The following is a 56,996-nucleotide window of genomic DNA, read 5'->3' on the forward strand; positions in this document are numbered from 1 at the left end:
TCCGTCCGAAGACTTCNNCNNCGGCTTCGGGTGGTTAGTGTCAACCGCCTCGCCATGGGCGCACATGCTCGGGTACGGGAATATCAACCCGTTGTCCATCGACTACGCCTGTCGGCCTCGCCTTAGGTCCCGACTTACCCTGGGCGGATTAGCCTGGCCCAGGAACCCTTGGTCATCCGGCGGCAGAGTTTCTCACTCTGCATTCGCTACTCATGCCTGCATTCTCACTCCCGCACCCTCCACGACTGGCTTCCGCCGCCGCTTCACCGGATGCAGGACGCTCCCCTACCCATCAACACGACTGGACGCCCGCCTCAAGGACGAACGCCGATCTAAAGTGTCAATGACACAGCTTCGGCGGTGTGCTTAAGCCCCGCTACATTGTCGGCGCAGGACCACTTGACCAGTGAGCTATTACGCACTCTTTCAAGGGTGGCTGCTTCTAAGCCAACCTCCTGGTTGTCTGGGCAATCCCACATCCTTTCCCACTGAGCACACACTTAGGGGCCTTAGCTGGTGTTCTGGGCTGTTTCCCTCTCGACGACGAAGCTTATCCCCCGCCGTCTCACTGCCGCACTCTCACACCACGGTATTCGGAGTTTGGTTGATTTCGGTAACCCGGTAAGGCCCCTAGACCATCCAGTAGCTCTACCCCCGCGGTGAAACATGCGACGCTGCACCTAAATGCATTTCGGGGAGAACCAGCTATCACGGAGTTTGATTGGCCTTTCACCCCTACCCACAGCTCATCCCCTCAGTTTTCAACCTAAGTGGGTTCGGGCCTCCACGACGTCTTACCGTCGCTTCACCCTGGCCATGGGTAGATCACTCCGCTTCGGGTCTAGACCACGCGACTACAACCGCCCTGTTCGGACTCGCTTTCGCTACGGCTACCCCACCCGGGTTAACCTCGCCACGCAGCACTAACTCGCAGGCTCATTCTTCAAAAGGCACGCCATCACCTCAACGGCTCTGACGGCTTGTAGGCACACGGTTTCAGGTACTCTTTCACTCCCCTCCCGGGGTACTTTTCATCTTTCCCTCACGGTACTCGTCCGCTATCGGTCTCCAGGAAGTATTTAGGCTTACCGGGTGGTCCCGGCAGATTCACAGCAAATTCCACGAGCTCGCTGCTACTCGGGAACACCACCAAGGCTCACGCAACTGGTTTTCGCGTACGGGGCTCTCACCCACTCCGGCCGCCCGTCCCAAGGCGTTCCACTAACCAGCACATCAACCCGAGAATCTGTCAGAATTCTCAAGGCAGGTCCCACGACCCCGACCACACAACCCCTGACAGGTATCACATGCAATCGGTTTAGCCTCTTCCGCTTTCGCTCGCCACTACTCACGGAATCACGGTTGTTTTCTCTTCCTGCGGGTACTGAGATGTTTCACTTCCCCGCGTTCCCTCCACACCGGCTATATATTCACCGGCGGGTAACACCACATCACTGGTGCTGGGTTTCCCCATTCGGAAATCCTCGGATCACAGCTCGGTTGACAGCTCCCCGAGGCATATCGCAGCCTCCCACGTCCTTCATCGGCTCCTGAAGCCAAGACATCCACCATGTGCCCTTAACAACTTGACCACAAAGATGCTCGCATCCACTCTACAGTTCTCAAACACCACACCAGAAACAACGTGTGTTGCCTCAGGACCCAACAGCATGCCAGCGAACACCCGACAACCCGAGCTCCGTCACCGCTTTCCACGACCCCGAAGGGCCAGTACTCACACGGACTTCGCTCACCGCGACCGGCGATAACCAGTAGTTCCACAATTCCTTGAGCAAGCCCGGCAACACATTCGGCTTCCGTGCCCGAGCCACCCCACACCCTGGTTCCGGGCATCCCGGGGACGCGGACGTGTTGTGCTCCTTAGAAAGGAGGTGATCCAGCCGCACCTTCCGGTACGGCTACCTTGTTACGACTTCGTCCCAATCGCCAGTCCCACCTTCGACCACTCCCTCCCTTGCGGGTTGGGCCATGGGCTTCGGGTGTTACCGACTTTCATGACGTGACGGGCGGTGTGTACAAGGCCCGGGAACGTATTCACCGCAGCGTTGCTGATCTGCGATTACTAGCGACTCCGACTTCACGCAGTCGAGTTGCAGACTGCGATCCGAACTGAGACCGGCTTTAAGGGATTCGCTCCACCTCGCGGTATCGCAGCCCTCTGTACCAGCCATTGTAGCATGTGTGAAGCCCTGGACATAAGGGGCATGATGACTTGACGTCATCCCCACCTTCCTCCGAGTTGACCCCGGCAGTCTCCCACGAGTCCCCGCCATGACGCGCTGGCAACGCAGGATAAGGGTTGCGCTCGTTGCGGGACTTAACCCAACATCTCACGACACGAGCTGACGACAGCCATGCACCACCTGTACACCAACCACAAGGGAAGCCCCATCTCTGGGGATGTCTGGCGCATGTCAAGCCCAGGTAAGGTTCTTCGCGTTGCATCGAATTAATCCACATGCTCCGCCGCTTGTGCGGGCCCCCGTCAATTCCTTTGAGTTTTAGCCTTGCGGCCGTACTCCCCAGGCGGGGCGCTTAATGCGTTAGCTACGGCACGGACAACGTGGATGTCGCCCACACCTAGCGCCCAACGTTTACAGCGTGGACTACCAGGGTATCTAATCCTGTTCGCTCCCCACGCTTTCGCTCCTCAGCGTCAGTATCGGCCCAGAGACCCGCCTTCGCCACCGGTGTTCCTCCTGATATCTGCGCATTTCACCGCTACACCAGGAATTCCAGTCTCCCCTGCCGAACTCAAGTCTGCCCGTATCGACCGCACGCTCCACGTTAAGCGTGGAGATTTCACGGCCGACGCGACAAACCGCCTACGAGCTCTTTACGCCCAATAATTCCGGACAACGCTCGCACCCTACGTATTACCGCGGCTGCTGGCACGTAGTTAGCCGGTGCTTCTTATCCAGGTACCGTCACTTGCGCTTCGTCCCTGGCGAAAGAGGTTTACAACCCGAAGGCCGTCATCCCTCACGCGGCGTCGCTGCATCAGGCTTGCGCCCATTGTGCAATATTCCCCACTGCTGCCTCCCGTAGGAGTCTGGGCCGTGTCTCAGTCCCAGTGTGGCCGGTCACCCTCTCAGGCCGGCTACCCGTCGTCGCCTTGGTAGGCCATTACCCCACCAACAAGCTGATAGGCCGCGGGTTCATCCTGCACCGCCGGAACTTTCCACCACCAAAGATGCCTCCAGTGGTCATATCCGGTATTAGACCCAGTTTCCCAGGCTTATCCCAGAGTGCAGGGCAGATTACCCACGTGTTACTCACCCGTTCGCCACTCATCCCCGGCCGAAACCGGTTCAGCGTTCGACTTGCATGTGTTAAGCACGCCGCCAGCGTTCGTCCTGAGCCAGGATCAAACTCTCCAACAATGCTGTAAAGTTCGATCGAGACTACTCTCAACCATCATTCTCAAAGGAAACCCCGACGAGGGGGTTTCATAAAAAGCTCTACTGGCTTAGTTCACTAGCACACTGTTGAGTTCTCAAGCAACACACCCCGACACCAACCGCCCCCTCAAGGACGACCGACACCGAAGCATCATTCCTAGCAGTTTTTGGTGGGACACCCACTCAATCGCCTTCCCGGCGAGAGCTTGGTTCGTGCCCCGGCGGCCACCCGGTCTCCCTGGCGACTCGGAGAACTTTACCTGACCTCCCGAGGCCCGGAACAGGGGGGTCCCTTAACTGCGTTTCCGCAGCTCAGGCCCCCTGTCCCGGGTCTCGGGTCTCGGCCGACGATCAGTCCGAGACGCGGACTCCGGCGACGTTGCGCTTGCCCTTGCGGACGACGAGCCACCGCCCGTGCAGCGCGTCGGACGCGGCCGGCTTCCACTCCTCGTCGGGGATCTTCACGTTGTTCACGTACGCCCCGCCTTCCTTCACCGTGCGGCGGGCCGCGCCCTTGCTGTCCACCAGTCCCCCGGCGATCAGCAGATCGACGATCGTCGCGTCGCCGGCCGGCTCGACTTTGCCGTTCGGGACCTCGGCCATCGCCGCGTCGAGCGTCGAGGCGTCCAGGTCGGCCAACTCGGCGCGGCCGAACAGCGCCTGGCTGGCCGCGATGACCTGCTTCGTCTGGTCCTCGCCGTGCACCAGGTTCGTGAACTCCTCGGCGAGCCGCTTCTGCGCGGCGCGCAGGTGCGGGCGCTCTTCGGTGTCCGCGGCCAGCGCGTCGATCTCCTCCCGCTCGAGGAAGGTGAACAGGCGCAGGTAGCGGATCACGTCAGCGTCGCCGACGTTGACGAAGTACTGGTACCAGGCGTAGGGCGAAGTCAGCTCCGGGTCGAGCCACACGTTGCCGCCGCCGGTGGACTTGCCGAACTTGCGTCCCTCGGCGTCGGTGACCAGCGGCGCGGTCAGCGCGTGCGCGGTCCCGCGGTCGATCTTGCGGATCAGGTCGACGCCGCCGACAAGGTTGCCCCACTGATCCGAGCCGCCGACCTGCAGCTTGCAGCCGTACTGCCGGTACAGCTGCAAGTAGTCCTGCGACTGCAGCAGCAAGTAGCTGAATTCGGTGTAGGACATGCCGTCGCCTTCGAGCCGGCGTTTCACCGTCTCCCGGTTCAGCATCACGTTCACCGAGAAGTGCTTGCCCACGTCGCGGAGGAACTCCAGGGTGTTCTGCTTCCCGGTCCAGTTGAGATTGTTCTCCACGATCGCGCCGGTCGGCGAATCGTCGAAGTCCACGAACCGCTCGAGCTGCCCGCGAATCCGCCCGGCCCAGTCCGCGACGGTGTCGAGCGTGTTCAGCGTCCGCTCGCCGTTGTCGCGCGGGTCGCCGATCATCCCGGTGGCACCGCCGGCCAGCACGATCGGCCGGTGCCCGGCGCGCTGGAACCGCTTGAGCATCAGCAGCGGGACGAGGTTGCCGGCGTGCAGGCTGGGCGCGGTCGGATCGAAGCCGCAATAGAGCGTGAGCGGGCCGTGGTCGAGCTCTCGGCGCAGGGCGTCGATGTCGGTGGACTGCGCGATCAGGCCGCGCCAGGACAACTCGTCAAGGATGTGCTCACTCACACCTGTAGATGATCCCGCACCTGGTCAACCGACTATCCCGCGGGTCGCACCTGGCGGCGTTTCCCGCCGCGGCGGTAGGCGGAGACGGCCGGGGAACCGTCGACCCAGAACCGCCACGGCGTGTCCATCGCCATCGCGACGCCGACGCGCGGGCCGGTGCGCACGTCGTCCACCGGGACGCGCTCGCCGACCCGCAGCCGCACCGGCGACTCCGGGTCGGTGAGGTCGACGCCGTTCTGGTCCTTGGCGAGGCCGAGCATCGAGGTCAGGATGGCCGGGCCTCTGGCGAGTTCGCCGTTGCCGCGCGCGTTCGGCCGGCGTTTCCGGACGACGTCCGCGCCTTCGACCACCTCGCCCGCACGCAGCAGCACCGCACCCGGCTGGCCGTCCTCGGTGCCGACGACGTTCGCGCAGAAGTGCATCCCGTAGACGAAGTACACGTAGAGGTGCCCGGCCGGACCCCACATCACAGCGTTGCGCGGCGTTTTGCCGCGGTAGCAATGCGACGCGGGATCGTCCAAGCCGCGATACGCCTCGACCTCGACCAGCCGCACCCCGACCCGCCCGTCGAGCGTGTCGGCTTCGAGCACCGCACCGAGAAGCAGCCGAGCCAGGTCGACCGGATCCAGTGCCAGCTCTTCGCGCCGGAACAACCGGTCCACGCGTACTCCCCTCGTCAGTCCGCCAGCCTAGCCAGCGACGGCCGGACGAGTCACTTCAGCCACTCCCGCTGCGCGGACACCCGCTGGACCAGGAGTTCCCGCTGTTCGGCGACGCGTACCGGGGCGGTGCCGCCGCGCGCGTCACGGGACCGCACCGAGCCTTCGACGGTCAGGACTTCGCGCACCGCCGGCGTGAGCGCCGGGTTGATCGCTTGGAACTCCTCGTCGGTGAGCTCGTCGAGGCCGACCCCGCGGCCTTCGGCGACCCGCACGCTCTCTCCGGCCGCCTCGTGCGCGACGCGGAACGGCACGCCCTGGCGGACCAGCCACTCCGCGATGTCCGTCGCGAGCGTGAACCCGGCCGGGGCCAATTCGGCGAGCCGGTCGGTGTGGAAGGTGAGCGTGCCGAGCATCCCGGCGATCGCCGGGAACAACAGTTCCAGCTGTTCGACCGAGTCGAAGACCGGTTCCTTGTCCTCCTGCAAGTCGCGGTTGTACGCGAGCGGTTGCGCTTTGAGGGTGGCGAGCAGGCCGGTGAGATTGCCGATCAGCCGGCCGGCCTTGCCCCGCGTCAGCTCCGCGACGTCCGGGTTCTTCTTCTGCGGCATGATCGAGCTGCCGGTGGCCCACGCGTCGTCGAGGGTGACGTAGCCGAATTCGGCGGTGTTCCAGATGATCACTTCTTCGGCGATCCGCGACAGGTTCACGGCCAGCATGGCGACCGCGAACGCGAACTCGGCGACGAAGTCGCGGGACGCGGTGCCGTCGATCGAGTTCTCCACACTGGTGTCGAAGCCCAGCTCCTTGGCGACGGCTTCCGGGTCGAGGCCGAGCGAGGAACCGGCGAGCGCGCCCGAGCCGTACGGTGACTCGGCGGTGCGCGCGTCCCAGTCGCGCAATCGGGTGACGTCGCGAAGCAGCGCTTGGCCATGGGCCATCAGGTGGTGCGCGAGCAAGACCGGCTGCGCGTGCTGCAGATGGGTGCGACCGGGCAGGATCACGTCCGGGTGCCGGGACGCCTGCGAGAGGATCGCGTCGATTACGTCGAGGGTGCCGGCGACAACGCGGCGCGCGGCATCGCGCAACCACATCCGGAACAGCGTCGCGACCTGGTCGTTGCGGGAACGGCCAGCGCGCAGCTTGCCGCCCAGCTCGGCTCCGGCGCGTTCGAGCAGTCCGCGTTCGAGCGCGGTGTGCACGTCCTCGTCGGCGATCGTCGGCGTGAACGCGCCGGAGGCGACGTCTTCCGCCAGCGTGTCGAGCGCCGCCAGCATCCCGGCCAGCTCTGCTTCGGTGAGCAGACCCGCCTTGTTCAGCACGCGGGCGTGCGCACGCGAACCGGCGATGTCGTAGGGCGCCAGGCGCCAGTCGAAGTGGGTCGAGGCGCTCAGCGCCGCCATCGCCTCGGCTGGCCCGCTGGCGAACCGGCCGCCCCACAGCTGCACCGGCTGGTCTTTCCCGCTCACGTTCTGCCTCTCTCGATCCGGCGTCTCAGGACGCCTGGGTGCTCAGGTGCTGGGTGTCTCCCAGCGGAGTCTGCCCGGTCCCCGGACGGTACCGCCGTCCGACCGGGCGAAGCCGCCTCCCGGGGAGGCCGGCCAAGGCCGCGCGGCCCGCGTGCAGCACGAGCCGCACTTCGCCGGACACGCGTTCTTGCGATTGCCGGACGAACGCGTCCAGCGGTTCGCGCAACGGCGAGAACCACATCCCGTCGTGCACCAATTCGGCCCAGCGCCGATCGACGCCGCGCTTGAACGCCGCCAGGTCGCGGTCAATGGTGTCGCATTCCAGCTGCTGGTGCGCGGCGACTAGCACCGCAGCACCCGGTGCTTCGCAGCTGTCGTCCCCGCCGAACCGGCCGATCCCGTGCGCTCCGGCCCGATGCCCGAGCCGCTGGACCGCTTCGGCCACGCTGACCGTCTCGCCGTCGACCGCGACCGGGGTCCCTTGGTCGAAGGTGACGACCACCTCGTCCGGCGCGTCGAAGTTCGCCCCGGCATCCTCGGTGTAGCGACGTCCCGCCACCACGCTGCGGCCCCACAAAGTCCGGCTGGTCGACAGCTGCGCAGCTGCGCTGCTGCCGCGAACGCCGACTGGCACAACAGTTTCGAGGTCTGGTGCAAGCGCTTCGATCGCGCTGCCCAACGCATGGTCGCCGCCGTGCGCGACGGTCGGCGCGTTCTGGACACGGGCCACCGCGACCAGCTGCTGCGCGAGCAGCGGCCGCGCCAGCGATGCCACCAACGGACGCCAGTCGAGACACAGCGCGTTCGCCTGCAAGGCACGCAGGCAGTACTCGTTCGCGAATTCCTCGCGGACGTCCACGACGACGACCTCTGCCGCGCCTTCGGCCACCGCGCGCCGCCGAAGTGCCCACAGATCGACGTCGCCGGCGCCGAAGTCGGCCGCGACCGCGACGACTTCGGCCTCCCGCGACAGGTGTTTCAGCGCGGCGCTGGAGCCGTGCCCGCCCGAGTAGGCGAGCACGACCCGCCGGGTCACGGCTCGTCCCCTTCCGCCGAACCCTTTGCGAGAGCGGTGAAGCGTTCGGCCAGGTCCCGTCCAGTGAGCGGCTCGCGCGCGATCACCGCGACCGTGTCGTCACCGGCGATCGACCCGACGACCTCTTCCAGCGCAGCCCGGTCGATCGCGCTGGCCAGGAACTGCGCGGCGCCCGGAGGCGTGCGCAGCACCGCGAGGTTGCCGGAGAAATCCGCGGACACCAGCAGTTCCGCGAGCAGCCGGGACAGTCGCGAGGTGCCGCCCTGTACACCGCGGACCGGACTGCCGTCCTCGGGGATCACGTAGACCGGCGCACCCGAGTCGGCTCCGCGCAGCTTGACCGCGCCGAGTTCGTCGAGGTCGCGTGACAGCGTCGCCTGGGTGACCTCGATGCCCTCGGCGGCGAGCAGCCGCGCGAGCTCGGTCTGGCTGCGGATGGCCATCGTGGACACCAGTTCGGTGATCCGCGCCTGACGCCCGACCCGGCTGCTGGTCATCGGCCGTTCTGCCCGAACAGCCAGACCAGCAGCGCTTTCTGTGCGTGCAGCCGGTTCTCCGCCTCGTCCCACACCGCGCTGGCCGGGCCGTCGAGCACCTCGTCGGTGATCTCCCAGCCGCGGTGCGCCGGCAGGCAGTGCAGCACGATCGCCTCGTCCGCGGCGCGCTTGAGCAGCTGCGAGTTGATCTGCAGCGCGCGGAACGGGCCGACCCGGTCGAGTCCGTCGTTCTCCTGGCCCATCGACGTCCAAGTGTCGGTGACCAGCACATCCGAGCCCTCGACCGCTTCGCGCGCGTCGGTGTAGACCGCGGCGCTCCCGCCGGTTTCCGTACCGCGCTGTTTGGCGTCCAGCATCACCTGCTGGTCAGGCTGGAAGCCCTCCGGCGATACGACGCGCACGTTCATCCCGGCGGTGGTGCCGCCGAGCAGCAACGAATGCGCCATGTTGTTGGCGCCGTCGCCGAGGTAGGTGAGGGTGAGCCCGGCGAGCTTGCCCTTGCGCTCGCGGATCGTCATCAGGTCGGTGAGCACCTGGCACGGGTGGAACTCGTCGGTGAGCGCGTTGACTACCGGGATCGACGCGACCGACGCCATCGCGTCGATGCGCTTCTGTGCGAAGGTGCGCCACACGACGGCATCGACGTAGCGGGACAGAACGCGCGAGGTGTCCTCGATGGTTTCCTCGCGGCCGAGCTGCATGGAACGGCCGTCGACGATCACCGGGTGCCCGCCGAGCTGGCTGATGCCGACCTCGAACGAAAACCGGGTGCGAGTCGAGTTCTTCTCGAAGATCGCGGCGACCGTGCGCCCGGCGAGCGCCTTCGTGCCGAGCGGGTCCGCCTTGAGCTGATCGGCGAGGTCGAGCAGTGCGTTCTGCTCGGCGGGGGTGACGTCGTCGTCGCGGAGGAAGTGGCGAGGCATCAGGAAAGGTCCTTCGTGGTGGTGGAGTCGAGCGCGGCCGGGAGGGCGGCGAGGAAGCCGTGTGCCTGCTGCTCGTCGAGCACGAGCGGCGGGGCGAGCCGCACGGTGTCCGGAGCGACCGGGTTGACGAGGTAGCCGGCGTCTTGCACGGCTTTCGCGACCGCTGCGGCGACCGGTTCGCGCAGGCCGATGCCGAGCAGCAGCCCGGCACCGCGGACGCCGGAGACGAGCGGGTGGCCGAGCGCCTCGACGCCGGCCGCGATGTCTTTGCCCAGCGCGGAAACGTGCTCGAGCAGGCCGTCGCGGGCGATCGTGCGCAGCACCGCGAGACCGGCCGCGCAGCACACCGGGTTGCCGCCGAACGTGGTGCCGTGCTGGCCGGGCTTGAGCAGATCGCCGGCCGCGCCGACGCCGATCACCGCGCCGAGCGGGAGCCCCCCGCCCAGTCCCTTCGCCAGCGTGATCACGTCCGGCACGATGCCTGCCTGCTGGAAGCCGAACCAGCTGCCGAGCCGGCCGATGCCGGTCTGCACCTCGTCGAGCACGAGCAGCGCACCGGCGGCCTTGGTGATCTCGCGCGCGGCGTGCAGGTAGCCGTCTGGCGCCGGGATGACTCCTGCCTCGCCGAGCACCGGCTCCAGGAAAACCGCGGCGGTCTCGCCGTCCACCGCGGCCCGCAGCGCTTCAACGTCGCCGTACGGGACGTGCGTGACGCCCGGGACCAGCGGTTCGAACGCCTCGCGCTTCGACGGCTGCCCGGTGAGCGACAGCGCGCCCATCGTGCGGCCGTGGAACGCGCCTTCGGCCGCGACGACCTTGGTGCGGCCGGTGAGCCGGGTGATCTTGAACGCGGCCTCGTTCGCCTCGGCTCCGGAGTTGACGAACAGGACCTTGCCCTGTCCGGTCAGGCCCGCGACGTCCAGCAGCGTTTCCGCCAGTTCGACCGCGACCGGGTTGACGTACAGGTTCGACGTGTGCCCGAGCTTCGAAATCTGCTCGGTGACCGCGCGCACCACCTCCGGGTGGGCGTGACCGAGCGCGTTCACCGCGATCCCGCCGACGAGGTCGACGTACTCGGTGCCGTCCGCGTCCCACACTCGCGCGCCTTCGCCGCGCACAAGAGTCAGGCCGGGAGTGCCGTAGTTGTCCATGACCGCCGACTGCCAGTGCTGCTGACCGTCCGCATTGGACTTGAGAGTAGTCACGCGTTCTCCGTTCCGGAGGGCGCTGCCTCGGGCAGCACCATGGTCCCGATGCCGCGCGAGGTGAAGACCTCGAGCAGCACCGAATGGGCGAGCCTGCCGTCGATGACGTGCGCGCCGCGCACTCCGCCGCGCACCGCGCGGACGCACGCCTCCATCTTCGGGATCATGCCGCTGGCCAAGCCGGGCAACATCCGTTCGAGGCGGTCGACGGGGATCCGGTCGATCAGCGACGACCGGTCCGGCCAGTTGGCGTAAAGACCTTCGACGTCGGTGAGCACTACGAGCTTCTCGGCGCCCAGCGCGGCGGCGAGCGCGCCGGCCGCGGTGTCCGCGTTGACGTTGTGCACCACGCCGTCAATGTCAGGGGCGACCGTGGACACCACCGGGATGCGCCCGGCGTTCACGATGTCGAGCACCGCGTCCGGATTGACCTCGGCGACCTCGCCGACCAAGCCGATGTCGACCTGCTCGCCGTCCACAGTGGCCTGTTTGCGCTCGGCGGTGAACAGCCGCGCGTCCTCGCCGGAGATGCCGACCGCGTACGGCCCGTGCGCGTTGATCAGCCCGACCAGCTCGCGGCTGACCTGTCCGACCAGCACCATCCGCACGATGTCCATGGTTTCCGGAGTGGTGACGCGCAGGCCGCCCTTGAACTCCCCCGGAACGCCGAGCCGGGACAGCATCGCGCTGATCTGCGGACCGCCGCCGTGCACGACCACCGGGTGCAGCCCGGCCAGCCGGAGGAACACCATGTCCTCGGCGAAGGCGGCCTTCAGCTGGTCGTCGATCATGGCGTTGCCGCCGTACTTGACCACCACGGTGGCACCGTGGAACCGCTGCAGCCACGGCAGCGCTTCGATCAATACGCCGGCTTTTTCGGCCGCAGTGGCGAGCCGCTCGTCGGCGGAGATGAGCCCTTCGGTGTCGGTCATGACGAGTACGCGCTGTTCTCTTCGACGTACGCGTGCGACAGGTCCGTGGTGTAGATCGTCGCTTCGTCGCCGCCGATGCCGAGATCCACGACGATTTCGACGGCCCGTCCGGACAGGTCTGCCGCCGATCGGTCCTCGGCCGTGGTGCCGCCCGCGAACAATGTGACGCCGTTGATCGCGATCGCGACCTTTTCCGGATCGATCCGTGCGGGCGCGCGGCCGAGCGCCATCGCGATCCGGCCCCAGTTCGGGTCCGACCCGAACAACGCCGTCTTGACGAGGTTGTCCTCGGCGATCGTGCGCGCCACCGCGATCGCGTCGGCCTCGCTCGCCGCACCCTGCACGGTCACGTCGACGTCCTTGGTCGCGCCTTCGGAATCCGCGCGCAGCTGCAGCACCAGGTCGTGGCTCACCGCGGTCAGCAGCTCGATCAGCTCGGCCTCGGTCGGCTCGACTCCGCTGGCACCGGACGCGAGCACGAGAACCGTGTCGTTGGTGGACGTGCCGCCGTCGACGTCCAGCCGATCGAACGTGACTCGCGTGGCGGCCCGCAGCGCCCGGTCAAGGGTTTCCTTGTCCGCCACCGCGTCCGTGGTGAGCACGGACAGCATCGTCGCCAGGTTCGGCGCGAGCATCCCGGCTCCCTTGGCGAAGCCGCCGACGCTCCAGCCGGAAGCATGCCGGGCGAACGCCTGCTTCGGCTTGGTGTCCGTGGTCATGACGCCGGTCGCCGCGTTCAGCGCCGCTTCCGGGCCGGCATCGAGCGCCGCCACCGCACTGTCCACACCGGACAGAACGGCAGCCATCGGCAGCCGCTCGCCGATCAGCCCGGTGGAGCACACCGCGACCTCGATCGCCCCGGTGCCCAGCACCTCGGCGACTTTTTCCGCGGTGGCATGGGTGTCTTGGAACCCGCCGGGCCCGGTGGCCGCGTTCGCGCCGCCGGAGTTGAGCACGACGGCCTTTAGCTTCTGGTGCTTCAAGACTTCCTGCGACCACAACACGGGCGCAGCCTTGATCACGTTGCGGGTGAACACGCCCGCAGCGACGTCGAGCGGCCCGTCGTTGACGACGAGCGTGAGGTCCAGCGCGCCGGAGGCCTTGATCCCGGCGGCGACGCCGGCGGCGCGGAAACCCTTCGGTCCGGTGACGGTCACGGTGCCACTCCCACGGTGGAAAGTCCGGTGGCCTCGGGGAAACCGAGCGCCAGGTTCATCGACTGGACGGCACCGCCCGCGGTGCCCTTGGTGAGATTGTCGATCGAGGTGACGACAATCAGCCGTCCCGCGTCGGCGTCGACGCCGAGCTGGAGCTGGACGTTGTTCGACCCGACCGTGGCCGCGGTCGACGGCCAGGAGCCTTCAGGAAGAACCTGGACAAACGGTTCGCCGCCGTAAGCCTTTTCGTACACCGCGCGCACCGCGGCTTCGTCGACGTCGCCGGCCAGCTGAGCACTCGCCGTGGTGAGAATCCCGCGCGGCATCGGCGCGAGCACTGGCGTGAACGAAACAGTCACCCGCTTGCCGGCCGCGGCCGAGAGGTTCTGCGCGAACTCAGGCGTGTGGCGATGCGCCCCCGCGACGCCATACGCGCTCGCGTTGCCCATCACCTCGGAGCCCAGCAGATTCGGCTTGAGGCTCTTGCCCGCCCCGGATGTTCCGGTCACCGACACGACCGTGACCGTGGGCTCCACCAGCCCCGCTGCCAACGCCGGCGCCAATGCGAGGGAACCGCCCGTCGGGAAGCAGCCGGGAACAGCGATCCGCTTGGCGCCCACGAGCTTCTCGCGCGCGCCCGGCAGTTCGGGCAGCCCGTAGGGCCACTGTTCCGCGTGCTCGCCGGAGTACCAGCGCCGCCAGTCCTGCGGGTCGGCCAGTCGATGGTCAGCGCCGAGGTCGACCACGAGCACGTCCGGCCCGAGCTGAGCAGCGATCTCCGCCGAATGCCCGTGCGGCAAGGCGAGGAACACGACGTCGTGCCCGGCGAGCGTCTCCGCGTTCGTCTCCAGCAGCACCCGCCCGGCCAGCGGAACCAGGTGCGGCTGGTGCGTGCCGAGCGTCGTCCCGGCACTGCTGGCCGCCGTGAGCGCGCCGATCTCGACTTCAGGATGGGTCAGGAGCAGGCGCAGCAGTTCGCCGCCGGCGTACCCGCTGGCCCCGGCCACCGCGATCTTCACCGTCATACGTATGATTATGCACGAGCGTGCAAGCTCAAACAAAGAGGGTTTGCTCACCCTGGCCGTCCTCTCCCCTGGACTTCCGGTGCGCGTCCGCGCGCTCACCTGGGCTTTCTTCAGTCCTTCGCTCGTTTTCCGGATTTCCGCGGCTCTCGGCCGCTCGGCCATCCGGCAGCCTTCGCGGTGGCCCAACCGGCGGAAGCCGCCGCGCGACAAGCAGGCACGGCACAGCGCGACCGCCGACTTTGACTGTCGATGCGCTACGGCACGAGACCGCCAACCGACGCACGAGCGATCAATCAGCCGCACTGCCGACCGGTCAACCCGTCAGCGCTCCAGCCGCACCCAGACCATCCGACTAGGGCCGACCATTCGGGCCCTGCGACCGGCCTTTCCGCATACCAGCTCCCAGCCCGCCGACGAGCGAACAACGCCAGCGTTCCAACCTGCGGCCGCATGAAAGCCCGGCGCGCAGTCGTCAGTCGGCACCCTCCTCCGCCTCGCGCAGACTCGGCGGCGTCGGCAGGTGGTTCCCCGGATGCTCCGGATCGCAGCCGACCCTCGGCAGCCGAGCGCGGATCCCGCCCGGTGTCCGGGCGAAATGCCGTGCGATGTCCGCCACCGTGTCGCCGGCGAGCCAGCGGGCTTCCAGCTCGGCGTCCATCTCCTCGGTCCACGGTCTGCCCTGCTGGGCCGGCCGTCTGGCCGATCTTCGCCGGGAACCGCCGCCGGCGAACGTGCGCAAGCTCGTGCCCAGCAACTCGGCGACCGTGCTGACCGAGCCCACGTCCAGGTCGAGCCTGCCTTCCACCACGAGTTCGCCGTCCGGCCGCTCGCCACCGACCGTGACGGTGACCCGCTCCGGCTCTCCGTCCTCGGTGCGAGTGATGACCGCGACCTGGTACTGGACTTCTCCTGCCCGGACTTCGGTCCGGTGCTCCTGAATGATCGTCATGGCCGCGAAGGTATCCGGTGCCCCCGACAATTTCGCTCACTTAACGCGATCGGGTGACTGCGTTCCGAAATTGTCGGTGCCCCGTCGTAGCGTCCCCGGCAATCACGAACCACGACCGAGGGGGACCGGTGAACGAGCAGGAGAACACCCGACCGAACAGAACAATGCCCCGGCCTGGCGAACCAGACCGGGGCACCGTGCACACCAGCTCAGAAGCGCAGCAACCCGGCAAGGAGGCTCTGCTTCGCCTCTGCCGCAGCCTTCGCCTCGGCGTCCGCCTTCTGCTGCGGGCCGGTCGCGACCGGAGCCGGAACCGGCGGCGGCACCGGAGCGCACTGGGCGTCCGAGCGGTCGCCGGGCACACGCTTCGGCAGCTGGCCGGTGGCGAGGTAGTCAGCGACCTTGTCGTCCACGCACGCCACTCCGGAGAGCGAGCCGGCATGCGTCGTCCCGCCGGGCGCGCTGATCAGGCTTGCGTGCGGATACCGCTTGCGCACCTCGAGGCTGCCCGAGTACGGCGTGGCCGCGTCGAGCTCCTCGCTGATCAGCAAGGCGCCGCCAACCTTCGCACCGTCGATCGCCACCGGCTTGCCCGGCTTCGCGGGCCAGTCCAGGCAGCTCGCGTTGTACCAGGTGTTGCTCCAGGTCTCGAAGGGCGCACGCACGTGAGTGGCCCAAGCGTCCCGCCTCCAGCGGTCCCACACTGCCGGCCACTGCACGTCGCTGCACTGCACCGCGTTGTACACCGCGAACCCGTTGTCATCGCCGGGCGTGTTCGCCTTGTCGTACAACGCCTTCAGCGTCTGCCAGTCGCCCCGGTGCACCCAGCCGTCGAACGCCTTGGCCATGTCTTCCCAGCCGAACACGTAGTACCCGGCCTGCAGGAAGACGTCGGTCCACTCGTCGCCGCCGATCACGCCGCCGGCCGGCGTCCGGTCGAGTTTCCGCTGCTGCGCGTACCAGAGCTGTTCGACCGCCGAGCCGGTCTTGCCGAGGTGGTAGACGTTGTCGTACTTCGCGAGCCAGCCGAAGTAGATCTTGATGTTGCGGTCGAACGCGACGTCCTGGTCGAGGTTCGCCTGATACCAAACCTTGCGCGGGTCGACGTTCCCGTCGAGCACCATCCGCCGCACCCGCTCGGGATACAGCGTGCTGTAGACCTGGCCGAGGTAGGTGCCGTAGGAGAACCCGTAGTAGTTGATCTTGTCTTCGCCGAGTGCCTTGCGCAGGCTCTCCATGTCCTGCGCGACGTCCGTGGTCTTGATGTGGTCGAGCAGCGGTCCGTTCTTCGCGCACGCCTTGGCATAGCCCTTCGTCTTGGCGCGCCAAGCGTTCTCCTGCTGCAGCGTCTTCGGCACATAGGCCGGGCGATCGTAGGAGAAGTAGTTCGCATCGCACGTCAGCGCTGGCTTGCTGGCCCCGACGCCGCGCGGATCGAAGCCGATCCAGTCATAGCTGTCGCCCGCGTGCCGGGGGACGTTGCGGCCCAACACCGAAAGCCCGAGCCCGGAGCCCCCGGGCCCACCCGGGTTCACCAGCATCACGCCTTGGTACTGCGCGGTTTTGTGCTTCACCCGGGAAACCGCGATCTGCACGGTCTCGCCGGCGGGGTGCGCATAGTCCATCGGCGCCACAAGGAAGCCGCATTCCGCGCCGGCTTTCTTGAGGCTCGGCGTGGCGCACTGGCCCCACTTGATCGACGGCGGGGCGTATCCCGCGGTTTCCGGCTGCGCCGCGGAGGCGGCGGGCACGAAAGCCAGCGTTCCGGCCGCGACAGCGGCAACGGCCAGCGCGGTGACGATTTTCCTCACTGTGGTCCTTTTCGTCCGACGGCAACCCGAACTCGTCGAAACTACCGGCCGCGCGGCACAATCTCGTCTCCCGACACGAGTTGCGCGGTCCCCCGTTCGTCGGGATTCGAAGCGGTGGAGGTGGCCCCCGATGGGTGCGAACGAACCGGTCCTCGCGGCGGTGCGGACCGGGCTGGCCGAGCTGGCCGACCCGGCGAAAGCACCGGAAATGCAGGCGTACATGAAATCCGCGATGCCGTTTCGCGGGGTGCCGAAGCCGGAGCGCGGCAAGTTGCTGAAGGCCGTCTTCGCCGAGCATCTTTTGCCCGATCGAGTGAGCTTTCGCGACACCGTCCTTGCTTTGTGGCGGGAAGCGCAGTACCGGGAGGAGCGGTACGCGGCAATCACCCTGTCCGGGCATCGCGCCTATCGGCAGTGGCAAGACCCGGACCTATTGACGATGTACGAGGAGCTGATCGTCACCGGGGCGTGGTGGGACTACGTCGACGAGGTCGCGATCCGCCGCGTCGGGCCGATCCTGCGCACACATCGGGCGGCGGTCACGCCTGTTCTGCGGCGCTGGATGACGGATGCCGACCGCTGGCGCCGGCGGACGGCGGTGATCTGTCAGGTCAGCGCAAAGGACGAGGTCGACCAAGAGCTGCTCGCCGACGCGATCGAGGCGAACCTCGACGACCGGGATTTCTTCCTGCGCAAGGGAATCGGCTGGGCGCTGCGGGATCACGCCCGGGCTGAGCCGGAATGGGTGCGCGGGTTCGTGCGGGCGCACCCGGGATTGTCTCCGTTGTCCGTGCGGGAGGCGATGAAACACCTCAGCTGATGCGACGAACGAGAAGCGGCAGAAAGGAAAGGAGGTGCTATGACACCAGCGCTCCCCCGCCCCGGCTGACCGGCCGGGATCGGACGGAGCGCGGGGCGGGGCAACGGCAGGTCAGGCGCGGAGCGTGGCTCCGAAGCGCTCGCCGGCAGCGGCGACCGCGGCGTCGCGGGACTTGGTGGCCTCGTCGACGGTGAGGGTGCGGTCCGCGGCGCGGAAGCGGAGCTTGTACGCCAGGGACCGCTTGTCTTCGCCGAGCTGCTCGCCGATGTACACGTCGAAGAGAGTGATCTCTTCGAGCAGCTCGCCGGCGCCCTCGCGGAGCACGTCGGCAAGGTCGGCGGACGGGACGTCCGTGCCGACGACCAATGCGACGTCCAGCAGCACCGGCGGGTAAGCCGAAATGCTGGGTGCCGGCCGGGAGTCGGGCAACGGGATCGCGTCGAGGTCGAGTTCCATCGCGACCGTGCGCGGCGGCAGGCCGAGAGCTTCGACGACCTTCGGGTGCAGCTCGCCCGCGTGGCCCACCGGCCAGTCGCCGACTCGCAGCTGGGCGCAGCGGCCCGGATGCCATGGCAGCAAGTCCGCGGCCTGCACGGTCAGCTCCACGCCGGCCGCCTCGGCGACCAGTCGCGCGGCCTGCACAGCGTCGGCCCAGCCGGCCTGCTCGCCCTTGCCCCACCAGCCAGCGCGCGGGCGCTGGCCGCTGAGGACGGCGGCGACGTGCACCGGCTGGGCGGGCACGGCGGCCTCCAGCACGGCGAGTTCCTCGTCGCTCGGGCGATGCTCGACTCCGAGGTCCGGGACCTTCAGCTGGTTCGGCTTCGGCAGCACGACCTGGCCGACGTGGAACAGCGACACGTCCCGCATGCCTCGGGAAACGTTGCGCTGCAACGTGTCCAGCAGGCCAGGCAGGAGCGTGGTGGCCATCCGGTCGCGGTCGGCTTCCAGCGGGTTGCGCACCCGCACCGTCTGGCGGCGGATGTCGTCCTCGGGCAGGCCGAAGGCGTCCCAGACCGCGTCGCCGATGAACGGGAACGGCCGCACCTCCACGTAGCCCGCCTCGGCGAGTGCGCGGGAGACCGCGCGACTGCGGCGTTGCGTCTCGCTGAGACCGCGGCCCGCTGGCGCGGCGGGCAGCACCGACGGGATGCTGTCGTAGCCTTCGAGCCGCAGCACCTCCTCGACGAGGTCGGAAGGTTGCACGAGGTCGCCGCGCCAGCTGGGCGGCGTCGCGGTGACCAGGCCGACCCCCTGATCGCTGGTGCTCAGCTGGACCTTGCAGCCGATCTGGCCGAGCCGTTTGACGGTGACGCCGCGCTCGTAGCGCACGCCAGCGATCTGGTCGGGCAGGTTGATCGGCATGGTGACCGGCTCGTGCGGGGCGACGCCGCCGACGTCGGTGCGGCCAGGCTGGATCGCGCCTTCGCCGTACTGCCGCAGCAGGCGGGCGGCGAGTTCGACCGCAGCCGCGCACAGCGCCGGGTCGGTGTAGCGCTCGAAGCGCTTCGCCGCCTCGGAGAACAGTTTGTGCCGGCGCGCGGTGCGGCTGATCGACGCCGGATTCCAGTGCGCCGCCTCGAGAAGCACATCGGTGCTTTCCGGGGTGATCTCCGTGCTGGCCCCGCCCATCGTGCCGGCGAGCGAGATGACACCGCTGTCGTCGGCGATGACGATGTCGTCCGCGTCGAGGGTGCGCTCCACGTCGTCGAGCGTGGTGAGCTTCTCCCCCGCGGCCGCGCGGCGCACCACCAGGTCGCCCTGGACGGAGCTGGTCGCGAAGGCGTGCAGCGGGTGGCCGAGCTCGAGCATGACGTAGTTGGTGACGTCGACCGCGAGCGAAATGGACCGGATGCCGGCCAGCATCAGCCTGCGGCGCATCCACCACGGCGTCGGCGCGGTCGCGTCGAGACCGGTGACGCGGCGCAGCACGAAGCGCGGGCAGCCTTCCGGGTCCTCGACCCGTACTGGCCACGCGTCGCCTTCTGCTTCCGGGAAAGCGTCGAGCGCCGCCGGGTCGCCGAACGGCACGTCGAGCGCATTGGACAGCTCGCGCGCCAGGCCGCGAATCGACAGCGTGTAGCCGCGGTCCGGGGTCGGCGTGACCTCGATGACGGTGTCGTCGAGGCCGAGCAGTTCCTTCGCGTCGTCGCCCGGGCTGGCGGTGCCCGGCGGCAGCACGAGAATGCCGGTGTGGTCGTCGCCGAGGCCGAGCTCCAGCGCGGAGCAGATCATGCCGTCGCTGATCTTGCCGTAGGTCTTGCGCGCGGCGATCTCGAAGTCGCCCGGCAGGACCACGCCCGGCAGGGCGACCACGACGAGGTCGCCCTCGACGAAGTTGCGCGCGCCGCAGACGATGCCGCGGGTTTTGATGCCGTGCGGGCCTTCGTTCTCGAGCGGGCCGTCCTCGTCGTCGTCTTCGGACTCGTCGGGCTCGGGCTCCGGATCGGGTTCCTCGCCGACCTCGACGCGGCAGAACCGGACCGGCTTCTTGAACTCGGTCAGTTCCTCGATCTCCGCGACGCGGCCGACCACGAGCGGGCCGGTCACCGGGCCGAGCTTGCTCAGCTCGTCGACCTCGATCCCGATCCGCACGAAAGCGTCGGCCAGGTCCTGGGGCGTGACCTCGGCATCCAGCTCGAGATGCTCGGTCAGCCAGCTCACCGGGACTCGCACTACGCCTCCGTTCCGAAGGGAAGGGTGAACCGGACGTCGCCTTCGACCATGTCGCGCATGTCCGGGATGCCGTTGCGGAACTGCAGGGTCCGCTCGATGCCCATGCCGAACGCGAAGCCGGAGTAAACCTCCGGGTCGACGCCGCAGGCGCGGAGCACGTTCGGGTTGACCATGCCGCAGCCGCCCCATTCGACCCAGCCGGGACCGCCCTTCTTCTCCTCGAACCAGACGTCGACCTCCGCCGACGGCTCGGTGAACGGGAAGAAGTGCGGCCGCAGCCGGGTCTTGGACTGCTCGCCGAACATCGCGCGGGCGAACGCGTCGAGCGTGCCCTTGAGGTGCGCCATGGTGAGGCCCTTGTCGACGGCGAGGCCCTCGACCTGGGTGAACACCGGCGTGTGCGTCGAGTCGAGCTCGTCGGTGCGGTAGGTGCGGCCCGGGCAGACGACGTACACCGGCAGGTCGCGGTGCAGCAGGCTGCGCGCCTGTACCGGCGAGGTGTGCGTGCGCAGCACCAGGCCGGAGTCTTCCTCGCCGACGTAGAACGTGTCCTGCAGCTGGCGTGCCGGGTGGTCCTTGCCGAAGTTCAACGCGTCGAAGTTGAACCACTCGGCCTCGAGCTCAGGCCCTTCGGCGACCTCGTAGCCCATGGCGACGAAGACGTCGGCGATGCGCTCGGACAGCGTGCTGATCGGATGCCGGGCACCGCGCGGGACCTGGTCCCACGGCAGCGTGACGTCGACGGCTTCCTCGCGGAGCACGCGCTCGTCGCGCTCGGCCTGCAGCGCCGCGCGCCGCGAGTCGAAGGCAGACTGAACGGCCTGGCGGGCCTCGTTGACGAGCTTGCCTGCTTCGGCCTTCTCCTGCTTGGGCAGCGCGCCGATCGCCCGGCGCGCGAGCAGCAGCGGCGACTGGTCACCGAGATGGGCCGGTTTGACGGCGGCGAGCGCGTCCAGGTCGGCCGCGCCGGCGAAGGCTTCCTCGGCCGCCTTGATCGCCGCACGCAGGGTCTCCGGTGCGAGCACGTCGACCGGCTGTTCTGTGGCTCCGGACATGACTCCTCGGCGTCCGCTGGGACTGGTGTTGTCGGCGGCACGCGGGCATGGCGCCACACGTGCACATCGGGCAGCTCAGTCTAGGGGATCGGCCGCCGGCCCCGGCCGCTCACCCTCCGCTTCCGGAGCGGCTGCGCCGGATCCGCCCGGCGACCACGACCGACCGTGCCCGCCGACCCGGACGACGGTCAGCAGATCAGGTGAGCATGTCCCGGACGAGCAGCTGCTTGGCGTGGCGAGGGATCCGGACTGGCTGCTGCCGGAGGCGCTGGTGCGTCGAGGGACAAATTGCGCGGCTCCGCTCGCGGATGGGCTGGCCACTGCCGCGAGGAACACAGCAACGCCTCTCCCGAGTGGCCGGACGTGCGTGGTTCCGCAGCAGCGCCACCCGCCCGCAGCGCGACCACGCCGGAGGCACGACTCGCCAGCAGCGCACCCGCCGCAGCGCGACCCGCCGAAGGGGAAATGCCCAACGCCGCAGGACCATGCAGGACCGCAACGACAGCCGGGCGAGCGGACTGGCCGACGAGGGAATAGTGGTGCGGCGCACCGCTCGAGATACGCACCGCGACACCTGCGGTCGCGGGTCGTCGGAAAAGTGCGCGCGCCCACGCCGGAACGTCGGCGGGGGTCAACACACGCAAAGAGAAAGATCAGCAAAGCAGAAGCCGTAGCGTCGCACGGCCAAGGAAAGCAGGGACGCGGCCGTTGCCGCAGACGTCACCGGTGCGCAGCCATCGCCGCGGTATAGACACAGACGGCCGCCGCGGTGGCCAAGTTCAGGCTTTCCGCCTTGCCGTACAACGGGATCCGGACCGACTCGTCCACCGACGTCAGGACTTCTTCCGGCAGACCGTGCGCCTCGTTGCCGAACACCCACGCCACCGGGTCTCCGAACTGGACCGTCTCCAGCGAAGTCGAGGCATATCCGTGCGCCGCCAGCGTTCGGAGGCCGGCCGTGCGCAGCGCGGACAGCACCGACGAGACGTCGCGCTCCCGGGCCAGCGGGACCTGGAACAACGACCCGGCGGCGGCTCGGACGCTCTTCCCGTTGTGCGGGTCGACCGTGTCACCGGCCAGGACCACCGCGTCGGCGCCTGCCGCGTCGGCGACCCGGATGACCGTGCCGGCGTTGCCGGGTTCGGCGACGTCCACCAGGACCACGACCAGCCGCGCCGACTCGAGGACCGTTTCCAGCGGGCGGTCGACCAGCGAGCAGACCGCGATGATTCCTTGCGGCGTCACGGTTTCCGACAGGCTCGCGGCCGCCCGGTCGGTGATCGGAGACACCCGCGGGGCCGCGTCCACCAGACCTGGGTGAGCCGCGGCGGCGCGTTCGGTCACGAACAGCTCGTGCACGGTCCCGTGCGCCAGGGCCGCTTCCACCGCGTTGACCCCTTCGGCCAGGAAACGGCCGGTCTTGTCGCGCTCCGCGCGCCGGGTCAGCTTGCGCGCAGCAACAACCCGGGGGGTCCGTTCGGTGAACGGATCCGCCCCGGGTCGGAAGTGGTTGCCGGTCAGGCCGACTTCGCTTCGCCGGTCGTCACGTTCGCCTTGGCGACCTCGGCGAGCGCGGCGAAGGCAGCCGCGTCGTTCACCGCGAGGTCCGCGAGGATCTTGCGGTCAACCTCGACACCAGCGGCCTTGAGGCCCTGGATGAACCGGTTGTAGGTCACGCCGTTGGCGCGAGCGGCCGCGTTGATGCGGGTGATCCACAGCTGGCGGAAGTCACCCTTGCGCGCGCGGCGGTCGCGGTAGGCGTAGTTGAGCGAGTGGAGCGTCTGCTCCTTGGCCTTGCGGTACAGCCGCGAACGCTGGCCGCGGTAGCCGCTGGCCAGTTCGAGAGTCGCGCGACGCTTCTTCTGGGCGTTGACCGCCCGCTTGACGCGTGCCACTGGTCCATCCTGTCGAATTCGGGGGGTGCGAGGACCCCGGGGTGGTCGGGAAAGGGTGCGAGGCTCAGAGGCCGAGCAGGCGCTTCACGCGGCCGGTGTCGTTCTGGGCGACCTCGGTGGTGCCCTCGAGCCGGCGGGTGAGGCGGTTGGACTTCTTCTCCATCAGGTGGCGACGGCCGGCCTTCTGGCGACGCAGCTTGCCCGAGCCGGTCACCCGGATCCGCTTGGACGTGCCCTTGTGCGTCTTCATCTTCGGCATGCTTGTTGTCCTCTTCCGTGCGGCGGCACACCGGAAATCCCGGTGTGCCGCTGACTGTGCTGGTCGGCGCCGGTGCGCTACGCCTCGGGAGCCGCTTCCGCCGCTTCGGCCTTCGCCGTCTTCGGCTTCACGTTCTTGTGCGGGGCCAGCACCATGATCATGTTGCGTCCGTCCTGCTTCGGCGACGACTCGACGAAACCGAGTTCGGTGACGTCGTCGGCGAGCTTCTGCAGCAGCCGGAAACCGAGTTCCGGCCGGGACTGCTCGCGTCCGCGGAACATGATCGTGACCTTGACCTTGTTGCCCGCCGCCAGGAACCGCGACACGTGACCCTTTTTGGTCTCGTAGTCGTGCTGGTCGATCTTCGGCCGCAGCTTCTGTTCCTTGATGACGGTCAGCTGCTGGTTGCGGCGGGACTCACGGGCCTTCTGCGCGCTCTCGTACTTGAACTTGCCGAAGTCCATGAGCTTGGCCACGGGCGGGCGGGCCTGCGGGGCCACCTCGACGAGGTCGAGGTCTGCCTCCTGGGCAAGCCGCAGCGCATCTTCGATCCGGACGATGCCGACCTGCTCGCCGTTAGGGCCGACGAGCCGGACTTCCGGCACCCGGATGCGTTCGTTGATGCGTGTCTCGGAGCTGATGGGGCCTCCTTGGTCCGAGTTGCTTTCTTCTCGTTTCGACCTGGTGCCCACATGATTCAGGCCCCGCCGCCGGCAGTTGCCGGTGCACGGGGCCCGCTCTGTCTCCGATCGCCTCCGGCCGGACGGCCGAACGCTTCGCCTTCGTGGGACAATGCCGCTCGAGCATGAACCACGCTGGCGAGACCGGACCCGGACACCTGAGGCGGTGACGCGGGTGGGAGCGGGGCTCCACTTGCCGCCCCCGATCGCTCGGGAGCTGGTCGCACGTGGAAGGGTACCAGACGTGTCAGAACAACCATCGCCACCGCCCCCGTATTCCCCGGACAACCGCGGGCTCGAGGAGATTCCGAGCGTCGAGGTGATCAGCCGCGCCGCGGTGATGCTGCTGTCCGCGGGCGCCGAACGGCTCGGCCTCGCCGACGCCGACCCGGACAACTCGCCGCACCGCGACCTCGACGAGGCGCGCCGCCTGATCACCGCGCTGGCCGGCCTGGTCACCGCCTCGGCCGAGTACCTCGGCCTGCACGCCGGCCCGCTGCGCGACGGGTTGCAGTCGCTGCAGAAGGCGTTCCGCGAAGCTTCGGCCGTGCCGGACCCGCCGGGCCAGGGGCCGGGCGAGAAGTACACCGGGCCGGTGTACTGATCCGTTCGCGCTGGTCCCCGCCGCTGAGGCGCCAGGCGACGGCGCTCCCGGGAGCCGACGATGCTTCGCCGGAAGGCCGGCTCCCGGCAGGCGAGTTCCCCGGATCCCCGCAACACCCTGGGTTTCAGGGAGTTGCGGGGATCGTCGTTTCGGGCGAGCTGGAGGCGACCCCTTGCCGCTCCGCGCTTCCAACATCTAACATGTTAGATGTGAGTGCACTCCCCAAAGTCTCCCGCCCCCTCCTCCGGGACGAGGCGTACGAGCGGATCCGGCATGCCATCATCGACGGCTCCCTGCCGCCGGGCACTCCCCTGCGCGACGCCGACCTCGCCGAGCAGCTCGGGCTCTCCCGCGCCCCGGTCCGGCAAGCGCTGCTGCGGCTTGCCGAGGACCGGCTCGTCGACTCCAAGCCGCAGAGCTACACGCGGGTCGCCGGGTTCGTGGCCAGCGACGTCCGCGACGCGGTCCGGCTCGTGCGCGCGCTGCATGAACTCGCCATCGCCGACGCTCGGCTCACCAGCGACGACTTCGCGCAGATGCGCGCGGCGAACGAGCGGTTCCGCGAAGCCGTCGAGACCGGCGATGTGAACGCAGCCATCGAGGCCGACGACGAACTGCACGACATCCCGGTCAAAGCCTGCGGCAACCGCGCCGTCGCGGCGACGCTCGACCGGTACACCCCGCTGCTGCGCCGGCTCGAGTACGCCCGCTTCAGCTCCCTGCCCGCGCACCGCTCGGTGACCCGGCACGAGGAACTCGTCACCGCTCTCGAAAACGGTGACGCGATCGCCGCGAAACGGGTCACCGCCTTGATTTGGACCGATCTCGAAGCCCTGCTGGAGGACGTGTGAGCCTGGCCGATTTCCCCCGCTGTCCGCTGCTGGTGGGACCTTCCCCGGTACACCGGCTGGACCGGCTGACCGAACACCTCGGCGGCGCCGCGGTGTGGGCCAAGCGCGAAGACCTCAACTCCGGTCTCGCGTTCGGCGGCAACAAGACCCGCAAGCTCGAATACCTCGTCGCGGACGCGCTGGCCCAGGGCGCGGACACGCTGGTCTCGATCGGCGGCGTGCAGTCCAACCACACCCGGCAGGTGGCCGCCGCCGCGGCGCGGGCCGGGATGAAAGCCGTGCTGGTGCAGGAAAGCTGGGTGGACTGGCACGATCCGCTGCACGACCGGGTCGGCAACATCCAGCTGTCGCGGATCCTCGGCGCGGACGTCCGGTTGGTCGAGGCCGGGTTCGGCATCGGGTTCAAGGAAAGCTGGGAGCAAGCGCTGGCCGAGGTCGAGCAGAACGGCGGCACGCCGTACGCGATTCCGGCGGGCGCGTCGGACCACCGGCTGGGCGGGCTCGGTTTCGCGAACTGGGTGCTGGAGCTCGAAGACCAGGAACGGCAGCTGGGCGTCTTCTTCGACACCGTCGTGGTCTGCTCGGTCACCGGCAGCACGCAGGCGGGAATGATCGCCGGCGTGGCGGCCAGCGGGAAGACGCGGCGGATCGTCGGGATCGACGCGTCGGCGAAGCCGGACGAGACGCGCGAGCAGGTCAGGCGGATCGCCGAGGACACCGCCGAGCTGATCGAAGCAGGACCGGTCGGCGAAACCGTCCTCGACGAGCGGTACCACGCGGGCGTGTACGGCATCCCGGACGAGCAGACGCTCGACGCGATCCGCACCGCCGCGCGGCTGGAGGGGATGATCACCGACCCGGTGTACGAGGGCAAGTCGATGGCTGGGCTGATCGATCTGGTGCGCACCGGCGAGATCGCGAAGGACTCGAACGTGCTGTACGCGCACCTCGGCGGGCAACCCGCCATCAACGCGTATACGAGCGTGCTGGGCTGATCCCGCCGTCCGTGAAGGGCTCCTTGCCGGAATCTCCGGCAAGGAGCCCTTCACACAGAACAAAGCAGCAGATCAGTCGAGCACCGCGAGCACGTCGATCTCCACCAGGAGGCCGGCGGGCAGGCCGACGTACACCGTGGTGCGGGCCGCGTGCGGGGCTTCGCCGATCAGTTCGTTGTAGACCTCGTTGAACGCCGCGAAGTGGCTGGTGTCGGTGAGGTACACCCGGACCATCACCGCGTCCGCGAAGCTCGAACCCGCTTCGTCGAGCAGCGCGGTCAGGTTCTTGAACACCTGCCGGGTCTGGCTCACCACGTCGTCGCCGACGATTTCGTTGGTCGCCGGGTCGAACGCGACCGCGCCGGCGACCTGCAGGATGTTCCCCTTGCGGACGGCCTGCGAGAAGTTCGCCGGCGGCTTCGGCGCGTTCTCGCTGGTGATCGCCGTCTTGCCCATCATTGCCCCTTTCCGTTCCCCGTCCATCCACTGTGGACGGAAGCCTCTTCCGCGGCGGCCAGCAGCTCGGGCACGAGCGCCAGCAGGCCGTCGTAGTCCAGCAGCACCTTCGGCACCGACATGGACGCGGCGGCGAGCACTTCGCCGCCTTCGCCCCGTACCGGCGCGGCGATGCAGTGGATGAAGTCTTCGTGCTCGGCATTGTCCACCGCGTACCCGCGCTCGGCGACCCGTTCGAGTTCCGCCAAGTACGCCTCGGGCGTGGTGATCGTGTTCGCGGTGAGCACGACGTAGTCGATCGCGCGGGCGATCTCCTCGCGCTTGGCCGGCGGCATCGCCGCGACGAGCACCTTGCCGACCGCCGTGCAGTGCAGCGGTGCGCGTTTGCCGATCCGCGAATACATCCGGACCGCGTGGTGTCCCTCGAACTTGTCGATGTAGACGACTTCGCCGTCCTCATAGGAAGCGAGGTGCACGGTGTGCCCGGTGCGCGAGTTCAGCGCGGCCAGCGCCTCGTGCGCGCTGCGCCGGACGTCGCGGTCTTCCAGTGCCTGATTCGCCAGGTCGAACAGTGCGCTGCCGAGCCGGTAATGCCGGGTGCCTTCGCGGCGCACGAAATGGTGCGATTCGAGAGTGCGCAACAGGCGCAGCACGGTCGTCTTGTGCACGCCGATCTCTTCGGCCAGTTCGTCGAGCGTCTTGCCGCCGCGGGCCAGGCCGCTCAGCAGGGTCAAGGCTCGGTCGAGACTTTGGCTCACAACGCCAGCTCTCCTTCCGCGGTCAGCCGGGTCGAACCCCAGCTTCCGGCGTCCGCCCGCACCAGGGTCGCGATGACGTCCTCCGGCAGCGGGGCGCCGACGTCGTCCTGAGTCAGCAGCGTCGCGGCCGCCTGCAAGTGCCCGCGGCGCAGCCGCGTCAGCGGGTCCGCACCGCGCAGGGTCGCGGCGAGGAAACCGGCCGCGAACGCGTCGCCCGCCCCGACCGGCTCGACCACGTCCACCTTCAACGCGGGAGCGAACAACGGCTCGGCATCGCCTTCGACGAGCGTCGCGCCGCGCTCCCCCTGCTTGACGACCAGTGTGCGCGGGCCGGGAAGGAGTTCGCGCAGGCGCGCCGGATCGCCGGTCCCCCACACGCGTTCCGCTTCGTCGTCGCCGGTCAGCACCAAGTCCGCCAGCCCGGCCAGCTCGGCGAGCACGGAAAGGTCGCGCCCGGCCCACAGCGCCGGGCGGTGGTTCACGTCGAACGACACGATCAGATCGCCGCGCGGCCGCTGCAGCAGGGCGCGCACGAGCGCGAGACAGCTGTCCGAAAGGGCAGGCGTGATGCCGGAGAGGTGCAGCACCCGCACGCCGGTGAAATCCAGCTGGGACACCAGTTCCGGGCCGAGCCCGGACGCGGCCGAACCAGCTCGGTAGTAGCGGACTGGGCTGCCGCCGGCACCGCTCTCCTTCACGTACAGCCCGGTGGGACGTGCCGGGTCGACCACGACGCCGCTGACGTCGACGCCCGCCGATGCGATCTCCCGGACGAGGGCGCGGCCGAACGGGTCGTCGCCGACCGCGCTCACCCATCCGCTCGGCACGCCGAGCGCGGGCAGATGGCACGCGACATTCGACTCGGCTCCGCCGATCGTGCGCAGCCAGGTGCGCACCTCGTCCGGCGGACCGGGTTCGGCGGGCACGAACAACGCCATCGATTCGCCGATGCAGAGCACCTCGGGCGAGCCGGTCGGACTGCTGGTCACTGACGTTCCTTCCCCGTTGACCTGTGGCCACCCGGATGCTACACCTATTCAACGCATTTTGCGCAACGTACGTTGCACTATACGCAACCTGAGGTCTCGATGAACAGCAACGCCGCTCTTACCGCCGCCGTCCGGACTGGGCGCGGCGAACGGATCGACTGGCGCTTCCGCGCTCTCCCTCCGGCAATGGCCGGGCTCACCCTCGACGAAGCCGCGGCGCGCCGCGCGAAGCTGTTCGACGACGGCTTCTTCGGCCCGTTCACGGTGCTCGACGCGGCGGCGCTGGAACACAACCTGGCCACCATGGCCGGCTGGTGCGCCGAACGCGGCATAGCGCTCGCGCCGCACGGCAAGACGACCATGGCGCCGGAACTGTTCGCCCGGCAGCTCGCGCACGGCTCGTGGGGCATCACCGCGGCGAACGCCGGGCATCTGCGGGTCTACCGCGCGTTCGGCGTGCCGCGGATCCTGCTGGCGAACCAGCTCGTGGACCCGTCCGCGCTGCGCTGGCTGGCCGGGGAACTGGCCGCCGATCCGGAGTTCGAGTTCGTGTGCTGGGTCGACTCGGTGCGCAGCGTCGAGCTGATGACCGAGGCGCTCGCCGGGTCCGCGCGGCCGGTAGACGTGCTGGTGGAGCTGGGCGGCGAAGGCGGCCGGACCGGCGCGCGCGACGCGGCGACCGCGCTGGCCGTCGCTGAGGCGGCGGCGAACAGCCCGGTGCTGCGGCTGCGCGGCACCGGAGGCTACGAGGGCGCGCTCTCGCACCACACCGACGAAGTCGCGCTGGCGAAGATCAGCTCCTATGTGGACACTCTGCGGGACGCGGCGATCATGTTCGCGCAGAAGGGTTTGCTCGCCGAAGGACCGGTGTATGTCACCGCGGGCGGCAGCGCGTACTTCGACCGGGTCGCGGACGAGCTGACCAAGCCGTGGCCCGATGGCCTGGACGTGGTCCCGATCCTGCGCAGCGGCGCGTACCTGACCCACGACGACGGCTTCTACCGCGAGATCTCGCCGCTCGGCGACCACCCGCGCATCGCGGGCGTCGAAAGCTTCCGTCCCGCGCTGCACGCCTGGGCGCAAGTCACCTCCAAACCGACCCCGGAGCTGGCGCTGCTCACCGCCGGCAAGCGCGACCTGCCGTTCGACGAGGGCATGCCGGAACCGCAGCTGCTGCGCAAGGACGGCGTGGTGACCGAACTGGCCGGGCACGCCGTCCCGAAGATGAACGACCAGCACTCGTTCCTGGAGCTTCCCGAGGGTTCGCCGGTCGAGGTCGGCGACTGGGTGCGGCTCGGCCTCTCGCACCCGTGCACGACGTTCGACAAGTGGTCGCTGCTGCCGGTCGTGGACACCGACGGCGAAACCGTGATCGACTTCGTCCGGACGTGGTTCTGATGGGCGGCCGCTGATGGACGCCGTGATCCGCGGCGCCCAGGTCGCCGACGGAACCGGGGCCCCGCTGGAGATCCGCGACGTCGGGATCGCCGGCGACCGCATCGCCGACGTCGCCGCGCCGGGAACGCTCACCGCGCCGCGCGTGCTCGACGCGACCGGGATGGTGCTCTCCCCCGGTTTCGTCGACATGCACTCGCATTCGGACCTGCAGCTGCTCGTCAAACCGGACCATCTGGCGAAGATCAGCCAGGGCGTCACCACCGAGGTGCTCGGCCAGGACGGCCTGTCCTACGCGCCGGTGAACGACGAGGTGCTGGCCATGCTGCGCCAGCAGCTCGCCGGATGGAACGACGACCCGGCCGGGTTCGACTGGAACTGGCGTTCGGTCGGCGAATACCTCGACCGGCTGGACCGGGGCATCGCGGTCAACGCCGCGTACCTGGTGCCGCAGGGCACGGTCCGGATGCTGGTGGTGGGCTGGGCGGACCGGCCGGCCACCGACGCCGAAATGACCCGGATGAAGGAGCTCATCGCGACCGGTCTCGCCGAAGGCGCGTTCGGCCTGTCGTCCGGGCTCACTTACACGCCCGGGATGTACGCGACCACGGAGGAACTGGTCGAGCTGTGCCGGGTCGTCGGCGAACACGGCGGCTATTACAGTCCGCACCACCGCAGCTACGGGGCCGGTGCGCTGGAAGCGTTCGCCGAGATGGTCGACGTCTCGCGTCGCTCCGGCTGCCCGCTGCACCTGGCGCACGCGACGATGAACTTCTCCGTCAACAAGGGCAAAGCGCCGGATCTGCTGCGGCTGCTGGACGACGCGCTCGACGACGGCTGCGACATCACCCTCGACACCTACCCGTACCTGCCCGGCGCCACCTACCTTTCCGCCTTGCTGCCGAGCTGGGCCACCGAAGGCGGGCTGGCGCCGACGCTGGCGCGACTGTCCGATCCGGACACTCGCGAGCGGATCCGGGCGCAGATCGAAGAGACTGGTTCGGACGGTGCGCACGGCGTCCCGATCGACTGGGACGCCATCGAAATCAACGGGGTGCGCCGGGAAGAAAACGCCGCACTGGTGGGGCACAGCGTCCTGGCCTCCGCCCGGGCGGCCGGCAAACCCCCGGCCGAGCTGTACTTCGACACGCTGGTCGACGAACAGCTCGGCACCTCCTGCCTGATGCACGTGGGCCACGAGGAAAACGTGCAAGCCATCATGCGGCACCGCACGCACACCGGCGGCTCGGACGGCCTTCTGGTCGGCGCCCGGCCGCACCCGCGCGCGTGGGGCACCTTCCCCCGCTATCTCGCGCGCTACGTCCGCGAACTGGGCGTTCTCGAACTGGCCGACTGCGTCGCGCACCTCACCGGGCGTGCCGCGCGGCGGCTGGGCCTCGCCGACCGGGGCCTCGTCCGGCCCGGTTACGCGGCAGACCTCGTGGTGTTCGATCCGGAAACGATCGCCGACACCGCGACGTTCGACAATCCGCGGCAGCCCGCCGCGGGCCTCTCCCACGTCTTCGTGAACGGCGTCGCCGCGCTCGAGGACGGTTCCCCCACCGGCGCGCTCGCCGGGCATTCCCTTCGGTCCCCCGGGAGTCGACGATGATCCACTGGCTGCAGCACAGCACGCCCGGCCTGCTCACGCTGGCCGCGGCGTCCATCGCGGTGCTGCTCTTGCTCATCATCAAGGTCAAGCTGGAACCCTTCATCGCACTGATCGTGGTGGGCCTGCTCACCGCGCTCGCCGCCGGCGTGCCGGTCGGCACCTTGGTCGGCACCGCGCAGAAGACATCGGATTCGCTGCTGGAGAAGGGTTTCGGCAGCATTCTCGGGCATATCGCGGCGATCATCGGGCTGGGCACGCTGCTCGGTTCGATTCTGGAGAAATCCGGCGGCGCGCGGGTGCTCACGTCGGCGCTGCTGCGCGCGTTCGGCGAGAAGCGCGCCCCGCTTGCGATGGGCTTGTCCGGCCTGATCTTCGGCATCCCGGTCTTCTTCGACATCGGCATCTTCGTGCTGGCGCCGCTGGTCTACGCCGCGGCCAAGCAGGGCGGCCGCTCCATCGTGCTGTACGCGATGCCGTTGCTCGCCGGGCTTTCCATCACGCACGCGTTCATCCCGCCGCACCCCGGGCCGGTCGCCGCGGCCGGGCTGCTGCACGTGGACCTCGGCTGGCTGATCCTGATGGGCGCGGTCTGCGGCATCCCGGCCTGGTTCATCGGCGGCATCCTGTACTCGACGTGGATCGGCAAGCGGGTGGACGTGCCGCTGGCCGAGGAATTCGCCAACCTTTCCGGCGACGGCGAAGACGAGGAGGGCACGGCGCCGTCGCTCAAGCTGGTCGGCGGCATCATCGCGGTGCCGCTGGTGCTGATCCTGGTCGGCACCTTCGGCAGTATCCTGCTGCCCAAGGGTTCCGCCGGCGCGAGCGTGGCGGCGTTCCTCGGCACCCCGGCGATCGCGCTGACCATCGCGACCATGCTGGCGTCCTGGCTGCTCGGGCGCCGGCGCGGGATGAGCGGACAGGATCTCGCGCACCTTTCCGCGAACGCGCTGCGCCCGGTGGCCATGATCCTGCTCGTGGTCGGCGCGGGCTCGTTCTTCGGCGCGGTGCTGTCCGCCACCGGGATCGGCAAGGCGGTGGCCGGTTCGCTGGGCGACGCCGGGCTTCCGGTGCTGCTGGCGGCGTACATCATCAGCTGCGGCATGCGCATCGCACAGGGCTCGGCAACCGTCGCGATCGTGACGACGAGCGGCATCGTTGCCCCCACGGTGATGGACCTGCACTACTCGCAAGCGCAATTGTCGCTCTTGGTGGTCGCGATCTCGGCCGGTTCGATCATCGCCTCGCACGTGAACGACGGCGGATTCTGGATCGTGTCGCGCTACTTCGGCCTTACCGTCACGCAGACCCTCAAAACGTGGACGGCTTTGGAAACAATCCTTTCCTTGAGCGGTTTCGGTGTGGCAGCATTGGTGATGGCATTGGTCTGAACCATATCGGCACTCGCACCGGGGGTTATTCGATGACCGCACTATCCCGTCGCACGTTCATCGGCGCAGTCGGCGCGGCCGGGGCCGCCGCCTTGGTGGGCACACCGCTCGCCTCGGCGGCGTCCCGGCCGCGCGCGGCCAGCACGGTGTACGTCGGCAGCTACACCAACAGCGCGCCGGCCGGGCACGGCCTCGACGTCGCCCAGCGGGCGGCTGGCAGCCCGGCGCTCACCCAGCCGCACACCGTCGGCAAGCTGACCGACGTCTCGTGGTTCGACCGCACCAGCGACGGCCGGACCCTCTACGTCACCAACGAAAACGAAGGCAGCGCGACCGGCACGGTGTCCGCGTTGGACATCTCCGACCCGGCGAACCCGAAGCTGCTCGGCGCGACGTCCTCCAAGGGCGGCTCGCCGACACACCTTTCCGTGCACCCGAGTCAGAAGTACGTGCTGGCCGCCAATTACGACTCGGGCAGCGTCGTGGTGCTCCCGATCAAGTCCGGCGGCAAGCTGGGCGCGGCCACCGACGTCCAGCAGCACCAGGGCAAGGAACCGCACGCGCACCAGGTGCTCACCGACCCGTCCGGCAAATGGGTGCTCGCGGTGGACCTCGGCACCGACTCGGTGTACGTCTACTCGTTCGACACCGGCAACGGAAAGCTTAAGCTGCACAAGCAGATCACCCTTCCCGCCGGAGCTGGACCGCGACATCTCGCGTTCCACCCGAACGGTCAATTCGCCTATGTGGCACAGGAACTTCGCCCGGAAATCACCGTCGCCAGCTGGGACGCGGCCACCGGCGCGTTCAAGCCGATCGCGGTCGTCCCGGCCGTCCCGGCGGGCAGCACCGGCGACCTGTTCCCGGGCGAGATCGCCGTGTCGAAGGACGGGAAGTTCGTCTACGCCACCGTCCGCGGCCCCAACACGATCGCCACGTTCACCGTCGCCGACGGCGGTGCCGCGCTGAAGCTGGCGTCCTCGGCGGCGTGCGGCGGCAACTGGCCGCGCCACCTCGTGCTGGACGCGGACGAGAAGTGGTTCTACGTGTCCAACCAGAAGTCCGGCACGGTCACCTGGCTGCCGCGCGACCCGGCGACCGGACTGCCCGGCAAGAGCGCCGGCTCGCTCGCCGTTCCCAACGTCAACTCCGTCTTCTTCGTCTGAGCATTCTTCTTCGTCTGAGCACACCCGGGACTGGCCCGCCGCACAGTCCCGCCTCCCGGTCCCCGACCGGTTTCTCGCGACAGGAGCCACCGATGAAGCTGCGTTCTGTCCTGCCCGCCGCCGCCGCGCTTGCGCTGCTCGCCTCGTGCGCGCCCGCCCAGTCCGGCCCAGCCGCCGCCGGCGGCGACCAGACGTCCGGCACACTCCGGGTCTGGCTGTTCGACGAGGCGAACCGCGCGCCGAAAGAAGCAGCGGTCAAAGAGGCGATCACCGAATTCGAAGCACACCATTCCGGCGTCAGAGTCGACGTGCAATGGGTCGCGGTCGAAGACCGTGCGAACAAATTCTCCGGCGCTTTCAACGATCCCTCCAACGCTCCCGACGTGGCCGAATTCGGCAACACCGACGTGGCCAGCTACGCGCAGACCGGCGCACTGTCCGACCTCGGCAAGGACCTGGCGAACTGGTCCGACGGCAAAGACCTCCTCCCCTCCGTCCTGGACACCGCGAAGGCGGACGGCAAGACCTACGGCATCCCCTGGTTCACCGGCATCCGCGCGTTGTACTACCGCACCGACGTCTTCGCCGAACTCGGCCTGAAGCCGCCGGCGACGCTGGCCGAACTGACCGAGGCGGCGCACAAGATCCGCGCCGCCAAGCCGGATCTGTACGGCATCGCGACCGGCGGCAAGTTCACCTACGCGATGCTCCCGTTCGTCTGGGCCAACGGCGGCGAGATCGCGAAGCAGGACAACGGCAAGTGGAAGTCCACTATGGACTCGCCGCAGGCCAGGGCGGGCGTCGCCGCGTACGCGAACCTGATCAAGGACGACAGCTGCCCGCCCGCCGCGTGCGCGAACCTCACCGGCACGCAGAGCATCACCGCGTTCGCCGGCGGCAAGGCCGGGATGGCGATCGGCGGCGACTTCAACCGCAAGGCGGTCGAGCAAGGCACGGTGAAGGGCAAGTACGCGATCGTGCCGATCCCGGGCACCACGCCGAATTCGATCGCGCCCGCGTTCGCCGGCGGCAACCTGCTCGGCGTGTTCGGCGCCAGCCAGCGCCGCGGTCTCGCCGTGCAGTTCGCCGAACTGCTGGCCGGGCAGAAGTACCAGGAGAAGATGTACACCGCGATGGGCAACCTGCCCACGCTCGCCTCGGTGCAGAAGAAGGTGGCCGCGAACGACCCGACGCTGAAGGCGTTCGTGGACACCCTCGCCGCGGGCACGAAGTTCGTTCCGGCCACCCCGGCGTGGTCGAAGATCGACAGCCAGAACGTCCTGCCCACCGCGGTGCAGCAGATCGCCACCGGCGGCAAGGACGTCGACGGCGCACTGGCCGACGCCGTCGCGGCGATGAACAAGAACTTCGGCTGACCGTGGTATCGGTGCGTACTGCGCCTTCCGCGAGTGTCCGCCGGGACGGTCGCGCGGCCCTCTGGTACCTGCTGCCGGCCGGGATCCTGCTCGCCGCGCTCCTGGTGTACCCGATCTACCAGCTCGTGCTGATCTCGCTGTACGACTACGGCCAGCCGCAGGCGTCCGGCGTGGCCCCGCTGGTGTTCCTCGGCCTGGACAACTACGCCACCCTGCTCGCCGACGCCGAGTTCTGGACCGTGCTCAGCAAGACGGTCGGGTTCGCGGCGGCCTGCGTGCTCGGCAGCCTGGTCGTCGGCACCGCGCTGGCGGTGCTGGCGACCCGGGTCCGCGCGTTGCCGCGCACCTTGCTGTTCCTGGCCGCGCTCGGCGCGTGGGCGACCCCGGCGATCGCCGGGTCCTACGTCTGGCTGTTCCTGTTCGACACCGATTTCGGCCTGGTCAACGAGGTGCTCTCGGGCGTCGGGTTCACCGGGATGGCGCACCATTCCTGGACCTTCGGCACGTTCGGCGCGTTCGGGCTGGTGGCCGCCGAGGTGATCTGGTGCTCGTTCCCGTTCGTGCTGGTCACCATGTACGCCGGGATCAGCGCGGTGCCGAAGGAGACGCTCGAAGCGGCCTCGCTGGACGGCGCCTCCGCGTGGCGCAGCACCTGGTCGATCGTGCTGCCGACGGTGCGGCCGCTGCTGACCATCGCCACCGTGCAGTCGATCATCTGGGATTTCAAGGTGTTCACGCAGATCTACGTGATGACCAACGGCGGCGGCGTGGCCGGGCGCAACCTGGTGCTCAACGTCTACGCCTACCAGCAGGCGTTCGCCGGGCAGGAGTACGGGCTCGGCTCGGCGATCGGAGTCGTGATGACCGTGCTGCTGCTGTCGATCACCGGGCTCTACGTCCGGTCCCAGCGCCGGAGTTCCGCATGGCTGTGAAAGTGCGCCGCCCCGGGCGGCTCGTGGCCGAGATCGTCACCGTGGTGATCGCCGGTTTCGTGGCGTTCCCGCTGTACTGGATGGTGCTCTCGGCGTTCAAACCGGCCGGCGAGATCCAGAGCGCGAACCCGAGGCCGTGGACATTCGCGCCTTCGCTGGACAGTTTCCGGCGGGTGCTCACGATTTCCGGGTTCGGCCGATACTTCCTGAACAGTCTCGTGGTCGCGCTCGCGGTCGTGGCGCTGTCGCTGCTGCTGTCGTTCCTGTCCGCGGTGGCGCTGACCCGGTTCCGGTTCCGCGGCCGCGGCGTGCTGCTGGTGATGCTGCTGGTGGCGCAGATGGTCCCGGTGGAAGCGCTGACCATCCCGCTGTTCTTCCTGATGCGGTCGGTCGGCGGCGTCGCGCCGGCGTTCGGTCTGAACGAACTCGGCTCGCTGGTGCTGGTGCACCTGGCGTTCAGCCTGCCGTTCGCGATCTGGATGCTGCGCGGGTTCGTCGCCGCGGTGCCGGCCGAACTGGAGGAAGCGGCCACGTTGGACGGTGCGTCGCGGATGCGGTTCACCTGGCGGATCCTGTTCCCGCTCGTCGCGCCCGGACTGGTCGCGGTGAGCGTGCTCGCGTTCATCCACGCGTGGAACGACTTCCTGTTCGCCAAGACGTTCATCATCTCCAAGACCGAAAACCAGACTCTGCCGCAGGCGATCCTGGTGTTCTTCAAACCGGAGGACACCGACTGGGGCGCCGTGATGGCCTCGTCCACCCTGATGACGATCCCGGTGCTGGTGTTTTTCGTGCTGGTGCAACGGCGGCTCGTCGGCGGGACGGCCGGGGCGGTGAAGGGATGACCATGCCCGGATTCGACACTCTCCTCCCCCGTCCGGTGTCCGCGACGCCGGAGCCGGGGACCTGCCGGTGGCCCTCGCCGGTGCACGTGCGGACCGCGGCCGACCTGCCCGCCGAGGGCTACCGGCTGCGGATCGCGCCGGACGGCGTCACGCTCGACGCGGCCGACTCCGCCGGCGAGTTCTACGGCCGGCAGACGCTGCGCCAGCTCGCGGGTCCGGACGCGTTCCGTGCCGCGTCCGTCCACAATGCACCGGCCGAGCTGCCGTGCGGCGCGATCGAGGACTACCCGCGGTTCGGCTGGCGCGGCTGCCTGTACGACGTGGCCCGGAACTTCCGGACGAAGGCCGAGGTGCTGCGGTTCGTCGACCTGCTGGCGGCGCACAAGATGAACGTGCTGAACCTGCACCTGACCGACGACCAGGGCTGGCGCATCGAGGTGCCGCGGTACCCGCGGCTGACGTCGGTAGGCGGCTGGCGGAAGTCGTCCATGGTCGGCAGGCACGACGGCCCGGAACGCGACGGCCGTCCGCACGGCGGGTACTACCGGGTGGCGGATCTGCGCGAGATCGTCGCGTACGCCGCCGCCCGGTCAGTCACCGTCGTGCCCGAAGTGGACGTTCCCGGACACGCACGGGCCGCCATCGCCGCCTATCCGGCACTGGGTCCGGCCAGCGAACATCCTTGGGAGGTATGGACTTCCTGGGGCATCAGCACGTCTCTTCTGGACCCGTCGGAGTCCACTCTGGACTTCTTCCGCGAGGTCTTCGACCACGTGCTCGACATTTTCCCGTCCCCGGTGATCGCGCTGGGCGGAGACGAGGTGCCCGGTGCCACCGAGGCGCACCACCGGTTCGTCCGGGAGATCGCGGCCCACGTCGCCGAGCGCGGCCGGATCCCGATGGGCTGGGACGAGGTCCTCGACAGCGGCGGCTTGCCGGCGATGCTGATCGGCGTGTGGCAGGACCGGGAGCGGGCGGAGCTGGCGGTGAAGGACGGACACGAGGTGGTGCTCTGCCCCGAGGACGGGGTGTACCTCGACCACCGGCAAAGCGACCACCCGGACGAACCGATCCCGGTCGGCTATCTCCAGGACCTGGAACACTTCTACGGTTTCGAGGCGGAGCCCGGCCCGCAGGTGCGCGGGATCCAGGCGCAGCTGTGGTCCGAGCACCTGGACACGGTGCGCCGGACCGATTACGCGGCGTTCCCGCGACTGTCCGCCTTCGCCGAGGTCGCGTGGAGCAGCGGGCCGCGCGACTACGCGGAATTCCTGCCCCGGCTGCGCGACCACCACCTGCCGCGGCTGGACGCGCTCGGCGTCGAGTACCGGCCGCTGGACGGGCCGCATCCGTGGCAGACCCGGCCGGGTGTTCCGGGCCGTCCCCGCTGATCCCTATACGGCGGGCCGGGCAGTCGCCTGCTTCCGGCCCGCCGTATAGGGCGTTATATGGAGGTGGTCACCTCCCGCGGGCCGAGGAAGGTGCCGCCGGTCGCGTCGACGACCTGGCCGGTGACCCACCGCGAGTCCGCCGAGGCCAGGAACGCCACCACGTCGGCGATGTCGCTCGGATCCGCGATCCGGCCCAGCGCCGCGGCGGCCGCCGTCCCGGCGCGCATCCGCTCGTCGGCGAACATGAACGCGGTGCGATCGGTCGGCGTCGGGCCGGGTGCGACCGCGTTCACCGTGATCCCCCGGCGGCCGAGTTCCTGCGCCAGGCTGCGGGTGAACACGTCCAGCGCGCCCTTGGTCATGCTGTACGCCAATTCGAACGGCAGCGCGATGCGCGTGTCCGCCGAGGAGATGTTGACGATCCGCCCGCCGTCGCGCAGTACTGGAAGCAGGTGCTGCACCAGGAAGAAGGGCGCCTTGACGTTGACCGCGAACACCCGGTCGAACTCCCCCGGCGTCGCCGTGGCGATCGAACCGGCGCCGGTGGCCGCGTTGTTCACCAGAATGTCGAGCACGAACTCGCCGGTCCGCTCCCGCAGCCCGGCTTCGACCTTGGCGGACAGCATCTCGGCGTCCCCGTCCACGCCGAGCGTCCCCTGCACCGCGAACGCCTGCCCGCCGTCCGCTTCGATCGCCGCGACAGTCTCCTTCGCGGCGGCCTCGTCGCTGCCGTAGTGCACCACGACCAGCGCGCCATCGTGCGCCAGCCGGGCGGCGACCGCTCGGCCGATGCCCTTGCCGCCGCCGGTCACGAGTGCGATCTTGCGTGTCATTTCGGTTCCCCTCGAGTAGTGGTCGCCTTGCTGAGAACCACTCTCGGGGCACCCGCTTACCGCTCCCGCACCGAACGCTGACGGCTCCGGTCAGGCCCGGTCAGTCCGCAGCCGGTACCACACTTCCGGCCGCCCGACCTGCCCGTACCTCGGCTCCCGCTGGGCCATCCCGTTGTCCGCCAAGTACTCCAGGTACCGCCGCGCGGTGACCCGAGACGCCCCGATCGCACTCGCCGCGCCCCCGGCCGACAACCCCTCCCCGGCCCCGGCGAGCGCCTCCGTGATCGCATCCAGCGTTTCCGCGCTCATCCCCTTCGGCAGCGGCGCGGCCTCGGTGGTCCGCAGCGTGCCGAGCGCGCGGTCGATCTCCGCCTGTCCGGTGACCTCGCCGGACGCCTCGCGGAACGACGCGTAACGCTCCAGCTTGTCCCGCAGCGAAGCGAACGTGAACGGCTTCAGCAGGTACTGCACCACGCCAACCGACACCGCGGCCTTCACCAGAGCGAGGTCGCGGGCGGAGGTCACCGCGATGACGTCGATCGGCAGCCCGGCCGCGCGCAGCGAACGGCACACCGCGAGGCCATGCGTGTCCGGCAGGTAGAAATCCAGCAGGACGAGGTCGACCGGCTCGCGTTCGCAGAACCGCAGCGCCTCGCCGCCGGAATGCACGACGCCGGCGACCTCGAAGCCGGGCATCCGCTCGACGTACAGCCGATGCGCGTCGGCCGCCACCGGCTCGTCTTCCACCACCAGCACCCGGATCACGCCGCCACCTCCTGCCTGGGCAACCGCACGGTGAACACCGCCCCGCCGTCCCGTCCCACGTCGATCGTGCCGCCGTACCGCCGCACCGCCTGGACGACCAGGGCGAGGCCGAGGCCGTGTTCGTCCCCGGCCTTCGTGGACCAGCCCCGCCGGAACATCTCCCCAACCGCTTCCTCCGGCACGCCCGGCCCGTTGTCCGCGACCCGCAGCAGCAGACCGTCCTCTTCGGACCGCGCGGTCACCACCACGGACGGCCGCACTCCGGATCCGCGGACCACCGCGTCGATTCCGTTGTCGATCAGGTTGCCGAGGATGGTCACCAGGTCGCGGCTGGCGACGCCGGGGCCGAGGTCGTCGATCATCGTGTCCGGCGTGATGGTCAGCTCCACGCCGCGCTCGCTCGCCTCCGCGGCCTTGCCCAGCAGCAACGCGGCGAGCACCGGTTCGGAGACCGCGCTCATCACCCGGTCGGTCAATTCCTGTGCCAAGGCGAGCTCCGCGGTCGCGAACTCCACGGCGTCCTCGGGACGGCCCAGCTCCACCAGGGACACCACCGTGTGCAACCGGTTCGCCGCCTCGTGTGCCTGCGACCGCAAGGCTTCGGCGAGACTGCGCGCGGTGGTCAGCTCCCCGGTGAGCGTCTGAAGTTCGGTGTGGTCGCGAAGAATCACCACCGTCCCCTGCGCGCGGCTGCCGGACCGGACGAGCGTGGTGCTCACGACCAGCACCCGCGAATCGGTGAGATGCAGTTCTTCGGTGCGGTTCTCCGGCGCGGTGAACGCCGCCGTCAGCTCCGCCGAAAGTCCCAGCTCGGCCAGCTGCTTGCCGACCGGGTCGCCGCTCAGACCGAGCAGCGTGCGCGCGCCGTCGTTGCACAAGCCGACGCGACCGTCCCGGCCGACCAGCAGCACGCCCTCGCGCACCGAATGCAGCACGGCTTCGTGATACTCGAACAGATTGCTCAGCTCGGCCGGCGCGATCCCGCGGGTCTGCCGCTTCAGCCGGGCGCTCACGAGCCAGCCGCCGCAGCCGCCCACCAGCAGCACCGCAGCGGCCACGCCGAGCAACGGCCAGACCCGGTCCTGCAGTTCGGCCGAGATCGCCGCGATCGTGATGCCCACCGCGACCAGCGCGACCACCCGGTGCTGCGCGCCGAACACCGGCACCACCGCGCGCACCGACGGGCCGAGCGAACCGGTGTAGGTCTCGGTGACCACGCCGCCCTGCTGCGCGGCTTCGATGTGCCCGAGGAACCGCCGGCCGATCAGCGCCGGGTTCGGATGGGTGTACCGGATCCCTTGCGGGGACATGATCGTCACGAAGTCCACCCGGGTGTCGGCCAGCACCTGCTGCGCATACGGCTGCAGCGTCGCGGTGGGATCCGGGGTCGCGACCGCCCGGGCGATGTCCGGGGCGTCCGCGATCGCGTGCGCCACCGCCAGCGACTGCTCGCTGGCCCGGTTGGTCGTGGTGCGCCGCGCGTCCAGATAGGCGATAGTGATCCCGCCGGCGACGAGCACGAGCAGGATCGCCAGCTGCAGCACCAGCAGCTGACGGGCCAGGCTCCAGTGGCTCGTCCGGATCCGAGGTGTCGGGGGCACCCGCCCATACCAGCACATCCGCGGGTCCGGCGGTACGCCGGCACCGCGGCCCGGCGTCCACAACGGACGCATCACGGGCCGCGAACTCAATGAACACAACGGTGACGCCGGTCATATCCGCCCCGCATAGTGACCGGCGTTCCCACCACCCGAGCTGGAGGCAACGGTGCCGACACCGACCCCCGGGGCAGCCGCGCCCAAGCGCGACCGCACCCGCTATCTCTACCTTGCCGTCATCGTCGCCGTCGTGCTCGGCGTCGCGGTCGGCCTCATCTGGCCGTCCGTCGGCAAGAACCTCGCCCCTCTGGGCACCGGTTTCGTCAATCTCATCAAGATGATGATCTCCCCGATCATCTTCTGCACCATCGTGCTGGGCATCGGCTCGGTCGCGAAGGCGGCGAAGGTCGGCAAGGTCGGCATCACCGCGCTGGTCTACTTCATCGTGATGTCGACGTTCGCGCTGGCGATCGGCCTGGTCGTCGGCAACCTGCTGCACCCGGGCAGCGGCCTGCACCTCAACCCGGCCGACGTGTCGAAGGTGCACCAGCAGGCCAAGGGCGGCGAAGGCACCACCGACTTCCTGCTCGGCATCATCCCGAAGACGTTCGTGTCCGCCTTCACCGAAGGCCAGGTCCTGCAGACGCTGCTGATCGCTCTGCTGTGCGGGTTCGCGCTGCAGAAGCTCGGCAAGCGCGGCGAGCCGATCCTGCGCGGCATCGAGCACATCCAGCGACTGGTGTTCCGGGTGCTGGCGATGATCATGTGGGCCGCCCCGGTCGGCGCGTTCGGCGCGATCGCCGCGGTGGTCGGCGCCACCGGCTGGGGCGCGCTGCGCAGCCTGCTGGTGATCATGCTCGGGTTCTACGTCACCTGCCTGCTGTTCGTGTTCGGCGTCCTCGGCGCGGTGCTGTGGCTCGGCGCGCGGGTCAACATCTTCCGGCTGATGGGCTATCTGGGCCGCGAATTCCTGCTGATCCTCTCCACCTCGTCCTCGGAATCGGCGCTGCCGCGGCTGATCGCGAAGATGGAGCACCTGGGCGTCAGCAAGCCGGTCGTCGGCATCACGGTGCCCACCGGCTACTCGTTCAACCTCGACGGCACCGCGATCTACCTGACCATGGCGACGCTGTTCATCGCCACCGCGCAGGACCAGCCGCTCGCGCTCGGCGAGCAGATCACCTTGCTGCTGTTCATGGTCATCGCGTCGAAGGGCGCGGCGGGCGTCAGCGGCGCCGGCATCGCGACCCTGGCCAGCGGGCTGCAGTCGCACCGGCCGGACCTGGTCGACGGCGTCGGCTTCATCCTGGGCATCGACCGGTTCATGTCCGAGGCCCGCGCACTGACGAACTTCGCCGGCAACGCGGTCGCGACTGTCCTGATCGGATCGTGGATGAAGGAATTCGACCGCGACCGGGCGCAGCAGGTGTTCGCCGGCAACGCCCCGTTCGACGAAGCGACCCTGCTCGACGAGAACCACGGCGCCGCCGCCGAACCCGTCGAACCCGCACAGCCGGTCCCGGCGGGCGCCTGAGCCGGTCCGCGCCCGGCCCCCTTCCCTCCGGGTGCGGACCGATCAAGGCGCCGTGTCCATGCGCGTCCCCCGTGCGCATGGACACGGCGCCTGTTCGTCGCCTTTTCCCGGCCCCCGTTCTCTTGGACGGGGGCCGGTTTTCGTTCACTCGCCGGATTTCGGCGCCTTCGCGACGTCGCACGCACCGCGCCCGTCGTAGTCCTGCCGGGACACCGCGATCGCCTCGCGGTGCCGCTCCGCCCAGTCGACCAGCCCGGACAGCGAGTCGTACAGCTCGCGCGCCATCGCGGTCGCCTCGTACTCGACCCGCGGCGGGACCGTCGGATACACCGTGCGGTGCAGCAGGCCGTCGCGTTCCAGGTTGCGCAAGGTGAGCGTGAGCATCCGGCGGCTGATGCCCGGCACCGCCCGCTCCAGCTCGGTGAACCGCACCGGCCCGCGCGTCGCCTCCAGCAGGATCCCGATCACCCACTTGCCGCTGATCCGGTTCACGACCTCCATCACCGTGCACACGGCGAATTTCGCCGGGTCGAAGTCCGTGGCCTGGTCGGTCACAGCGGTGTTCCCCTGGGACATGAAAGTGCCTCCTTCCGCACCGCTCCATGGTCACACATGATGAGCACTGTTACAAGAGATGCACTGGCCACGACCAGCGCAAACTCGCTCATTACGTGATCTGGAGGACCGGTAATGCCCGAAACTGCCCGGCATCGGGGCGCGGCGCTCGCGGTGCTGTCCGCCGCCTCGCTGATGGTGGTGCTCGACAGCTCCATCGTCGCGGTCGCCCTGCCGGTGATCAAAACCGACCTCGGCTTCAGCGCGCCCGGGCTCGCCTGGGTGGTCAACGCCTACCTCGTCGCCTTCGGCGGCCTGCTCCTGTTCTCCGGCCGCCTCGGCGACCTGGCCGGCCGCCGCCGGGTGTTCCTGACCGGCGTCGTCGTGTTCACCGCGGCATCGCTGGCCGCCGGCCTCTCCCCGAACGCCGCCACCCTGGTCATCGCACGGTTCGCGCAGGGCGTGGGCGGCGCACTCGCGTCCGCGGTCGTCCTGGGCATGATCGTGACGCTCTATCCGGAACCGCGCGCCCGAATCCGCGCGCTCGGCGTGTACAGCTTCACCCAGGCCGCGGGCGCGTCGATCGGCTTGGTCGCCGGCGGCGCGCTGACCCAGGGCCTCGACTGGCACTGGACCTTCTACCTCAACCTGCCGATCGGCGTCGCGGCGCTGCTCCTGACCCCGTTGGTCATCGCGTCGGACCAGGGGCTGGGCCTGCGCACCGGTGTCGACGTGCTCGGCGCGCTCCTGGTCACCGGCGGGATCATGCTGCTGGTGCTGGGCATCGTGCAGACCGGCGACGCAGGCTGGTCGTTCCGGACGATCGGCGCCCTCGCGTTGGCCGCGGCGCTGCTGGCAGCGTTCGTTCTCCGCCAGGCGCGAACCAAGACCCCGCTGCTGCCGCTGCGCCTGTTCCGGATCCGCGCGATCAGCGGTGCGAACCTGACCATGGTCGTGATGGTCGCCGGATTCCTCGGCTTCCAGTTCGTCACCGCGCTGTATCTGCAGCAAGTGCTCGGTTTCGACGCGCTGACAACGGGTTTCGCCTTCGTGCCGACTCCGGTCGTGATCGCGACCTTCTCGCTGGGCCTGGCGAACTGGCTCAACACCCGCTTCTCGCCGCGCGCGGTGCTCGTGACCGGTCTGGTGACCACCTCGGCCGCGTTCCTGTACCTGACCCAAGTCCAGACCGGCGGTGGCTACGCCTTGCACGTCCTCCCGTCGCTGGTGCTGATGGGCGCGGGTGCGGGGATGGCGATCCCGGCTTTGATGGGGCTGGCGATGTCCCACGCGACCTCCAGCGATTCGGGCGTGACGTCCGGGATGATCACGACCACGCAGCAGGTCGGCGGAGCGATCGGCACCGCATTGCTGGCCGCGGTGGCCGCGACACGCACGACTGACCTGCTCGCCGCCGGTGCCGCGGAGAAGGAGGCACTGGCCTCCGGCTTCCGGGTCGCCTACGGCTACAGCGCCGGACTGACCGCCCTCGCCGCGGTCATCGCGGCAGTCGCGTTGAGCCGCCGATCCGTGCCCGCTGCCCCTTCCCCAGCTGCCGAAGCCCCTGCCGGACAACCCGATCCGGCCCGGTAGCCAGGCGTCTGCAGCGGCCGCGCGGTGAACGGTCCGGACCGCCCGTTCAGCCCCGTCGAGCAGCCCAGCTGGTCTGCTCGACGGGGCTGGCCCCTACTTCGCGAGGTAGGCCGCCAGCCCGTGCTGTCCCCGGCGCATCATCCATGCGTGGTTGGCGCGGAAGAACGGCCGGGCGACCGCGTCAAGCCGGCGCAGCAACGCTTTCCGCGCACTGACTTCCTGGACGATTTCCAGCCGGGTCCCGCCTGCCTCGGGCAGGAGCGATCCGGCGAGCGTCCCGTCCAGGTCGCCGCTCAACCGGACCCGGACCCGCCCGGAGGCCAGGTCTTCCACTTCCCGCCGCATCGCGACGACGATCCGGTACGGCAGACGGGACTGGCAGACCACCTGCGCGGTGTCGGGAGTGAGCTGGCGGACCGACCGGACGTCCGGCCACCAGCGGGGGTAGGACTCGAGGTCGACGATCGCATCGAACACCCGCGTCGGCGAAGTTTCGGGCAGCCACCAGACGCTCCGGAACTGGTACAAGCCGCTCATGGTGCTTCCCCCTCCCGCCGGTGGCTTCCAGCCTCCGCCGTGGCCGGGATCGCGGCAAGCCGCGCCGGCTGCCGTTCACCGGGACAGCCGCTTGTCGATCTTCGGCAGCTGTTCCTATGCTGGCCCGCACCCTGGGTACGCCGCCGCCTGGACTGTCCGGAGGCTCGCTGTGCCCGTTTCACCTCGTCGCCCGGCTTCGCTGGCCTTCGCCGCGCTCGCTTCGGCGACGCTGGTCTTCGCCACGAGCTGTGGCACGTCAGCAGCCCCGCGTCCGCCGGCTGCCCCGGCATTCACCGCGACCCTCACGACTCCGACCGACGTCGTCCTGCACTGGCCGACCGACCCGGCCGCGGCGGGCTACCTGCTCGAATACGCGAATGCCGCCGAGGGCCCGTGGACCGCGCTGCAGTACCTCCCGCCCGGCCAAACGTCGTACACGCACCCGAACCTGATCCCGGAAACGCCGTTCTACTACCGCGTACGCTCCTTCACCGGCCCGGTCTCCACGGTCACGACCGTCGGCGCACCGCACGCCCGGCACCCCGGCACCGCGGCCCCGGTCGCTGTCGGACAGGCCGGCTCCGCCCCCGGCGACCTCGCCGCGACGGCCGCCGCGGACCAGAATGTCCAGTTCTCCTGGACCGACCATTCGACGGACGAGGCCGGATTCCTGCTGGAGATCCGCCGGCCCGGCACCTCGGACTTCGCACCGGTGGAGGTCACCGACCCGAACGCGACCCAGTGCGCCCTGTCGCTCCTGCCTGGCGAGCAGGGCTCGGCTTTCCGGCTTCGGGCGCTGGCATACGGCCCGCTGTCGGCGGTGGTGGAACGCACGACCGGGAAGGGCTGACCCGGCGACCGCCAGCTTCGAGCCGTACGTCTCTCGGGGCCGCTGTCGCGCCGGGGATCAGGGCCGCGGCCCGGCCGGGCCATCCCGCCGCACCGCCCCCGCTCAGCCCTGCTTCAGTACCTCCGCCAGGAACTCCCCGGTGTAGCTGCCCTCGGTCGCCGCCACGTCTTCCGGCGTGCCTTCGGCGATCACCGTGCCTCCGCCGGACCCGCCTTCGGGGCCCATGTCGACAACCCAGTCGGAGGTCTTGATGACGTCGAGGTTGTGCTCGATGACGATCACCGTGTTGCCCTTGTCCACCAAGCCGTTGATCACGCCGATCAGCTTGCTGATGTCCTCGAAGTGCAGTCCGGTGGTCGGCTCGTCGAGGATGTAGACGGTCTTGCCGGTGGAGCGCTTCTGCAGTTCGCTCGCCAGCTTCACGCGCTGCGCCTCGCCACCGGACAGGGTCGGGGCCGGCTGGCCCAGTCGGACGTAGCCGAGGCCGACGTCGACCAGGGTCTGCAGGTGGCGGTGGATCGCCTTGATCGGCTCGAAGAACTCGGCGGCCTCCTCGATCGGCATGTCCAGCACGTCGGACACCGTCTTGCCCTTGTAGTGCACTTCGAGCGTCTCCCGGTTGTACCGGGCGCCCTTGCACACCTCGCACGGGACGTAGACGTCCGGCAGGAAGTTCATCTCGATCTTGATTGTGCCGTCGCCGGCGCACGCTTCGCAGCGGCCGCCCTTGACGTTGAACGAGAACCGGCCCTGCTGGTAGCCGCGGACCTTCGCTTCGGTGGTCGCCGCGAACAGTTTGCGCACGTGGTCCCACACGCCGGTGTAGGTGGCCGCGTTCGAGCGCGGGGTGCGGCCGATCGGCGACTGGTCGACGCGGACCAGCTTGTCCACGTTGCCGAGCCCGTTGATCCGGGTGTGCCGGCCGGGGACCTGGCGCGCGCCGTTCAGCTTGTTCGCCAGCACCTGCGCCAGGATGTCGTTGACCAGGGTCGACTTGCCCGATCCGGACACCCCGGTGACCGACACCAGGCAGCCGAGCGGGAATGACACGTCGATGCCGCGCAGGTTGTGCTCGCGCGCGCCGACCACGGTCAGCTGCCGCTTCTTGTCGACCGGCCGCCGGATCGCCGGGATCTCGATGCGGCGGCGCCCGGACAGGTACGCGCCGGTGATCGAGTCCTTGCTCTTCAGGAGCTTCTTGTACGGGCCGCTGTGCACGATGTGGCCGCCGTGCTCGCCCGCGCCCGGGCCGATGTCGACCACCCAGTCGCTGGCCCGGATGGTGTCCTCGTCGTGCTCGACGACGATCAGCGTGTTGCCCAGGTTGCGCAGCCGGGTGAGCGTCTCGATCAGCCGGTGGTTGTCCCGCTGGTGCAGGCCGATCGACGGCTCGTCCAGCACGTACAGCACGCCGACCAGGCCGGAGCCGATCTGGGTGGCCAGCCGGATCCGCTGCGCCTCGCCGCCGGACAGGGTGCCGGACGCGCGGTCCAGCGACAGGTAGGTGAGGCCGACGTCGAGCAGGAAGCGCAGCCGGGCCTGGATCTCCTTCAGCACCGCGCCGGCGATCATCGCCTCGCGCGGCCCGAGCACCAGCTCGTCCAGGAACGCCGACGCCTCCGCGATGGACAGCGCGCAGACTTCGGCGATCGACCGGTCGCCCTGCGTCGCGTGCTCGAGCGTGACCGCGAGGATCTCCGGCTTGAGCCGGGTGCCCTGGCAGGCCGGGCACGGGACCTCGCGCATGTAGCCCTCGTACCGCTCGCGCATGTACTCCGAGTCGGTCTGCTCCAGGCGCCGCTCCAGGAACGGGATGACGCCCTCGAAGGCCGCGTAGTACGAGCGCTGCCGGCCGTACCGGTTGCGGTAGCGGACGTGCACCTGCTCGTCGATGCCGTGCAGCACCGCCTTCTGCACCTTCGCCGGCAGCCGCCGCCACGGCGTGTCCATCCGGAAGCCGATCGCCTCGGACAGCGATTCCAGCAGCCGCAGGAAATAGTCGGCGCTCTGGCCGCCCGCCCACGGCGCGATCGCTCCGTCGGCCAGCGACAGCTCGTCGTCCGGCACCACGAGCTCCGGGTCGACCTCCTTGCGGATACCGATGCCGGTGCATTCCGGGCACGCGCCGTAGGGAGAGTTGAACGAGAACGAGCGCGGCTCGAGGTCCTCGATCGCCAGCGGGTGGCCGTTGGGGCAGGCGAGGTTCTCGGAGAAGCCGCGCACCCGGTGCGGGTCGTGCTCCTCCAGATCGACGAACTCCAGCTCGACCAGGCCGTCGGCCAGCCGCAGCGCGGTCTCCACCGAGTCGGTGAGCCGCGGCCGCGCGCTCGTCTTGACCGCGAGCCGGTCGATGACCACGCCGATCTGGTGCTTTTCCTGCTTCTTCAGCTTCGGCGGGTCGGTGAGCGGGTGCACCGTGCCGTCGACGACCACGCGCGCGTAGCCCTGCTGCTGCAGATTCTGGAACAGGTCGAGGTATTCGCCCTTGCGCCCGCGCACGACCGGCGCGAGCACCTGGAACCGGGTGCCCTCGGCCATCGCGAGCACCTGGTCGACGATCTGCTGCGGCGTCTGCTTGCTGATCGCCTCGCCGCACGTCGGGCAGTGCGCCTTGCCCGCGCGGGCGTAGAGCAGCCGCAGGTAGTCGTAGACCTCGGTGATGGTGCCGACCGTCGAGCGCGGGTTGCGCGAGGTGGACTTCTGGTCGATCGACACCGCGGGAGAGAGGCCCTCGATGAAGTCGACGTCGGGCTTGTCCATCTGCCCGAGGAACTGCCGGGCATACGCCGACAGCGATTCCACGTACCGGCGCTGCCCCTCGGCGAAGATCGTGTCGAACGCGAGACTCGACTTGCCCGACCCGGACAGGCCGGTGAACACGATCATGCTGTCGCGCGGCAGGTCGAGATCGACTCCGCGGAGATTGTGCTCGCGCGCTCCGCGAACAACGAGGCGATCAGCCACGCCTACGTCCCTTCCCTTGTTCTGCTCGGTGGCCCGCCGGGGATCCGGTTCCGACAGGTGCGCCCAGGGTAGGGACGACCACCGACAAAAACCGGACCGCACGTATTCTGCCTGGGCTTTTCCGCTCTCCGGAGGCCGGGGGAAGCGGCCTGCGGCGGGTCGCCGGGGCGCTGTCTGCGGCCCCGCGCGGCGGAGCGGGTGCGCGGGCGGTCCCAGCTCCACGATACAGGTGCGCCGAGGCCGTCCGGCCCCGGTGCGCGGCCCGGGAAACCGGCCGGCGAGCGGCGTTTTCCGCGGAGCCGCCGCCGGGAACGGCGGCGAACGGGAACCGGGCGGGCCCCGCCGCACGGCGGCACGGCCGCGGCGGATCGCCGCTGACGCTCAGCCGCTCTGCATGACGCACCGGACCCGGTCGAAGCGGCCCGCGGCGAGGTCGTCGTCGCGGATCAGCCAGTACAGGATGCCGACGTCGCCCCACGTCATGCCCGCGTCGCCGTCGCTGTCGATCTGGGCGAGCAGGACCCAGCGGAGCGCTTCGTCGGCGTAGGCCGAGTCTTCGGATCCGTCCGGCAGGACCGCGAGGGCGACCTCGTCTTCCGGTGGGCCCTGGACCGGCCACGAGCAGCCCCCGATCTGGTGATACGGCGCGACCGCGGACTCCCGGAGGAGGTCGAAGAACTCCTCCGACCAGTTGTCCGGGTCGGTGAGCGGGCGCCCGTCGCGGGCCAGCGTGCGGCGCAGCACCTCGTGTTCGGAACCCGGGAAGGTGCCGGTGACGTTCGCGGACAGGTCCAGCCTCGGATAAGCCTCGACGCCCTCCGGTGCGGTGCGTTCGGCGGTCTCGGCGCCGGCCGGGACGCCGAGCACCGCCCCGAGAGACGTCAGATCGACCGGGCCTTCGGCCTCGAACCAGTCGTCGCAGTAAAAGAACAGCAACGACCCGCCGGCGGGCAGCTCGATCCCGCCCGGGACTCGCGGCAGCGCCGCGCAATCGACCGAGGCGACGAAGTTCATCGGCAGCTCGCCTCGCCACCTCGGCCATTCCGCGCCGGCAGGCAGCTCCGGGCTCCCGCCGAGCTGCCCGGCGCGCGCGCCGGCGCCGCCCGTGGTCAGCCGCACCGCGGGCCGGTACACCGTTTCCCACGCCTCGGCCACGTCCGGCGGCAGGTTCTCGCGCGCGAGCTTGACGAGCGGGTCGCTCCAGGAAGGCATGCGGACATCTTGACAGCCGGCACCGACAAAAACGGCGCACGCGAACTGCGGCGCGCTGGACGGCCCGGCTACCGTGGGGACTCGTGAACATCGCCGACACCTACACCGGACACGTCGAACCGGGCGGCGACGCCGCCCGGCGCACGCTGCCCGGGCTCACCATCACCAAGCTCTCCGTTGGCCCGATGGACAACAACGCGTACCTGCTCGTCTGCCGCGCGCAGAACGAGGCGCTGCTCATCGACGCCGCCAACGACCCGGATCGCATCTCCGACCTGATCGGCCACGGCCCGGACCGGCCCGCGCTGCGCACCGTCGTGACGACGCACCAGCACGGCGACCACTGGCAGGCGCTCGGCGCGGTCGCCGGGGCGAACGGCGCGAACACCGCCGCGCACCCGCTCGACGCCGGCCCGCTGCCCATCCCGCCGGACTTCCTCGTCGAAAACGGTGACACGCTGAAGGTCGGCGAGGCGACGCTGGAAGTGATCCACCTGCGCGGCCACACGCCGGGCTCGATCGCGCTGCTCTACCGCGACCCGTCCGGCCCGCCGCACCTGTTCACCGGCGATTCGCTGTTCCCGGGCGGGGTCGGCAAGACCGCGTCGCCGGAAGACTTCGCCTCGCTGCTGGACGACGTCGAGGCACGGATCTTCGACGTGCTGCCGGACGAGACGTGGTTCTACCCGGGCCACGGCGACGATTCGACGCTGGGCGCGGAGCGGCCGAAGCTCAAGGAGTGGCGCGAACGCGGCTGGTGAGCCCGAGGCCGGAACAGTCCAGTGGAAAGCGGCCATGGACTCGTCCGGACTCTGCCGCCCCGCGAAAAGCCTGGGACGTGGTGTAGTGCTGCGGCTGGCCGAAGCACTACACCACCAGCGCGGGCATCTTGGGCGATGCTCGCCGCCTTCGGCGGCAACCGCCGGGTGCCCGCCGTCCTACACAACCGGCCATCCGTCGCCAGCGAGATCGAGAACGCTTTAAAACGCCATTCGGCGATGCGCCCGGCGCGGGCGTTACCTGCACTTTCGCCGGAAGACGGCTGACCGTGGATGCCTGGGCGGCCAGTTTTGCGGTCTGTCCGTGAAGGGCCCCTTGAGGGAATCCAAGTCCCTCAAGGGGCCCTTCACGGACAAACCAGCGGCGCGTTCGGCGCGCGCCAGTGCGTTGCCGATCGACGTCGAGGACGGTCTCGCCGCGTTCGCCGAGGCCGAGAACGAGCGCGCGACAAAGCGGGAATCCGTGCTTGCTCGGCTTACCGGATCGGTCGAGGCCGCGCGCGGTTGGCATGGCTCGGTCTGGACGCTCAGCTGGTCAGCCCGCGGCCGCGCGATGAGCCGCGTCGAGTACGCCGGGCTCTCTCGCGCGATCGGGGTGAAGCGGGGCGAGTTCTCCCGGCACGCGCGCGGCGAGCTCGACGTCGGGACGGAGGCACTCCCCGAACCAGGCCGCGATTGGCTGCCGCCCGCGGACGCCGCCAGACCGTCACCGCCGCCGGCGAAACAGTCCCCGGCGTTTCGGCGGGGCCAAGACGTCCGCGATTCCTTGCAGGAAAGCGTTCTCGTCCACCGGCACCTGTTCCTGCCGAGGCACGTAGCCGCTCGCCAGCCACTCCCCCAGCAGCGCTGTCCGCCCGTCGCCCCCGCCGTCGTTCGCCAGCGTGAAGAAGCGGCAGACGGACGAGCCGGCGGGGAGCACGACGGCCGCGAAATAGGATTCGGCGGGTTCGATCACACCGGCGAAAGCGACCAGAAGCAGTTCGTGCCCGGCGATTTCCGCCAGCCGGCCATGCGGGACGTCCAGCGGCCGGCGCAGCTCGGCTGGCAGGTAGCCGCCGATATCCGCCCAGCCCTTCGCCAGGAATTCGTTGGGGGTCTGGTTTCCCTTCTGCATCCCGGAGAGCAGGAGGGCGCCGTAGTCCAGGGCGGCCGATCCCAGCACCCGGGTCACGAACACGAAATTGTGCGGATCCGGCGGCACTGACGGGTCGTCGACCAGCGGGCCGTCCGTCGCGTCAGCGGCTACCTCGGCGGACGGCCGGAAGCGGATCTCGTCGCCCTGCTGAACCGTCAACTGGGTCATTTCTCCGCGCTGCCACAGGTAAACGTGCGGCGACAGTTCGCGCGGCCCTTGGGTGAACAACCCCGCCGCGCGTTCGGCCACCCCGGTGAGCGTGCCGTAGGACCCCTCTTCCTGCGGGAAGAACAGCACATGCCGGTCAGTGGGAATGGCGCACACCAAACCCCCGGCTGGCACTTCCTTTCCGGTCAGTTTCCGATAGAGCTGGTCGAAAACGAGCACTTGGCTGGCAATGGAACCGGATTCCCCGGACAGCAGGTGGAACGCGCCGCCGTCGGCGATGTGCACGATTTCGTGCCGCTCGACCGGTAGCGCGGCCAGATTCCGTTCCGCCTGTTCCAGCGGGGTGCCCAGCGAATCGTCGATCGACCGGTTCAGGTACGCCTCGTCCACTTCCGCGTCCGGCGGCACCTCGACGGTGATCACGGCATACAGACCGGGTGCGAATTCCGGCACGGCGGCGTCGCCGGCGGCCAGAAATTCCTCGGGGACGAGCCGGAGCATCAACTGCCCGTGTGCCGCTGCCATCCGCCCTGCTTTCCGTTCGTTTCGTCCCGGTCGACCGGGATGCTACGGAACATCCCCGACTTTGTGAGGGGAATTCGGCCGTCCTCGCGCGCGGAGTATTGCCGGGAGCGGCCGGAGCCGGTACGACACACGAAGGTCAACTTCGGATTCGGGAGACGGCATGACAGGTCAGGTGTGGTCGCGGCGGACACTGCTCGGCGGCGCGGCGGGCGGTGCGGCGCTCTTCGTGGCCGGCTGCGCGTCCGGCCAGGGGGCCCGGGCCGCCGCCGCGCCGGCGCCGGGCGCGCGGGTGATGATCATCCGGCACGGCGAAAAGCCGGACGGCTCCGGCGGGCCGCAGGGCATCGACGTGAACGGCAACGCCGACTCGCATTCGCTCACCGTCCGCGGCTGGACCCGGGCCGGCGCGCTGGTCGAACTGTTCGACCCGTCGACCGGCGCGCTCCGCGACGGCTTGGCGCGCCCGACCGCCGTTTACGCCGCGGGCGGGAGCGGCGGCGAGGGCACCCGGCCGCGCGAGACCGCGACGCCGCTGGCCGAGCGACTGGGCAAGCAGCTCGACACGACCTACGCGAAAGGCAGCGAGTCCCAGCTCGCCGCGGAGGTCTCGCGCCGGTCCGAGCCCACGCTGATCAGCTGGCAGCACGAGGAAATCCCGGCGCTGGCGGCCGCGTTCGGCGCGCCCGCGCCCCAGCGGTGGCCGGACGACCGGTTCGATCTCGTCTGGGTGCTCACCCCGGCCGGGTCCGGCTGGACCTTGACCCAGGTGCCGCAACTGCTGCTCGCCGGCGACCGCCCCGACCCGATCAAGTGACCGGTCGGCCGGTGCGTCCGCCCAGTACGCACCGGCCGCCGGGAGCGACGTCAGTCCCGCCGCTCGTACGGCACCTTCTCCCCGGCTTCCACCGGGAACGGCAGGTGGTTCCCGGCCGGCGGCAACGGGCAGGTCGCGAAGTCGGTAAACGCGCACGGCAGGTTGACGGCACGGTTGAAGTCCAGCGTCACGGTGCCGTCCGCGTCCGGTTCGGACACCGGCAGCGAACGGTTGGCGGCGTACGTGGTCACGCCGCTGGTCTCGTCGGTGAAAAGAATGCTGAACCCGCTCCCCTTGCCGTTGAACGCGGTCAGCGTGTGCTGCGCGCCGTCGCGCTCGAAGACGACCTGACCCGGCGCGGTGTAGACGTGCGACAGGCCCTCCACCACCGCACCGACCGTCGTCGGCCGCGGCTCGCCGAACGCTTCGAACCTGCCCGTCAGCACCCAGGAGGGGTCCGGCGCGTAGGACGGCACCCCGTGGAACCCGTGCAGCACCGGCGCTTTCGGGTCGTGCACGCGGATCAGGTAGCCGGACCGCCGCGCCACCTCGATCTCCACCGCCCCGGCGGTGACCCGGGTGCCCGCCCCGCTGTTCACCAGCTCGAACCGGCGGACGCCGGTGAGCGGCTCGCCCTCGTGCCGGAGCTCGCCGCCGTCCGGGTCGACGTAGGCCGCTTCGGCGTCCTGCCACCAGCGCCCGGGCAGCCCGGGGTAGGTCCGCGGCGCGTCCTCCAGCCAGTCCAGCGACACCAGCGCCAGCCAGCCGTACGGATCGGCCAGCGTCTTCTCCCGCTCGGCCTTCCAGTCCCGCCAAGCTTGCGCGAACTCCACCGTCATCTCCGGCCCCTTCCGCTCGTCTGCCAAGCCCAACGCCAGCCTCGGCATGGCATTCCGGCTCCCACCATGCGAAACGGTAAGGTCGCCCGGGTGGCGGAGCAGACGGAGCAAGCCGTGGAGATCTACACCGACGGCGCGTGCAGCGGCAATCCCGGCCCCGGCGGCTGGGGCGCGCTGTTGCGCTACGGCAAGCACGAGCGCGAGCTGTACGGCGCGGAGGACGCCGTCACCACGAACAACCGCATGGAGTTGATGGCGCCGATCCGCGCGCTGGAGAGCCTCACCCGCGCCGCGGTGGTGAAGATCTACACCGACAGCACCTATGTCCGCAACGGCGTCATGCAGTGGATGCCGCGCTGGAAGAAGAACGGCTGGCAGACCCAGGCGAAGCAGCCGGTCAAGAACGCCGACCTGTGGCAGCGCCTCGACGAGGCCGGGCAGCGGCACGAGGTCGAATGGCTGTGGGTCAAGGGGCACGCCGGGCTGCCGGAGAACGAACGCGCCGACAAGCTCGCAGTGAAGGGTGCGCAGGAAGCCGCGAAGGCCGGGATCCGCCGGGCGCGCGGCTAGCCGGCTGCGGGCAGTCCGCCGCCTGGGTGCGGGCAGCGACCGCGCTGGAGACAGAATCAGTGCGTGACCAACCCTTGCCCGTGCGGGCTGCCCGAGCCGTACGCCGCCTGTTGCGGCCGGTTCCACCGCGGCGACCAGCACGCCCCCACCGCCGAACTCCTGATGCGCTCCCGCTACTGCGCGTTCGCCGTCGGCGAGCCCGAGTACCTGCTCGCCACCTGGCATCCGGACACCCGGCCGATGCGGCTGCGGCTCGACCCTGCCCAGGAATGGACCCGGCTGGAGATCCTCGGCCGCACCGGCGGCACGCTGCTGCAGAACGAGGGCACCGTCGAGTTCCGCGCGCACTACCGCTACCGCGGCCAGGGCGAGGCGCAGTACGAGAACAGCCGGTTCGTCCGCGAGGACGGGCGCTGGTACTACGTCGGCACGGTCTGAAGCGGGCCGCGGCGAAAATCGGACGAAAAGACCGGGCCGAAGTCTGTTCCCGGACGCCCCGGGCGGCTACGATCACCGGCAATCGTTAAGTAAGTTTACAAACAATCGCCGCCGCCAGGAGCCCGAGGAGGACCGCTCGTGACCCCACGCCGGCCAAGAATCCCCGGACGGCTGCTAGCCGTCGCCGCCTTGACCGCCGCGTTGATCCCCGCGGTGGCCGGTGCCGCCTCGGCCGGGCCGCAGCCCGGCGAGGAGACGATCCCCGGCTACCTCATCCAGTCCTCGGCCAAGGTGCCCGACGACTCCGCGGTGTCCAAGCCGGGCTTCGACACCCAAGGCTGGTACCCGGTCGGCTCGCAGTCCACGGTGTACGCCGGGCTGCTCGCCAACGGCCGCTACTCCGACCCGTTCTACTCCACGAACATGAAGAACGTGC

50 protein-coding genes and 2 rRNA genes (2 of these 52 only partly in view) are annotated in these 56,996 nt (G+C 69.4%); 20 read left to right on the forward strand and 32 right to left on the reverse strand.

Features of this window, described 5'->3' with window-relative positions; translation table 11 throughout:
* From AMYBE_RS0115655 to AMYBE_RS0115720, 14 genes are all read right to left on the reverse strand, one after another.
* Positions 1-1,592, reverse strand: a 23S ribosomal RNA gene (locus AMYBE_RS0115655); it reaches 1,531 nt to the left of the window's first position.
* 293 nt (positions 1,593-1,885) lie between these two features.
* Positions 1,886-3,404, reverse strand: a 16S ribosomal RNA gene (locus AMYBE_RS0115660).
* The 16S and 23S rRNA genes sit together here, the layout of an rRNA operon.
* Before the next feature lie 369 nt (positions 3,405-3,773).
* Positions 3,774-5,048 carry a tyrosine--tRNA ligase gene (tyrS, locus tag AMYBE_RS0115665; RefSeq protein ID WP_020660335.1) on the reverse strand — a complete coding sequence of 425 codons (1,275 nt, stop codon included), beginning with the start codon at positions 5,046-5,048 and terminating at the stop codon, positions 3,774-3,776.
* 32 nt (positions 5,049-5,080) lie between these two features.
* A complete protein-coding gene (locus AMYBE_RS0115670) occupies positions 5,081-5,710 on the reverse strand; it encodes a DNA-3-methyladenine glycosylase (RefSeq protein ID WP_020660336.1) in 630 nt (209 codons plus the stop codon).
* Between the two features lie 50 nt (positions 5,711-5,760).
* The gene (argH, locus tag AMYBE_RS0115675) at positions 5,761-7,176 is read right to left on the reverse strand and encodes an argininosuccinate lyase (protein WP_020660337.1); all 1,416 of its coding nucleotides are present in this window, start codon (positions 7,174-7,176) and stop codon (positions 5,761-5,763) included.
* A 25-nt stretch (positions 7,177-7,201) separates the two neighbouring features.
* Positions 7,202-8,212, reverse strand: coding sequence for an argininosuccinate synthase domain-containing protein (locus tag AMYBE_RS0115680; RefSeq protein WP_020660338.1), 1,011 nt, complete (start codon positions 8,210-8,212; stop codon positions 7,202-7,204).
* A complete protein-coding gene (locus AMYBE_RS0115685; RefSeq protein ID WP_020660339.1) occupies positions 8,209-8,709 on the reverse strand; it encodes an arginine repressor in 501 nt (166 codons plus the stop codon). The genes AMYBE_RS0115680 and AMYBE_RS0115685 overlap by 4 nt, the downstream gene beginning before the upstream one ends.
* Positions 8,706-9,632 carry an ornithine carbamoyltransferase gene (argF, locus tag AMYBE_RS0115690; RefSeq protein ID WP_020660340.1) on the reverse strand — a complete coding sequence of 309 codons (927 nt, stop codon included), beginning with the start codon at positions 9,630-9,632 and terminating at the stop codon, positions 8,706-8,708. Before argF ends, AMYBE_RS0115685 begins: the two co-directional genes overlap by 4 nt.
* Complete coding sequence (locus tag AMYBE_RS0115695; RefSeq protein WP_020660341.1) at positions 9,632-10,837, reverse strand: acetylornithine transaminase; 1,206 nt, start codon at positions 10,835-10,837, stop codon at positions 9,632-9,634. Before AMYBE_RS0115695 ends, argF begins: the two co-directional genes overlap by 1 nt.
* Positions 10,834-11,769: an acetylglutamate kinase gene (gene argB / locus AMYBE_RS0115700; protein WP_020660342.1), complete on the reverse strand. Its 936-nt coding sequence runs from the start codon at positions 11,767-11,769 to the stop codon at positions 10,834-10,836. The genes AMYBE_RS0115695 and argB overlap by 4 nt, the downstream gene beginning before the upstream one ends.
* Positions 11,766-12,926: a bifunctional glutamate N-acetyltransferase/amino-acid acetyltransferase ArgJ gene (gene argJ, locus AMYBE_RS0115705; RefSeq protein ID WP_020660343.1), complete on the reverse strand. Its 1,161-nt coding sequence runs from the start codon at positions 12,924-12,926 to the stop codon at positions 11,766-11,768. The genes argB and argJ overlap by 4 nt, the downstream gene beginning before the upstream one ends.
* On the reverse strand, positions 12,923-13,951 hold the full coding sequence (argC, locus tag AMYBE_RS0115710; protein WP_020660344.1) for an N-acetyl-gamma-glutamyl-phosphate reductase: 1,029 nt from the start codon (positions 13,949-13,951) through the stop codon (positions 12,923-12,925). Before argC ends, argJ begins: the two co-directional genes overlap by 4 nt.
* A gap of 472 nt (positions 13,952-14,423) precedes the next feature.
* On the reverse strand, positions 14,424-14,900 hold the full coding sequence (locus AMYBE_RS0115715) for a hypothetical protein (RefSeq protein ID WP_020660345.1): 477 nt from the start codon (positions 14,898-14,900) through the stop codon (positions 14,424-14,426).
* 209 nt (positions 14,901-15,109) lie between these two features.
* The gene (locus AMYBE_RS0115720; RefSeq protein ID WP_020660346.1) at positions 15,110-16,711 is read right to left on the reverse strand and encodes an alpha/beta hydrolase; all 1,602 of its coding nucleotides are present in this window, start codon (positions 16,709-16,711) and stop codon (positions 15,110-15,112) included.
* 130 nt (positions 16,712-16,841) lie between these two features.
* On the opposite strand from AMYBE_RS0115720, the gene AMYBE_RS0115725 reads away from it, so the two are divergent.
* Entirely contained in the window at positions 16,842-17,531 is a 690-nt protein-coding gene (locus AMYBE_RS0115725; RefSeq protein WP_020660347.1) for a DNA alkylation repair protein, read from the forward strand.
* 111 nt (positions 17,532-17,642) lie between these two features.
* On the opposite strand, the gene pheT is transcribed toward AMYBE_RS0115725, so the two are convergent.
* The 6 genes from pheT to infC form a co-directional block, all read right to left on the reverse strand.
* Positions 17,643-20,204, reverse strand: a complete 2,562-nt coding sequence (gene pheT, locus AMYBE_RS0115730; RefSeq protein WP_020660348.1) for a phenylalanine--tRNA ligase subunit beta — start codon at positions 20,202-20,204, stop codon at positions 17,643-17,645.
* Positions 20,204-21,259 carry a phenylalanine--tRNA ligase subunit alpha gene (gene pheS, locus AMYBE_RS0115735; RefSeq protein ID WP_020660349.1) on the reverse strand — a complete coding sequence of 352 codons (1,056 nt, stop codon included), beginning with the start codon at positions 21,257-21,259 and terminating at the stop codon, positions 20,204-20,206. Before pheS ends, pheT begins: the two co-directional genes overlap by 1 nt.
* A 720-nt stretch (positions 21,260-21,979) precedes the next feature.
* On the reverse strand, positions 21,980-22,780 hold the full coding sequence (locus tag AMYBE_RS0115740) for a TrmH family RNA methyltransferase (RefSeq protein WP_245573394.1): 801 nt from the start codon (positions 22,778-22,780) through the stop codon (positions 21,980-21,982).
* Complete coding sequence (gene rplT / locus AMYBE_RS0115745; RefSeq protein ID WP_020660351.1) at positions 22,777-23,154, reverse strand: 50S ribosomal protein L20; 378 nt, start codon at positions 23,152-23,154, stop codon at positions 22,777-22,779. The genes AMYBE_RS0115740 and rplT overlap by 4 nt, the downstream gene beginning before the upstream one ends.
* Before the next feature lie 64 nt (positions 23,155-23,218).
* A complete protein-coding gene (rpmI, locus tag AMYBE_RS0115750; protein ID WP_020660352.1) occupies positions 23,219-23,413 on the reverse strand; it encodes a 50S ribosomal protein L35 in 195 nt (64 codons plus the stop codon).
* A gap of 77 nt (positions 23,414-23,490) precedes the next feature.
* On the reverse strand, positions 23,491-24,105 hold the full coding sequence (gene infC, locus AMYBE_RS0115755; protein ID WP_020660353.1) for a translation initiation factor IF-3: 615 nt from the start codon (positions 24,103-24,105) through the stop codon (positions 23,491-23,493).
* Positions 24,106-24,337: 232 nt separating this feature from the next.
* Between infC and AMYBE_RS0115760 the strand changes: the two genes are divergently transcribed.
* The 3 genes from AMYBE_RS0115760 (at position 24,338) to AMYBE_RS0115770 (ending at position 26,543) form a co-directional block, all read left to right on the forward strand.
* Positions 24,338-24,697 (forward strand): DUF1844 domain-containing protein, encoded by a 360-nt coding sequence (locus AMYBE_RS0115760; protein WP_027927686.1) that lies wholly within the window; start codon positions 24,338-24,340, stop codon positions 24,695-24,697.
* A gap of 200 nt (positions 24,698-24,897) precedes the next feature.
* Positions 24,898-25,548, forward strand: coding sequence for a GntR family transcriptional regulator (locus AMYBE_RS0115765; protein WP_051124710.1), 651 nt, complete (start codon positions 24,898-24,900; stop codon positions 25,546-25,548).
* Entirely contained in the window at positions 25,545-26,543 is a 999-nt protein-coding gene (locus tag AMYBE_RS0115770; protein WP_020660356.1) for a 1-aminocyclopropane-1-carboxylate deaminase, read from the forward strand. Before AMYBE_RS0115765 ends, AMYBE_RS0115770 begins: the two co-directional genes overlap by 4 nt.
* Before the next feature lie 72 nt (positions 26,544-26,615).
* Here AMYBE_RS0115770 and AMYBE_RS0115775 read toward each other — a convergent pair whose 3' ends face one another.
* Genes AMYBE_RS0115775 through AMYBE_RS0115785 form a run of 3 tightly spaced genes read right to left on the reverse strand, consistent with a single transcriptional unit; the run spans position 26,616 to position 28,695 of the window.
* Positions 26,616-26,999, reverse strand: coding sequence for a RidA family protein (locus AMYBE_RS0115775; RefSeq protein WP_020660357.1), 384 nt, complete (start codon positions 26,997-26,999; stop codon positions 26,616-26,618).
* Entirely contained in the window at positions 26,999-27,757 is a 759-nt protein-coding gene (locus AMYBE_RS0115780) for an IclR family transcriptional regulator (RefSeq protein ID WP_020660358.1), read from the reverse strand. The genes AMYBE_RS0115775 and AMYBE_RS0115780 overlap by 1 nt, the downstream gene beginning before the upstream one ends.
* Entirely contained in the window at positions 27,754-28,695 is a 942-nt protein-coding gene (locus AMYBE_RS0115785; RefSeq protein ID WP_245573395.1) for a sugar kinase, read from the reverse strand. Before AMYBE_RS0115785 ends, AMYBE_RS0115780 begins: the two co-directional genes overlap by 4 nt.
* A 150-nt stretch (positions 28,696-28,845) precedes the next feature.
* On the opposite strand from AMYBE_RS0115785, the gene AMYBE_RS0115790 reads away from it, so the two are divergent.
* The 8 genes from AMYBE_RS0115790 to AMYBE_RS0115825 all read left to right on the forward strand — a co-directional run bounded on the left by AMYBE_RS0115790 (position 28,846) and on the right by AMYBE_RS0115825 (position 38,851).
* Positions 28,846-30,144: an amino acid deaminase gene (locus tag AMYBE_RS0115790; protein ID WP_027927688.1), complete on the forward strand. Its 1,299-nt coding sequence runs from the start codon at positions 28,846-28,848 to the stop codon at positions 30,142-30,144.
* Positions 30,145-30,157: 13 nt separating this feature from the next.
* On the forward strand, positions 30,158-31,753 hold the full coding sequence (locus AMYBE_RS0115795) for an N-acyl-D-amino-acid deacylase family protein (protein ID WP_020660361.1): 1,596 nt from the start codon (positions 30,158-30,160) through the stop codon (positions 31,751-31,753).
* Positions 31,750-33,141: a GntP family permease gene (locus AMYBE_RS0115800; RefSeq protein ID WP_020660362.1), complete on the forward strand. Its 1,392-nt coding sequence runs from the start codon at positions 31,750-31,752 to the stop codon at positions 33,139-33,141. The genes AMYBE_RS0115795 and AMYBE_RS0115800 overlap by 4 nt, the downstream gene beginning before the upstream one ends.
* Positions 33,142-33,173: 32 nt before the next feature.
* Positions 33,174-34,307: a lactonase family protein gene (locus AMYBE_RS0115805; protein WP_020660363.1), complete on the forward strand. Its 1,134-nt coding sequence runs from the start codon at positions 33,174-33,176 to the stop codon at positions 34,305-34,307.
* Positions 34,308-34,399: 92 nt separating this feature from the next.
* On the forward strand, positions 34,400-35,683 hold the full coding sequence (locus AMYBE_RS0115810) for an extracellular solute-binding protein (RefSeq protein ID WP_020660364.1): 1,284 nt from the start codon (positions 34,400-34,402) through the stop codon (positions 35,681-35,683).
* A gap of 2 nt (positions 35,684-35,685) precedes the next feature.
* Positions 35,686-36,615, forward strand: a complete 930-nt coding sequence (locus AMYBE_RS0115815; RefSeq protein ID WP_027927689.1) for a carbohydrate ABC transporter permease — start codon at positions 35,686-35,688, stop codon at positions 36,613-36,615.
* Entirely contained in the window at positions 36,606-37,460 is an 855-nt protein-coding gene (locus AMYBE_RS0115820; RefSeq protein WP_020660366.1) for a carbohydrate ABC transporter permease, read from the forward strand. The genes AMYBE_RS0115815 and AMYBE_RS0115820 overlap by 10 nt, the downstream gene beginning before the upstream one ends.
* A gap of 2 nt (positions 37,461-37,462) precedes the next feature.
* Positions 37,463-38,851 (forward strand): beta-N-acetylhexosaminidase, encoded by a 1,389-nt coding sequence (locus AMYBE_RS0115825; protein WP_027927690.1) that lies wholly within the window; start codon positions 37,463-37,465, stop codon positions 38,849-38,851.
* Positions 38,852-38,904: 53 nt separating this feature from the next.
* Here AMYBE_RS0115825 and AMYBE_RS0115830 read toward each other — a convergent pair whose 3' ends face one another.
* The 3 genes from AMYBE_RS0115830 to AMYBE_RS0115840 all read right to left on the reverse strand — a co-directional run bounded on the left by AMYBE_RS0115830 (position 38,905) and on the right by AMYBE_RS0115840 (position 42,068).
* A complete protein-coding gene (locus AMYBE_RS0115830; RefSeq protein ID WP_020660368.1) occupies positions 38,905-39,684 on the reverse strand; it encodes an SDR family NAD(P)-dependent oxidoreductase in 780 nt (259 codons plus the stop codon).
* Between the two features lie 90 nt (positions 39,685-39,774).
* Positions 39,775-40,449 carry a response regulator gene (locus AMYBE_RS0115835; RefSeq protein ID WP_020660369.1) on the reverse strand — a complete coding sequence of 225 codons (675 nt, stop codon included), beginning with the start codon at positions 40,447-40,449 and terminating at the stop codon, positions 39,775-39,777.
* Complete coding sequence (locus tag AMYBE_RS0115840; protein WP_051124712.1) at positions 40,446-42,068, reverse strand: sensor histidine kinase; 1,623 nt, start codon at positions 42,066-42,068, stop codon at positions 40,446-40,448. The genes AMYBE_RS0115835 and AMYBE_RS0115840 overlap by 4 nt, the downstream gene beginning before the upstream one ends.
* 148 nt (positions 42,069-42,216) lie before the next feature.
* Between AMYBE_RS0115840 and AMYBE_RS0115845 the strand changes: the two genes are divergently transcribed.
* The gene (locus AMYBE_RS0115845) at positions 42,217-43,581 is read left to right on the forward strand and encodes a C4-dicarboxylate transporter DctA (protein ID WP_020660371.1); all 1,365 of its coding nucleotides are present in this window, start codon (positions 42,217-42,219) and stop codon (positions 43,579-43,581) included.
* A 144-nt stretch (positions 43,582-43,725) separates the two neighbouring features.
* Here the strand turns inward: AMYBE_RS0115845 and AMYBE_RS0115850 are convergent, their stop codons facing one another.
* Positions 43,726-44,157 carry a winged helix-turn-helix transcriptional regulator gene (locus tag AMYBE_RS0115850; protein ID WP_020660372.1) on the reverse strand — a complete coding sequence of 144 codons (432 nt, stop codon included), beginning with the start codon at positions 44,155-44,157 and terminating at the stop codon, positions 43,726-43,728.
* A 114-nt stretch (positions 44,158-44,271) separates the two neighbouring features.
* Here AMYBE_RS0115850 and AMYBE_RS0115855 point away from each other — a divergent pair, with 114 nt between their 5' ends.
* Entirely contained in the window at positions 44,272-45,729 is a 1,458-nt protein-coding gene (locus tag AMYBE_RS0115855; RefSeq protein ID WP_020660373.1) for an MFS transporter, read from the forward strand.
* Positions 45,730-45,822: 93 nt separating this feature from the next.
* On the opposite strand, the gene AMYBE_RS0115860 is transcribed toward AMYBE_RS0115855, so the two are convergent.
* Positions 45,823-46,266, reverse strand: coding sequence for an SRPBCC family protein (locus AMYBE_RS0115860; RefSeq protein ID WP_020660374.1), 444 nt, complete (start codon positions 46,264-46,266; stop codon positions 45,823-45,825).
* 169 nt (positions 46,267-46,435) lie between these two features.
* Here AMYBE_RS0115860 and AMYBE_RS0115865 point away from each other — a divergent pair, with 169 nt between their 5' ends.
* Positions 46,436-47,116 carry a fibronectin type III domain-containing protein gene (locus AMYBE_RS0115865; protein WP_020660375.1) on the forward strand — a complete coding sequence of 227 codons (681 nt, stop codon included), beginning with the start codon at positions 46,436-46,438 and terminating at the stop codon, positions 47,114-47,116.
* Positions 47,117-47,218: 102 nt separating this feature from the next.
* Here AMYBE_RS0115865 and uvrA read toward each other — a convergent pair whose 3' ends face one another.
* Positions 47,219-50,080, reverse strand: coding sequence for an excinuclease ABC subunit UvrA (gene uvrA, locus AMYBE_RS0115870; RefSeq protein ID WP_020660376.1), 2,862 nt, complete (start codon positions 50,078-50,080; stop codon positions 47,219-47,221).
* Between the two features lie 381 nt (positions 50,081-50,461).
* The gene (locus AMYBE_RS0115875) at positions 50,462-51,292 is read right to left on the reverse strand and encodes a YwqG family protein (RefSeq protein WP_020660377.1); all 831 of its coding nucleotides are present in this window, start codon (positions 51,290-51,292) and stop codon (positions 50,462-50,464) included.
* An 83-nt stretch (positions 51,293-51,375) separates the two neighbouring features.
* On the opposite strand from AMYBE_RS0115875, the gene AMYBE_RS0115880 reads away from it, so the two are divergent.
* On the forward strand, positions 51,376-52,053 hold the full coding sequence (locus tag AMYBE_RS0115880) for an MBL fold metallo-hydrolase (protein WP_020660378.1): 678 nt from the start codon (positions 51,376-51,378) through the stop codon (positions 52,051-52,053).
* 724 nt (positions 52,054-52,777) lie between these two features.
* Here AMYBE_RS0115880 and AMYBE_RS0115885 read toward each other — a convergent pair.
* Positions 52,778-53,899, reverse strand: coding sequence for a hypothetical protein (locus AMYBE_RS0115885; RefSeq protein WP_020660379.1), 1,122 nt, complete (start codon positions 53,897-53,899; stop codon positions 52,778-52,780).
* A gap of 160 nt (positions 53,900-54,059) precedes the next feature.
* Here AMYBE_RS0115885 and AMYBE_RS41765 point away from each other — a divergent pair, with 160 nt between their 5' ends.
* Positions 54,060-54,713 (forward strand): hypothetical protein, encoded by a 654-nt coding sequence (locus tag AMYBE_RS41765; protein WP_020660380.1) that lies wholly within the window; start codon positions 54,060-54,062, stop codon positions 54,711-54,713.
* Positions 54,714-54,763: 50 nt separating this feature from the next.
* On the opposite strand, the gene AMYBE_RS0115895 is transcribed toward AMYBE_RS41765, so the two are convergent.
* Positions 54,764-55,552: a DUF1684 domain-containing protein gene (locus tag AMYBE_RS0115895; protein WP_020660381.1), complete on the reverse strand. Its 789-nt coding sequence runs from the start codon at positions 55,550-55,552 to the stop codon at positions 54,764-54,766.
* Positions 55,553-55,618: 66 nt separating this feature from the next.
* Here AMYBE_RS0115895 and rnhA point away from each other — a divergent pair, with 66 nt between their 5' ends.
* The 3 genes from rnhA to AMYBE_RS0115910 form a co-directional block, all read left to right on the forward strand.
* Positions 55,619-56,122 (forward strand): ribonuclease HI, encoded by a 504-nt coding sequence (gene rnhA / locus AMYBE_RS0115900; protein WP_051124714.1) that lies wholly within the window; start codon positions 55,619-55,621, stop codon positions 56,120-56,122.
* Between the two features lie 63 nt (positions 56,123-56,185).
* Positions 56,186-56,560, forward strand: coding sequence for a YchJ family protein (locus AMYBE_RS0115905; RefSeq protein WP_020660383.1), 375 nt, complete (start codon positions 56,186-56,188; stop codon positions 56,558-56,560).
* Positions 56,561-56,698: 138 nt separating this feature from the next.
* Positions 56,699-56,996 carry the start of a glycoside hydrolase family 2 protein gene (locus AMYBE_RS0115910; protein ID WP_027927695.1) on the forward strand. Its footprint extends 2,363 nt past the window's final position, so 298 of the gene's 2,661 nt are visible here — the first part of the coding sequence; its start codon is at positions 56,699-56,701; the stop codon falls past the right edge of the window.

The organism is Amycolatopsis benzoatilytica AK 16/65 (assembly GCF_000383915.1).
GTDB classification, from domain to species: Bacteria; Actinomycetota; Actinomycetes; order Mycobacteriales; family Pseudonocardiaceae; genus Amycolatopsis; species Amycolatopsis benzoatilytica.

What these genes read in the sequence shown, in the direction of transcription:
- AMYBE_RS0115685 (WP_020660339.1), bottom strand. Translation starts at nt 8,709, where the DNA reads ATGACCAGCAGCCGGGTCGGGCGTCAGGCGCGGATCACCGAACTGGTG.
- argF (WP_020660340.1), bottom strand. Translation starts at nt 9,632, where the DNA reads ATGCCTCGCCACTTCCTCCGCGACGACGACGTCACCCCCGCCGAGCAG.
- argB (WP_020660342.1), bottom strand. Translation starts at nt 11,769, where the DNA reads ATGACCGACACCGAAGGGCTCATCTCCGCCGACGAGCGGCTCGCCACT.
- argC (WP_020660344.1), bottom strand. Translation starts at nt 13,951, where the DNA reads ATGACGGTGAAGATCGCGGTGGCCGGGGCCAGCGGGTACGCCGGCGGC.
- AMYBE_RS0115715 (WP_020660345.1), bottom strand. Translation starts at nt 14,900, where the DNA reads ATGACGATCATTCAGGAGCACCGGACCGAAGTCCGGGCAGGAGAAGTC.
- AMYBE_RS0115725 (WP_020660347.1), top strand. Translation starts at nt 16,842, where the DNA reads ATGGGTGCGAACGAACCGGTCCTCGCGGCGGTGCGGACCGGGCTGGCC.
- pheS (WP_020660349.1), bottom strand. Translation starts at nt 21,259, where the DNA reads ATGTCCGGAGCCACAGAACAGCCGGTCGACGTGCTCGCACCGGAGACC.
- rpmI (WP_020660352.1), bottom strand. Translation starts at nt 23,413, where the DNA reads ATGCCGAAGATGAAGACGCACAAGGGCACGTCCAAGCGGATCCGGGTG.
- AMYBE_RS0115765 (WP_051124710.1), top strand. Translation starts at nt 24,898, where the DNA reads ATGTTAGATGTGAGTGCACTCCCCAAAGTCTCCCGCCCCCTCCTCCGG.
- AMYBE_RS0115775 (WP_020660357.1), bottom strand. Translation starts at nt 26,999, where the DNA reads ATGGGCAAGACGGCGATCACCAGCGAGAACGCGCCGAAGCCGCCGGCG.
- AMYBE_RS0115785 (WP_245573395.1), bottom strand. Translation starts at nt 28,695, where the DNA reads ATGGCGTTGTTCGTGCCCGCCGAACCCGGTCCGCCGGACGAGGTGCGC.
- AMYBE_RS0115790 (WP_027927688.1), top strand. Translation starts at nt 28,846, where the DNA reads ATGAACAGCAACGCCGCTCTTACCGCCGCCGTCCGGACTGGGCGCGGC.
- AMYBE_RS0115795 (WP_020660361.1), top strand. Translation starts at nt 30,158, where the DNA reads ATGGACGCCGTGATCCGCGGCGCCCAGGTCGCCGACGGAACCGGGGCC.
- AMYBE_RS0115800 (WP_020660362.1), top strand. Translation starts at nt 31,750, where the DNA reads ATGATCCACTGGCTGCAGCACAGCACGCCCGGCCTGCTCACGCTGGCC.
- AMYBE_RS0115805 (WP_020660363.1), top strand. Translation starts at nt 33,174, where the DNA reads ATGACCGCACTATCCCGTCGCACGTTCATCGGCGCAGTCGGCGCGGCC.
- AMYBE_RS0115810 (WP_020660364.1), top strand. Translation starts at nt 34,400, where the DNA reads ATGAAGCTGCGTTCTGTCCTGCCCGCCGCCGCCGCGCTTGCGCTGCTC.
- AMYBE_RS0115820 (WP_020660366.1), top strand. Translation starts at nt 36,606, where the DNA reads ATGGCTGTGAAAGTGCGCCGCCCCGGGCGGCTCGTGGCCGAGATCGTC.
- AMYBE_RS0115825 (WP_027927690.1), top strand. Translation starts at nt 37,463, where the DNA reads ATGCCCGGATTCGACACTCTCCTCCCCCGTCCGGTGTCCGCGACGCCG.
- AMYBE_RS0115830 (WP_020660368.1), bottom strand. Translation starts at nt 39,684, where the DNA reads ATGACACGCAAGATCGCACTCGTGACCGGCGGCGGCAAGGGCATCGGC.
- AMYBE_RS0115840 (WP_051124712.1), bottom strand. Translation starts at nt 42,068, where the DNA reads ATGTGCTGGTATGGGCGGGTGCCCCCGACACCTCGGATCCGGACGAGC.
- AMYBE_RS0115850 (WP_020660372.1), bottom strand. Translation starts at nt 44,157, where the DNA reads ATGTCCCAGGGGAACACCGCTGTGACCGACCAGGCCACGGACTTCGAC.
- AMYBE_RS0115855 (WP_020660373.1), top strand. Translation starts at nt 44,272, where the DNA reads ATGCCCGAAACTGCCCGGCATCGGGGCGCGGCGCTCGCGGTGCTGTCC.
- AMYBE_RS0115860 (WP_020660374.1), bottom strand. Translation starts at nt 46,266, where the DNA reads ATGAGCGGCTTGTACCAGTTCCGGAGCGTCTGGTGGCTGCCCGAAACT.
- AMYBE_RS0115875 (WP_020660377.1), bottom strand. Translation starts at nt 51,292, where the DNA reads ATGCCTTCCTGGAGCGACCCGCTCGTCAAGCTCGCGCGCGAGAACCTG.
- AMYBE_RS0115885 (WP_020660379.1), bottom strand. Translation starts at nt 53,899, where the DNA reads ATGGCAGCGGCACACGGGCAGTTGATGCTCCGGCTCGTCCCCGAGGAA.
- AMYBE_RS41765 (WP_020660380.1), top strand. Translation starts at nt 54,060, where the DNA reads ATGACAGGTCAGGTGTGGTCGCGGCGGACACTGCTCGGCGGCGCGGCG.
- AMYBE_RS0115895 (WP_020660381.1), bottom strand. Translation starts at nt 55,552, where the DNA reads ATGACGGTGGAGTTCGCGCAAGCTTGGCGGGACTGGAAGGCCGAGCGG.
- rnhA (WP_051124714.1), top strand. Translation starts at nt 55,619, where the DNA reads ATGCGAAACGGTAAGGTCGCCCGGGTGGCGGAGCAGACGGAGCAAGCC.